General features: G+C 39.4%; 57 protein-coding genes and 1 other RNA gene (2 of these 58 cut by a window edge). 23 read left to right on the top strand and 35 right to left on the bottom strand.

Going from position 1 to position 57,671, the window contains the following annotated elements:
* Window positions 1-825 carry the 5' end (the start) of a class I SAM-dependent DNA methyltransferase gene (locus MSC25_RS06010; RefSeq protein ID WP_248442881.1) on the bottom strand. The gene continues 1,242 nt to the left of window position 1, outside the view, so the window shows 825 of its 2,067 coding nt (coding positions 1-825); it begins with the start codon at window positions 823-825; the stop codon falls past the left edge of the window.
* A gap of 236 nt (window positions 826-1,061) precedes the next feature.
* Between MSC25_RS06010 and MSC25_RS06005 the strand changes: the two genes are divergently transcribed.
* The 3 genes from MSC25_RS06005 to MSC25_RS05995 all read left to right on the top strand — a co-directional run bounded on the left by MSC25_RS06005 (window position 1,062) and on the right by MSC25_RS05995 (window position 3,868).
* Window positions 1,062-2,147, top strand: coding sequence for a zincin-like metallopeptidase domain-containing protein (locus MSC25_RS06005; RefSeq protein ID WP_248442880.1), 1,086 nt, complete (start codon window positions 1,062-1,064; stop codon window positions 2,145-2,147).
* A gap of 120 nt (window positions 2,148-2,267) precedes the next feature.
* On the top strand, window positions 2,268-3,107 hold the full coding sequence (locus MSC25_RS06000) for a hypothetical protein (RefSeq protein WP_248442879.1): 840 nt from the start codon (window positions 2,268-2,270) through the stop codon (window positions 3,105-3,107).
* Window positions 3,104-3,868, top strand: coding sequence for a hypothetical protein (locus tag MSC25_RS05995; protein WP_248442878.1), 765 nt, complete (start codon window positions 3,104-3,106; stop codon window positions 3,866-3,868). Before MSC25_RS06000 ends, MSC25_RS05995 begins: the two co-directional genes overlap by 4 nt.
* Before the next feature lie 315 nt (window positions 3,869-4,183).
* Here MSC25_RS05995 and MSC25_RS05990 read toward each other — a convergent pair whose 3' ends face one another.
* Window positions 4,184-4,390, bottom strand: coding sequence for a hypothetical protein (locus MSC25_RS05990; protein WP_248442877.1), 207 nt, complete (start codon window positions 4,388-4,390; stop codon window positions 4,184-4,186).
* Window positions 4,391-5,201: 811 nt separating this feature from the next.
* Between MSC25_RS05990 and MSC25_RS05985 the strand changes: the two genes are divergently transcribed.
* On the top strand, window positions 5,202-6,080 hold the full coding sequence (locus MSC25_RS05985; RefSeq protein WP_248442876.1) for a hypothetical protein: 879 nt from the start codon (window positions 5,202-5,204) through the stop codon (window positions 6,078-6,080).
* Between the two features lie 16 nt (window positions 6,081-6,096).
* Here the strand turns inward: MSC25_RS05985 and MSC25_RS05980 are convergent, their stop codons facing one another.
* The 3 genes from MSC25_RS05980 to MSC25_RS05970 all read right to left on the bottom strand — a co-directional run bounded on the left by MSC25_RS05980 (window position 6,097) and on the right by MSC25_RS05970 (window position 8,583).
* Window positions 6,097-7,065: a replication initiation protein gene (locus MSC25_RS05980; RefSeq protein WP_248442875.1), complete on the bottom strand. Its 969-nt coding sequence runs from the start codon at window positions 7,063-7,065 to the stop codon at window positions 6,097-6,099.
* Window positions 7,066-7,773: 708 nt separating this feature from the next.
* Entirely contained in the window at window positions 7,774-8,058 is a 285-nt protein-coding gene (locus MSC25_RS05975; protein WP_024601268.1) for a hypothetical protein, read from the bottom strand.
* A gap of 132 nt (window positions 8,059-8,190) precedes the next feature.
* On the bottom strand, window positions 8,191-8,583 hold the full coding sequence (locus MSC25_RS05970) for a hypothetical protein (protein ID WP_248442874.1): 393 nt from the start codon (window positions 8,581-8,583) through the stop codon (window positions 8,191-8,193).
* Window positions 8,584-9,235: 652 nt separating this feature from the next.
* On the opposite strand from MSC25_RS05970, the gene MSC25_RS05965 reads away from it, so the two are divergent.
* Window positions 9,236-9,427 carry a hypothetical protein gene (locus MSC25_RS05965; RefSeq protein ID WP_248442873.1) on the top strand — a complete coding sequence of 64 codons (192 nt, stop codon included), beginning with the start codon at window positions 9,236-9,238 and terminating at the stop codon, window positions 9,425-9,427.
* Between the two features lie 104 nt (window positions 9,428-9,531).
* Complete coding sequence (locus MSC25_RS05960; protein WP_248442872.1) at window positions 9,532-10,683, top strand: site-specific integrase; 1,152 nt, start codon at window positions 9,532-9,534, stop codon at window positions 10,681-10,683.
* 207 nt (window positions 10,684-10,890) lie between these two features.
* Here the strand turns inward: MSC25_RS05960 and MSC25_RS05955 are convergent, their stop codons facing one another.
* Window positions 10,891-11,508, bottom strand: coding sequence for a hypothetical protein (locus MSC25_RS05955; protein ID WP_248442871.1), 618 nt, complete (start codon window positions 11,506-11,508; stop codon window positions 10,891-10,893).
* A gap of 128 nt (window positions 11,509-11,636) precedes the next feature.
* On the bottom strand, window positions 11,637-12,548 hold the full coding sequence (locus MSC25_RS05950) for a hypothetical protein (RefSeq protein WP_248442870.1): 912 nt from the start codon (window positions 12,546-12,548) through the stop codon (window positions 11,637-11,639).
* Between the two features lie 474 nt (window positions 12,549-13,022).
* Here MSC25_RS05950 and MSC25_RS05945 point away from each other — a divergent pair, with 474 nt between their 5' ends.
* Window positions 13,023-13,313, top strand: a complete 291-nt coding sequence (locus MSC25_RS05945; protein ID WP_248442869.1) for a hypothetical protein — start codon at window positions 13,023-13,025, stop codon at window positions 13,311-13,313.
* A gap of 196 nt (window positions 13,314-13,509) precedes the next feature.
* On the opposite strand, the gene MSC25_RS05940 is transcribed toward MSC25_RS05945, so the two are convergent.
* Window positions 13,510-14,484, bottom strand: a complete 975-nt coding sequence (locus tag MSC25_RS05940; RefSeq protein WP_248442868.1) for a transposase — start codon at window positions 14,482-14,484, stop codon at window positions 13,510-13,512.
* Window positions 14,485-14,800: 316 nt separating this feature from the next.
* Window positions 14,801-15,157, bottom strand: a transfer-messenger RNA (tmRNA) gene (gene ssrA, locus MSC25_RS05935).
* 266 nt (window positions 15,158-15,423) lie between these two features.
* Here ssrA and MSC25_RS05930 point away from each other — a divergent pair.
* A complete protein-coding gene (locus MSC25_RS05930; RefSeq protein WP_248442867.1) occupies window positions 15,424-17,049 on the top strand; it encodes a FapA family protein in 1,626 nt (541 codons plus the stop codon).
* Here MSC25_RS05930 and rnt read toward each other — a convergent pair.
* Window positions 17,033-17,725 (bottom strand): ribonuclease T, encoded by a 693-nt coding sequence (gene rnt / locus MSC25_RS05925; protein ID WP_248442866.1) that lies wholly within the window; start codon window positions 17,723-17,725, stop codon window positions 17,033-17,035. The genes MSC25_RS05930 and rnt overlap by 17 nt on opposite strands.
* A gap of 362 nt (window positions 17,726-18,087) precedes the next feature.
* Between rnt and MSC25_RS05920 the strand changes: the two genes are divergently transcribed.
* On the top strand, window positions 18,088-18,966 hold the full coding sequence (locus MSC25_RS05920) for an OmpA family protein (RefSeq protein ID WP_054983043.1): 879 nt from the start codon (window positions 18,088-18,090) through the stop codon (window positions 18,964-18,966).
* A 13-nt stretch (window positions 18,967-18,979) separates the two neighbouring features.
* Here the strand turns inward: MSC25_RS05920 and MSC25_RS05915 are convergent, their stop codons facing one another.
* A complete protein-coding gene (locus tag MSC25_RS05915) occupies window positions 18,980-19,867 on the bottom strand; it encodes a DMT family transporter (RefSeq protein WP_248442865.1) in 888 nt (295 codons plus the stop codon).
* Between the two features lie 206 nt (window positions 19,868-20,073).
* Here MSC25_RS05915 and MSC25_RS05910 point away from each other — a divergent pair, with 206 nt between their 5' ends.
* On the top strand, window positions 20,074-21,276 hold the full coding sequence (locus MSC25_RS05910) for an aromatic amino acid transport family protein (protein ID WP_248442864.1): 1,203 nt from the start codon (window positions 20,074-20,076) through the stop codon (window positions 21,274-21,276).
* Between the two features lie 44 nt (window positions 21,277-21,320).
* Here the strand turns inward: MSC25_RS05910 and ggt are convergent, their stop codons facing one another.
* Window positions 21,321-22,994 carry a gamma-glutamyltransferase gene (gene ggt, locus MSC25_RS05905; RefSeq protein ID WP_248442863.1) on the bottom strand — a complete coding sequence of 558 codons (1,674 nt, stop codon included), beginning with the start codon at window positions 22,992-22,994 and terminating at the stop codon, window positions 21,321-21,323.
* Window positions 22,995-23,090: 96 nt separating this feature from the next.
* Window positions 23,091-23,627, bottom strand: coding sequence for a GNAT family N-acetyltransferase (locus MSC25_RS05900; protein ID WP_248442862.1), 537 nt, complete (start codon window positions 23,625-23,627; stop codon window positions 23,091-23,093).
* Window positions 23,628-23,684: 57 nt separating this feature from the next.
* Here MSC25_RS05900 and MSC25_RS05895 point away from each other — a divergent pair, with 57 nt between their 5' ends.
* Window positions 23,685-24,053 (top strand): hypothetical protein, encoded by a 369-nt coding sequence (locus MSC25_RS05895; RefSeq protein WP_248442861.1) that lies wholly within the window; start codon window positions 23,685-23,687, stop codon window positions 24,051-24,053.
* Window positions 24,054-24,289: 236 nt separating this feature from the next.
* On the opposite strand, the gene MSC25_RS05890 is transcribed toward MSC25_RS05895, so the two are convergent.
* On the bottom strand, window positions 24,290-24,628 hold the full coding sequence (locus tag MSC25_RS05890) for a P-II family nitrogen regulator (protein ID WP_004588371.1): 339 nt from the start codon (window positions 24,626-24,628) through the stop codon (window positions 24,290-24,292).
* A gap of 179 nt (window positions 24,629-24,807) precedes the next feature.
* Between MSC25_RS05890 and MSC25_RS05885 the strand changes: the two genes are divergently transcribed.
* Window positions 24,808-25,359 carry a GspH/FimT family pseudopilin gene (locus tag MSC25_RS05885; protein WP_248442860.1) on the top strand — a complete coding sequence of 184 codons (552 nt, stop codon included), beginning with the start codon at window positions 24,808-24,810 and terminating at the stop codon, window positions 25,357-25,359.
* A 79-nt stretch (window positions 25,360-25,438) separates the two neighbouring features.
* Complete coding sequence (locus MSC25_RS05880; RefSeq protein ID WP_096739290.1) at window positions 25,439-25,969, top strand: GspH/FimT family pseudopilin; 531 nt, start codon at window positions 25,439-25,441, stop codon at window positions 25,967-25,969.
* A 14-nt stretch (window positions 25,970-25,983) separates the two neighbouring features.
* On the opposite strand, the gene MSC25_RS05875 is transcribed toward MSC25_RS05880, so the two are convergent.
* The 13 genes from MSC25_RS05875 to murJ all read right to left on the bottom strand — a co-directional run bounded on the left by MSC25_RS05875 (window position 25,984) and on the right by murJ (window position 41,061).
* The gene (locus tag MSC25_RS05875; protein ID WP_024032268.1) at window positions 25,984-26,406 is read right to left on the bottom strand and encodes a type IV pilin protein; all 423 of its coding nucleotides are present in this window, start codon (window positions 26,404-26,406) and stop codon (window positions 25,984-25,986) included.
* A 9-nt stretch (window positions 26,407-26,415) separates the two neighbouring features.
* Window positions 26,416-29,643 carry a PilC/PilY family type IV pilus protein gene (locus tag MSC25_RS05870; protein WP_248442859.1) on the bottom strand — a complete coding sequence of 1,076 codons (3,228 nt, stop codon included), beginning with the start codon at window positions 29,641-29,643 and terminating at the stop codon, window positions 26,416-26,418.
* Window position 29,644: 1 nt separating this feature from the next.
* Complete coding sequence (locus MSC25_RS05865; RefSeq protein ID WP_004588366.1) at window positions 29,645-30,148, bottom strand: hypothetical protein; 504 nt, start codon at window positions 30,146-30,148, stop codon at window positions 29,645-29,647.
* Window positions 30,136-31,131, bottom strand: a complete 996-nt coding sequence (locus MSC25_RS05860; protein WP_138579991.1) for a PilW family protein — start codon at window positions 31,129-31,131, stop codon at window positions 30,136-30,138. Before MSC25_RS05860 ends, MSC25_RS05865 begins: the two co-directional genes overlap by 13 nt.
* Before the next feature lies 1 nt (window position 31,132).
* Complete coding sequence (pilV, locus tag MSC25_RS05855; protein ID WP_248442858.1) at window positions 31,133-31,693, bottom strand: type IV pilus modification protein PilV; 561 nt, start codon at window positions 31,691-31,693, stop codon at window positions 31,133-31,135.
* Window positions 31,694-31,956: 263 nt separating this feature from the next.
* Window positions 31,957-32,661, bottom strand: coding sequence for a LytTR family DNA-binding domain-containing protein (locus tag MSC25_RS05850; protein ID WP_126007793.1), 705 nt, complete (start codon window positions 32,659-32,661; stop codon window positions 31,957-31,959).
* Window positions 32,658-33,692, bottom strand: coding sequence for a histidine kinase (locus MSC25_RS05845; RefSeq protein WP_248442857.1), 1,035 nt, complete (start codon window positions 33,690-33,692; stop codon window positions 32,658-32,660). The genes MSC25_RS05850 and MSC25_RS05845 overlap by 4 nt, the downstream gene beginning before the upstream one ends.
* A gap of 40 nt (window positions 33,693-33,732) precedes the next feature.
* Window positions 33,733-34,662, bottom strand: a complete 930-nt coding sequence (gene ispH, locus MSC25_RS05840; RefSeq protein ID WP_248442856.1) for a 4-hydroxy-3-methylbut-2-enyl diphosphate reductase — start codon at window positions 34,660-34,662, stop codon at window positions 33,733-33,735.
* Window positions 34,662-35,102: an FKBP-type peptidyl-prolyl cis-trans isomerase gene (fkpB, locus tag MSC25_RS05835; protein WP_004588360.1), complete on the bottom strand. Its 441-nt coding sequence runs from the start codon at window positions 35,100-35,102 to the stop codon at window positions 34,662-34,664. Before fkpB ends, ispH begins: the two co-directional genes overlap by 1 nt.
* Entirely contained in the window at window positions 35,099-35,599 is a 501-nt protein-coding gene (gene lspA, locus MSC25_RS05830; RefSeq protein WP_004588359.1) for a signal peptidase II, read from the bottom strand. Before lspA ends, fkpB begins: the two co-directional genes overlap by 4 nt.
* A 12-nt stretch (window positions 35,600-35,611) precedes the next feature.
* Window positions 35,612-38,440: an isoleucine--tRNA ligase gene (ileS, locus tag MSC25_RS05825; RefSeq protein WP_248442855.1), complete on the bottom strand. Its 2,829-nt coding sequence runs from the start codon at window positions 38,438-38,440 to the stop codon at window positions 35,612-35,614.
* Window positions 38,441-38,469: 29 nt separating this feature from the next.
* Complete coding sequence (gene ribF, locus MSC25_RS05820; protein ID WP_004588357.1) at window positions 38,470-39,396, bottom strand: bifunctional riboflavin kinase/FAD synthetase; 927 nt, start codon at window positions 39,394-39,396, stop codon at window positions 38,470-38,472.
* 84 nt (window positions 39,397-39,480) lie between these two features.
* Window positions 39,481-41,061 (bottom strand): murein biosynthesis integral membrane protein MurJ, encoded by a 1,581-nt coding sequence (murJ, locus tag MSC25_RS05815; RefSeq protein ID WP_269083494.1) that lies wholly within the window; start codon window positions 41,059-41,061, stop codon window positions 39,481-39,483.
* Window positions 41,062-41,313: 252 nt separating this feature from the next.
* Here murJ and rpsT point away from each other — a divergent pair, with 252 nt between their 5' ends.
* A complete protein-coding gene (gene rpsT / locus MSC25_RS05810; protein ID WP_004588355.1) occupies window positions 41,314-41,574 on the top strand; it encodes a 30S ribosomal protein S20 in 261 nt (86 codons plus the stop codon).
* A 110-nt stretch (window positions 41,575-41,684) separates the two neighbouring features.
* Here rpsT and MSC25_RS05805 read toward each other — a convergent pair whose 3' ends face one another.
* Window positions 41,685-42,068 carry a response regulator gene (locus tag MSC25_RS05805; protein WP_004588354.1) on the bottom strand — a complete coding sequence of 128 codons (384 nt, stop codon included), beginning with the start codon at window positions 42,066-42,068 and terminating at the stop codon, window positions 41,685-41,687.
* 102 nt (window positions 42,069-42,170) lie between these two features.
* On the opposite strand from MSC25_RS05805, the gene MSC25_RS05800 reads away from it, so the two are divergent.
* The 3 genes from MSC25_RS05800 to smrA all read left to right on the top strand — a co-directional run bounded on the left by MSC25_RS05800 (window position 42,171) and on the right by smrA (window position 43,671).
* Window positions 42,171-42,608, top strand: coding sequence for a hypothetical protein (locus MSC25_RS05800; RefSeq protein WP_248442854.1), 438 nt, complete (start codon window positions 42,171-42,173; stop codon window positions 42,606-42,608).
* A gap of 106 nt (window positions 42,609-42,714) precedes the next feature.
* Complete coding sequence (locus tag MSC25_RS05795; protein WP_083901815.1) at window positions 42,715-42,960, top strand: hypothetical protein; 246 nt, start codon at window positions 42,715-42,717, stop codon at window positions 42,958-42,960.
* A gap of 129 nt (window positions 42,961-43,089) precedes the next feature.
* Window positions 43,090-43,671: a DNA endonuclease SmrA gene (gene smrA / locus MSC25_RS05790; RefSeq protein ID WP_248442853.1), complete on the top strand. Its 582-nt coding sequence runs from the start codon at window positions 43,090-43,092 to the stop codon at window positions 43,669-43,671.
* A 148-nt stretch (window positions 43,672-43,819) separates the two neighbouring features.
* On the opposite strand, the gene MSC25_RS05785 is transcribed toward smrA, so the two are convergent.
* Together MSC25_RS05785 and MSC25_RS05780 are read right to left on the bottom strand one after the other, a co-directional pair.
* Entirely contained in the window at window positions 43,820-43,960 is a 141-nt protein-coding gene (locus MSC25_RS05785; RefSeq protein WP_024032281.1) for a hypothetical protein, read from the bottom strand.
* Between the two features lie 96 nt (window positions 43,961-44,056).
* Window positions 44,057-44,977, bottom strand: coding sequence for a glyoxylate/hydroxypyruvate reductase A (locus MSC25_RS05780; protein WP_248442852.1), 921 nt, complete (start codon window positions 44,975-44,977; stop codon window positions 44,057-44,059).
* A 162-nt stretch (window positions 44,978-45,139) separates the two neighbouring features.
* Here MSC25_RS05780 and MSC25_RS05775 point away from each other — a divergent pair, with 162 nt between their 5' ends.
* On the top strand, window positions 45,140-46,846 hold the full coding sequence (locus MSC25_RS05775) for a lysophospholipid acyltransferase family protein (RefSeq protein ID WP_029774118.1): 1,707 nt from the start codon (window positions 45,140-45,142) through the stop codon (window positions 46,844-46,846).
* A 364-nt stretch (window positions 46,847-47,210) separates the two neighbouring features.
* Here MSC25_RS05775 and dapE read toward each other — a convergent pair whose 3' ends face one another.
* The gene (dapE, locus tag MSC25_RS05770) at window positions 47,211-48,395 is read right to left on the bottom strand and encodes a succinyl-diaminopimelate desuccinylase (RefSeq protein ID WP_248442851.1); all 1,185 of its coding nucleotides are present in this window, start codon (window positions 48,393-48,395) and stop codon (window positions 47,211-47,213) included.
* 261 nt (window positions 48,396-48,656) lie between these two features.
* Between dapE and MSC25_RS05765 the strand changes: the two genes are divergently transcribed.
* The gene (locus MSC25_RS05765) at window positions 48,657-49,310 is read left to right on the top strand and encodes an OmpW family outer membrane protein (RefSeq protein WP_004588347.1); all 654 of its coding nucleotides are present in this window, start codon (window positions 48,657-48,659) and stop codon (window positions 49,308-49,310) included.
* A gap of 60 nt (window positions 49,311-49,370) precedes the next feature.
* Here MSC25_RS05765 and MSC25_RS05760 read toward each other — a convergent pair whose 3' ends face one another.
* Window positions 49,371-49,907: a thioesterase family protein gene (locus MSC25_RS05760; RefSeq protein WP_004588346.1), complete on the bottom strand. Its 537-nt coding sequence runs from the start codon at window positions 49,905-49,907 to the stop codon at window positions 49,371-49,373.
* Window positions 49,908-50,010: 103 nt separating this feature from the next.
* On the opposite strand from MSC25_RS05760, the gene MSC25_RS05755 reads away from it, so the two are divergent.
* Window positions 50,011-50,505 (top strand): hypothetical protein, encoded by a 495-nt coding sequence (locus MSC25_RS05755; RefSeq protein WP_004588345.1) that lies wholly within the window; start codon window positions 50,011-50,013, stop codon window positions 50,503-50,505.
* An 18-nt stretch (window positions 50,506-50,523) separates the two neighbouring features.
* Here MSC25_RS05755 and tyrR read toward each other — a convergent pair whose 3' ends face one another.
* The 3 genes from tyrR to bcsE form a co-directional block, all read right to left on the bottom strand.
* The gene (gene tyrR, locus MSC25_RS05750; RefSeq protein WP_004588344.1) at window positions 50,524-52,080 is read right to left on the bottom strand and encodes a transcriptional regulator TyrR; all 1,557 of its coding nucleotides are present in this window, start codon (window positions 52,078-52,080) and stop codon (window positions 50,524-50,526) included.
* Window positions 52,081-52,289: 209 nt separating this feature from the next.
* A complete protein-coding gene (gene bcsG, locus MSC25_RS05745; RefSeq protein ID WP_248442850.1) occupies window positions 52,290-53,870 on the bottom strand; it encodes a cellulose biosynthesis protein BcsG in 1,581 nt (526 codons plus the stop codon).
* Window positions 53,871-54,039: 169 nt separating this feature from the next.
* Window positions 54,040-55,662: a cellulose biosynthesis protein BcsE gene (gene bcsE, locus MSC25_RS05740; protein ID WP_096739278.1), complete on the bottom strand. Its 1,623-nt coding sequence runs from the start codon at window positions 55,660-55,662 to the stop codon at window positions 54,040-54,042.
* A gap of 114 nt (window positions 55,663-55,776) precedes the next feature.
* Here bcsE and bcsR point away from each other — a divergent pair, with 114 nt between their 5' ends.
* The 3 genes in view from bcsR to bcsA are tightly spaced (at most 31 nt apart) and all read left to right on the top strand, a layout consistent with a single transcriptional unit that may run on beyond the window.
* Entirely contained in the window at window positions 55,777-55,956 is a 180-nt protein-coding gene (bcsR, locus tag MSC25_RS05735) for a BcsR/BcsP family cellulose biosynthesis protein (protein WP_004588341.1), read from the top strand.
* Window positions 55,957-55,987: 31 nt separating this feature from the next.
* Window positions 55,988-56,701: a cellulose biosynthesis protein BcsQ gene (bcsQ, locus tag MSC25_RS05730; RefSeq protein WP_004588340.1), complete on the top strand. Its 714-nt coding sequence runs from the start codon at window positions 55,988-55,990 to the stop codon at window positions 56,699-56,701.
* A gap of 2 nt (window positions 56,702-56,703) precedes the next feature.
* Window positions 56,704-57,671: the 5' portion of a UDP-forming cellulose synthase catalytic subunit gene (gene bcsA / locus MSC25_RS05725; RefSeq protein WP_248442849.1), read on the top strand. Its footprint extends 1,702 nt past the window's final position; only the first 968 of its 2,670 coding nucleotides appear in the window; its start codon is at window positions 56,704-56,706; its stop codon lies beyond the right edge, outside the window.

The raw sequence follows: 57,671 nt of genomic DNA, 5'->3' as shown, positions 1-57,671 counted from the left end.
TAGCTGGTCGTTTGATAAGGTATTACCGAGTTTTATGTTATCGACCTTTTGGCCTTTAATAAGCATATCGGCTTTACATATAGCGTATGACTCTGGGTTTAGCTCTTGGCCAAATGCTGAAAGCGATGCTTTATTGTTAAGCTCTAATACGTATTCCATACCCGATGATAAAAACCCGCCCGTACCCGCTGTTGGGTCGTAAATTGAGCGAACTAAGCCCGATTGCGTAAGCGCATCGTCGTCATTGGTAAACACTAAAGAGGTGGTTAAACGTACAATGTCGCGCGGGGTAAAGTGCTCACCCGCGGTTTCGTTAGAGCTTTCAGCAAAGCGCCTTATTAGCTCTTCAAACACTAAACCCATACCATAGTTATTAATAACATTTGGGTGTAGGTCGGTTGTTGCAAAGCGTTTAGCGACTTTATAAAGTAGGTCGGCTTCAGCAAGCTTATCTAGGGTATTAAAAAAGTCAAAGTGCTCAAAAATTTCACGCGCATTGGGGCTAAACGACTGAATGTAACTCTCTAGGTTACTGGCTACATCGGTTTCGCCAAGGCGGTTTAAGTCCATTTTTGAAGTATTGTAAAAGCTTAACTGCGCCGCATGAGTAAGGAGCTTATCTTGCGCTTCAACAGGCATGGCTTTTACGGTTTCGTACTTTTCAAGCACAGCAGGTTTAGTGGCTTCAAGCACACACTCTAAACGCCTTAACAGTGTAAAAGGTAGGATTATACGGCCATACTGAGATTGTTTAAAATCACCGCGAAGCAAGTCAGCTACTGACCATAAAAAAGCAGCGGTTGAAGAGAAGTTGTTATCTGTCATTTTGACCCTTTATTATTTTGTTTTCCGTAACTTAACTTACCATATCACTAGATATGCTATTTTTTAAGCAAGATTTAAGGATTATTTACCAGCACTGAAGGCAGTACTTTTTATTAAGGGTATTGTAACCTTTATTATGTTGTATGGTAGAGAAGCTTTATCAAATTAAGGTAATATTCATAATTAACAAAATAGTAATCTATAAATAATTCATAGCTTTAAAACGGAATTAAATTATGAAAAAGGAAGAAGTAGACGCACATGTTAGAAGTGTTGTAGATAAGCTAATTGAGCAAATGCAGGAGAACTTGGGGGAATGGATAGCACCTTGGCATAATGGCTTTTTAGAACCTAAAAATGCCATTACACACCACCTTTTTAGTGGCATGAATGCAACGCTACTTTGGGCGTCTACCCTTGATAATACATTTCAATCGGATGAGTGGGCTACACTTAAACAATGGAATACAAAAAAAGCGAAGGTAAAAATTCGCTCAAAGGGGACGCGTTTATTTCGCCCTATTTACGCTAAGAAAAATAACCCCAGTGATGAAGATTATATTATTTATTTTAAACCTTATACTGTATTCAACGCTGACCAAGTAAATAATTACAATTCAGCACACCCTGACTTATTTGCAGATAATATGCCGATAGATCCGAGTGCTGATAAATTTATAGCCAGCTGCAAAGCCAATATTACTCATGGTAATACCGATGCATTTTATAGAGTACACGAAGATAAAATATACCTGCCATTCCCCACTAACTTTGTAGATAGTTCTCATGGGAGCAAAAAGCATAATTATTATGCTACTGCTATTCATGAGTTAATTCATTGGAGTGGTCATGACACTAGAATGAAGCGCAACTTAGCTAACAATAGTACAGAGCAGTATGCGTATGAAGAGCTTGTTGCTGAACTAGGCGCTGCAATTATATGTACGCGGCTTGAAAATACAATTACACCAAGAACAGATCATGCAGCTTATTTGAAGTCTTGGATAAAGCATTTAAAAAATGATTTTCATTACTTATTTAAAGCCGTAGATGACGCAAAAAAAGCAGTACATTTTTTGTATGAGTTAACAGGCATTGAAAACGCTGATGTGGATTGTGAAGATAAAGAGTTTGAACAACTTAATGATAGTGAAGCAGTAGAACCAGATAAAATAATTCTTACAGGTTTTGTAAGTACGCTAAAAGTTAGTGCGTGCTGTATCCATTGCCACGAAAATTATAGCGTTACCTTAACCCGTTATGAAAACCTATCGTTTTGTGAGCAATGCTCAAAGCCAAACAAGCATCATATTGAGTGGTAATTACTAGTTTTATTGGCGTAGCGACATTGGATAAAGAAAAAACAGATAAATAAAATAATAATTTGTAATGAACATTTTCTATTTCAGCTGCGCTTTGTTAAAGAGCTGAGAGGAATTTATATGTCTCATCAAGTGATTTGTTTAGCGGTAAAGTTACTTAATAAAGAACAACGTAATGAGCATTACAGATTAACGTTACCTACTTATTGCTTGGTTGAATTTGCCGAAATACTTATTAATGAAGTACACAAGGCTCATAAGCTTCTAGAAGAAAATAATCTTTATGAGGTGGTTGTAAAAACTACGGAGTTCAATTGGTTTTATGAGCTAACCAATCGGTATCATCATTCGATGACTTCATACCTACATGTAACAAGTACAAAAATTGCGTTTTCAGGGCTGTTACCTCCAAATAAAGAACCTCACTTCATTACCCCATATGTAGATATTAACGATATAGCGCTACCTGAGCGAACTATTAAAAGCGTTATATTAGATAAAAAGCGTGTGCCATTAGTTTTGTCATTAATTCGTGAGCTGGAAGCTAAACAAAGGGCATTTGAAAACACCTCCGACCTATACTGGCAGCTTGAAAGTATAGTTTCGCCGATTCGAGATTTAGATGACAAGTTTACCAATGTGCTAACGACAAGTCGTGATGAACTGTTATCTAACTTAAATGAAGAGTCGAACACACTAAGTGTACAAACTGAACGACTTGAACTGGAGATTGAGCAAATAGTATTAAGAGTCATAAAACGTATTTTTGGTGTGGTTTATGGTGACTTAATTACTCATATTGATACTAAAAATAGAACCGCTAGCTTACGGTTTGAACATGCTTATTACTACGATAAAGAAATTACATTTAGTGGCACAGGCATTACAAAGCAGGGAAAGGTTGGTAAGCGACATCAATCTTTTAGCATAAAGATTATGGCTGAGCGTGAGTCTGTATGAATATTCAAACTTTGTTATCCGAAATCAGACAAGCTAAAAAACGCAGAGTAATTTTTGATTATCACCCATCACCAGTTAGTGGTGTAGATGTAATGGCAAACGATTGGAAACCAAGCTTAGTACTATTACATGGTTTATTTAAATCACTTAAAGCAAAGAACTGTTCTATTACAATTACCTGGTGGGGCCAAATATTCATTACCCCTGAAAATAGCAACACTGCATTTGAGTTAGCACTTGGCTATAAATTAGTAAATGTTAAAATGCACGATGTACGCACTTTAATGAGAGAGCAAGATTTCATTACTATAAGGCTGGCAACGGCAAGCCCTTATTACACAGTAAGTTTGAGAGCGCACCGAAGTAGTACAAAATGGAAAGACGTACCTTTTGATATAGGCTGTGACTCTGCTGAAAAACTCGCTACTGCCCTACACTTAGACATGCTTATTAAGATTAAAAGTTATAGTAGCTCAGGCTTACAAGTTGAAAAATTTAGCTTATCTGACGATGATTTACTGGCGGCGTTACATTATGGTGCTGCAAAATTTGGTATTAATTCGCAGTTTTACAGCATCTCTTCAGTAATACTTTATTCTATGAGGAGGTGGGAAATTGAGTTGATGGAAAATCAAATCACAGCACAAACCCAACACCCAATAAAAAGCAGAACTTTTCAATTGAATGATAAAGAAGTTGTGTTTTTAAGGTCCCTTTTACCACCCATAGTTTGTGAATCTGAGCAATTTAAAAGTACTTAAATACTTATAAAACTAAAAAAGCGCCCTGATTAACTCGGAGCGCTTTGCGTTTCGGACAAATAAACAAGGATTATACAAATTTAAATAACAGATATTTGAGCATGATTTTCATACTACGCCCATTACTTTGGCAATATTGCTCATAGCTAATTATGCCAATAGACATTTTAGTGCAAAACAAACTTAGAGCGATAAACCAGGCAAAATTTTGAGTTGATTGGTACTGTAAAAACAATATAGATGAGCCACTAAATGCAATGCTCGAGTAAACAATCTCTATTCGATAACCACGAATAGCTTTTAAAAATTTGGACATCAAAAAGCATCATCAAACGTGTCAAATGCATCAAAACAGTCATCATTGTTTGAATCACTTATCGACTCTTCAATCTCATAAACTGTCATCACTCTAGGGCTCTGCCCCACTACATTGCCGCCAACATCTACAATATTAGCGCTCGCATTAGTAATAGGTAATCCTGTTGAGGGATTAATAGCAATATCGTTAGCGTCGTTTTTCATTTTTTAACCTTACAAGTCATTAATTTCTGCTATCAAATTTAATGATTTCGTGATAAAAAACAAACTTGTTTGACTGCGCAGCTCAGCAACAAACGGTTTGAATTAAGTAATTAACCTTTCCCTTATTCCACCTAATTTTATTAAGTAAGAACCCTTTATTCTTTTCTAAAAAACACATTATTAAGTTTATTTTGAAGGCGGTTTTTGTCTGCAAGACAGGTTTTTAGATCGCATTTTTCGGCACGAAAAACTGCAAAAAAAGCGTCTCAGAATGAGACCAATAGCTCGCGTAATACGTTGGAGGCGAAGCCGGAAATGTATGGAGTCGCGCGAATGTACAGCTGGTCTGTACCAACCGCGATAGTGTTTCGCATCAGCGAAATTCGATTAAAATTTGGCACAAATTGATATCGAACCATCTATTTTCGTCAGAAAATAAAAGCGAAGAAAAATGCGGATAATGGGGCACCCATCGCATTGTCTGTAGCGGCGGTATGGCGGTTGGTACAGAGCGTAGCGAGGTGCATTCGCGCTGGGTCTACAACGCTAGCGCGATAGCGCGTCGAGTCAGCTCGTTGCGGAGCAACACCAGAGCTGGCGGGCGTTTTAGACCCTATGGTTGAACAACGAAGTTGAGAAGCCATCCGCTGAAGGCGGTTTTTGTTGCGATAATTATCGCGACAATCATTCCGTACATGCTGTAAGAGCATCTCGGAATGAAAAACGGAAATACATTTATAAAATGATGATAATTTTTGTGTTGCGGTACTAGTTAATTTTACTAATTAACTCACTAAAAGGATTTTGTGAATTGACTCAGCAGCCATCAAAAAATTTAGAAATAAACAGCTCATTACTGCTTAACTACCCTCGCTATTTTGATATAGATATGCGGTATTATCCAGGCGCAAATAACTATCAAAAAGGCGTTAACCGAACTAGATTAACCGTTTTAATTGCTATTCGATTTTCTATTGTTACACCAGGGATTATTCGTTGGTTATATTGCATCAACCATCGGTTAGCACTAGAGCATTTAAACCGGCTAGAAAACGATGGGCTATTGCGTGTGGTAAAAACACACCGAAGTCCAGATGGTCGTGTCTACGTGCCTACCTATACTGCAGCCAAATTTGCAGAGGAGTTAATGGGCATCGATATACATTTTAGAGCGAATAGAAACCCTGCTCTGCAGTTCAATCAAAACAATGTAATGCATAACCTGATTAATGCATTTGTCATGCTGCGCGGTATACATAATTACCACAGTGATGAAACGTACGCACCAATGTGGAATGGGTTTATTACCGAGCCTGAATTTAAACGTATTAATAACCTATCTGATACACGAACGGTAGATGGTGCTGTACGACTCCTAGATGGCTCTGTTGCAGCAGTTGAAATTGAACATTCATTTAAAAATAAAACGGCACGACAGGTCATTTTACTAAAATATTTGGCCTCGTTAAGGAATCGCGATTACAGTAAAATTTTTTTATTCTCTCAGTCGGTCAAAATTTTTGATGACATTAAACGACTCCACGAACAGTTATTTGAGGAGATGCCTGAACGTTACGACAAAAAAACACGAGCACCACTTCTCAGTGAAAGTGATGCTGAGCTGCTGCGTGCCTCAATAATATACCGAACTAAATTGTGTGAAGAAATTAATGAAATGTTTTACTCGTAATGCAGTAGTATAAACATTAAGGCGTTATGGTTTTTTTGTTCAATTGTTTAGAGTAAAAAATCTTAGTTTCATCGTCACCAAGGATTTTTGCATACGTTATACAGCGCCTAATATCGACTTTTGCCAACCTAAAAGTAGGGTTTTGATTCTGCTTTAACAACTCATAGGTTCGTAATAACGTGAGGTTTGCACGAGCCCAGACACCTTCTTTAGCTGACCCTTTTTTGACTTTAGGGCGGCGAAATAGATTCGGCCGTGCTATATGTTCACTTTTACTAGGGCACTGGGTGATGTACGCAAACTCAATCGCAGTAATACAATTGCCCATTTTTTGGGGCCTAAACGTTACGCATATATCTGTGTGGGCATTGATTTTTTCAATAGCCGGTAGCAATACGCGATTTTTAAAATCCCGCCATGCTCCGTATGATTCAGATAAAAATAATTTCTGTTTCATCTCTGGTAGTTGTAAATTCAGGACTACAGAGCCCCGTCGTTTGTAATTTTTATAATTTCGCACCTCGTTTAGGAGTGCATACAACCGAAATGATGCTAACGTGTTAAGTTTTACTGTGTTATGAAAATATAATCTTGTGAAATCACCCTCAATATTAAAAATATAGGGCTCGATGTCTTTTGAGAACTCCAATGTGATAAACGAGCCCTGATTTTTCACCTTTTCATATCTAGCATTGCTCACCCAGGGGATTGAAAGCGACTGCCCGCTATCGTCTAAAATGCTTACAGATTTACCTCTTAGTGACTCTACAGCTGCGCTCAGCTGCTCATAAACGCTGTGCTTACTCAGACCGAAACACTTGGCATATTCCGTTGGATAAATCACAATTTTTCCTGGGTTAGACTTTTTGGAATTAATTTTAGACAACGCTAGATTTATTAATCGCTGCTCATTAACCTCTAGCGAATAACCCGCATGTAATAATTTATTAGCGAAAACAATTTTTGGAGAATTTTTACTGCTCATTTCTCTACCTCATTTCTAGTTTATGCTGTTATGCTAACCGCGGCCCAACCAATAAAAGAAATTTCGGTAAGTTTTTTGATAAATAAAATTTTTATTTATTCACAGCATACATGTCCCCCTAAACCGTATAAATTGCCTACTCATTTCGTATAAAGTGCCACAGCAAACATATAAATTGCCCACCAAAACAGTAAATATTTCACTTAATTTCAATAAGATAAACCACACTAAAAGTATTAAAATAGAAAAAATAAAAATACAGGCACATTTGCCACTTTTATAAATTTATTAATTCATTTCTGACGGTTAAAAAATAAATTAATTATTTTTTTAATTTTTTTGACCACGCCACTATGATTTGTAATGAGGCTACTGAGTGAACTAACTGACTTACTGAAATACGCAAAAGGGAGGTAGACGTATCTACCTCCCCTTTGCATTTGACCTCTAAGCCTTGCCAAACATTATTACAATGACTGCGCTTTTGAGCCACCGTAACGAACCCCTGTATTTGCGCAGGACTCCCTCCCAGGTTTGATACTCAGTAACTGAGTAAAATGCCCTATTAAACGCTATTGCCGTTAGTGCAGCGAATCAGCAAATAATGATTCACGGCATATTTGGGGAGACATGATTAGGCTGTTATTTTTGTTTTGAAAATAACTATTTTGGCCTCAGTTTCTGTAGCTAACTTTTTCCAATTTGACCCTAAGAAAAAACATCATCCTCGAAGTCACATGGCAGCTCCACCCGCTCTACTGGGTCGCTAATCAGGGCATGCATCAGCTCGTAGGTAAACTTTCGCATAGCATACTGATTTAGCTCTTTATTCGCTGTAATTTCAGGGCCAATTACCTCCCATAGCTCATCTAAATTCGCATTATCACTGCGTAATTCTAATAAGTTTATCTGATGGTCATTCGTGGTAATTACTCGGCAAAATGTTTGTAATAAATTTAAAAAATCCAATGTTGATACGTATGCATGTTTCATGTGTTCACTATCCTTGTGTGGTTTGTTATCAAAATCGATAACTCATTATTAATTAATAAACAGGTATGGGTATTTAAATCGGTTTACAAAAAATTCTTATAAAAAAAGCAGGCCGAAGTCTGCTTAGGGGGGTTATGCATTGTCGATAATATCGACCCAATCACTTTCTGCTGCTGCAAAAAATGTCGTTGGCGTTTGCATAAATATTTGCTGGAACTCCTCAGAGAACAGCTTACAAAACTGTGTTATTTGCTCTATGTAGATAAGTAAAAAAAGCACCATATCAACTCCTTCTAAATATCGATTTTCAAAACTCGGATTTTTTTCTAACAAACTATTTGAAATACTAATTCCAAGTATTTTTCCAACACTATCTCTATGTAAATAGATATAATTATTGAAATTTAACTCTAATGTTTGTTCATTAACTACATCTGCTAACAATAAAATTGTAGAGCAGTCATCCCACGGAGATCTACTGGCTCGAACGTATTGTCGAATGAATTGAGATTTAGTATTTTTCATTATTTGTCCTCGTTAATTGTCCTGAAATTAACTAGGGCCAAGCGGTGGGTAAAAATAGAAAATCACGTTTATGTAGGCTAAATTTGCAAAAATAATAAAAATCATTAATGTTGGGAAGTGACTGAACAACCTCGAGAATGAACAATATGACTGATTTTATTTGGATAATACCAGCTATAGTACTGACACTAATTTTGATAAGACTTGTTCTCACACACAATAAAGAAAGTTAAATAGGATACATATAATCCCCTATTCAATTGTAAGAAAGCAATATTGCTTTCTTAATGGGTGGCTAAATTAACTATGCCACTGCATAGACACTCAACTCAATAATAAGCTTTTTTCCCATACCCTCCCGCATCTTCTCAGAGTTATATTTTAAACTATACACACTCTAATCAAGGTCAAATTACACACAATAGATCTTAGAAACGCCGAAAACTTTAATAGCATCGATAAAAAATTAAAATATTTTCAAAATATACAATACATTGATTTTAAAGTGATTTTTATTTTATTTTTATTGCTTTTTTTACTTTCCTTGGTTTTTTACTGCTTCAACTACTTAAAAAAAAATTTCAAATGTCGATATGTAGATAGAAAGGTTGAGAATTTTTTAAAAAATCAAATACATTTCTAAGAGGTTTAAATGATAGATGTAGTACTAATCAGCAAATATTGCGAAGAGTCAGGTGAAAGTAAAAAAGCCGTAGAATCTCGAATCCAGAGAGGGGCTTGGGTAGAAGGCAAACATTTTTATAAAGTTGATGGCGTTAGAGAACGTTGGGTTGATCTAAATAATGTAACTGAATGGGTTAAAAATCAAGGGGGTTTGATTTAGTTACTAAAGGATTTTGGGCTGAGCTTCGCAGCAAAGAATCCTTAAAATACAGTATTTTATGGATAAAATATATAAGATTAAAATATTAAAGTGATAACTCTAAAATGCTATTAAAAACTCAAAAAATTAAGCCCCCAGCGGGCGTAGTAATTCGTTACAACTCAAAAGGTGAAGCTACATCATTCCAACTCACCTTCACCTATAAAGGTGTTTTATGTAGAGAAAAAGTACCATTCATCCTTAATAAGCAAGGCCTAAAATCTGCAGGATTTTTTTTGGGCCAAATCAAAAATGAAATAGCGCATGACACTTTTGATTATTCCACACATTTTCCAAAATCTAACAAAGTAAAGCTGTTTACAACTACCCCAAACGACGCAAAAGTTGTTGAGTACATGGACCTATATATTGAAAGGGGAATAGTCAGGGGATTAGAAAAATCAACAATTACTGGGTATAAGAAAGCTAAAAACGGATTAAAAGCATTATGGGATTGTAATGTCTCCGAATTGGAGAGCATTGATGTTGTAAATTTAATCGAAACATCAACTGTATCTAGAAAAACATTATCAAACCGGATTTCACTTTTACGTTGTTGCCTAGATCGAGCTGTGATCGATAAATTAATAAAATCAAACCCTGTTAAAAATATCCGCATAGGGGAATATTTACCTAAAATAAACAACATAGATTTAAGAGGTGCACATAAAAATGTAATTCCATTCACACCTCAAGAAAAGGCTAGGATAATAAATGGTTCATCTGGGACAATACGAGCAATTGTAAGCCTTGTATTCAACACAGGTATTCGCTCTAGTGAGTGGGTTGCATTAAAAAAAGCTGACGTATGTTTAAAAACAAAACAGGTGTCAATTTACGAAGCTATTGTTGACGGTATAGTTAAGGCAACCAAAACAAAAGCCGGCCGAAGAAAAATTCCTATTTCAGAAGATGTTTGTGATCTATTAGCGATAGAAATGAAAAAACATAACTCTGAATACCTATTTTTAAATTCTCGGCAAAGGGTTTGGAACCAAGATTCGTTTAGAAAAAATAGATGGATAAAATTACTAGACTCTTGTGGTGTACAGTACCGTTACCCCTACCAGATGAGACACACGTTTGCATCTCAGTTGATTTCTGAAGGTGCAAACCACTGGAAGGTATCTAAGCTTATGGGGCACTCTTCACCCAATACACTCTATCAGCATTATGGTAATTTCATCGATGAGTATGAAAGAGAGCATAATACTTAGTTAAATACAGACTTAAAGGGGGGGATGATAGACTTGATACGTATTCTACTCAGCTAACCCTCCCCTGCTACTTAATAATAGCTATTTAACCCAAGTCAAACTTCTGGAAAGTGCCATAAGCAGACGGCCAGGAGTATATTGTCTTAAGCCTGGATTTGACCGCTCTAGACTTGCCCCTCAGGCACCCTTAAAGCATTTGTTAGCAGTTTATTCGATGATTACTTTATTTTGCAGACGTAAACCTAAAGAGCCTAATACATTAGGCAAAAGCCTATTTAGAATTTCTTCAGCAACATCAATTGCAAATTGACAGTCCTGCATTGAACTAAGAGAGCCTTTATGAGAAATCATATTTCTTAGATTTTGCACCTTCCCACGCTCATCCCAAAGCGATAATTGTTGCCCAGCTCTTTTATATGTTGCTATATCAACATGTGAAATGTCTTTTAACAAAGTGACCAATAAAGCTTTAAAACGATCAATGCCTGTTTGTTTAATCACTGTATTCGATATTGACTCAGCAACAGCCTCACTGTGGACAAATCCAAAAACAATAGGTTTAAGTAAACCTATTTTAAGTGCAATTTCTATAGAAATTGCAGCCATTATCAAACCCGATGTTGGGGAAAGTGAAGATACTTTTTGCGCTTCTTCTAATGCACTAAATGAATCGGCTAAAAGACTTGAGTTTTCAACATAATAAGAACTAAGCCTTTCAGCAGTAAATTCATCAATAGCACGCTCTCTAAACTCAGTTAAATACAACTCTTCGTAGTATTCACTCATCGCTTCATCTTGTTGACATTCCCATAAATCCATGCTCATTGTAAATCTCAACTCTAAGTTTATTTTGTAACTACTAACGCCCATAATAACGGGCTAAAAATTGTGGGTAAAATTGGTGAGGGACGAACGAGAGTCCATTATTTTTAGTCCTCGTCTTGAAACGTTTGTTAAATAGCTTTTTCCAAGTACTGCTCTAAATCAGATAAGCGGCGATAAACTGCCGCCTTAGTTTTAAATCGATTACGTAGCAGCATATCGTGTAAATGTTTCTCTCCAACAATTACATCACAATATTGAGAAGCCAACGCTATCCCCCCCCAATCTTCAAGATCTGTTGGTTTAGGGTTATAGTTTGGATTATTGAGAACTTGTCGATGCATGTGAACCTCTAACGCTCTAGACGGCATGCTATCAATACAACTGCTTATAACTTCTGCTCCCAAACCGATAAAGTCATCAAATGCGATTCCCCAGTAATTTAATACTTCGGATAGCGGCTCTACAATATCAGATAACGCAATGGCATTTAACGTATTGTCCCAATTTTTACGAGGAACAGTTTGACGCATTTCACTAACTTTGCGTAAATGCTCTTGAAATTTTCCGTTGTGCTCAGTTTTGTGGAAACCACCAAAACGATGACCAACAATTTCTTCACCTGTTAATGCCGCACGCTCGATCCAATTTGGATCCATCATGCTTGGATATTTAAATTCAAGTGCATCACCATAAGCGTGCTTAATACCGTTCCCAAACAACTTAAAGTTGCGAGGCTTAACATGTTTGAAGATTTTGCTTAGTGCACAATCTAGCTCGTATAGAACGATAGATTTATAAGATGCTAAAGTTACCCCCTTCGAGTAATCAAACATTACTCTACCCAATCTCTCACGGCGGCCAGCATTAGCTATAGTACTGGTTTCAATATAATGAATACGTGATAATGGCAAAACGATATCGCCAGATTCGAGTTTTTTCTGGATTAGACTTAATAGACGAGCAGACTCAGGGCGTTTATCTTTTCCATGATGAATTTTCGCCAGATCAATCCAAATATTTTGATCTAAGTAAATGTGCATAAATCTTCTAGCTATTTTACAGCTTTATCAGAGGACAATTTCCCTTTTTAGCGCGAAAATATCCTTGTTTTATGAGCTTATATTAATAGCAAATAGTGTAAGCTATTGCCAGCTATAAATATTATGCTTGTTGAAGTTTATTTCACTATGTAAAAGGGAAAAGTTTCCTCATAGTATCTATTAGCTAAAGACAATTAATCCTGACCGACCGCTTGAACTCACAGCTCACAGCCGAACTTCGTAAAAGTTCCAATAAACGTCATTCAATTTACTGGCTACTTGGGACTGAAACGTACGTTTAGTTTTAAATGACTTTACACTAAAGTAATGTGGATCAATGACATGGGCTTAATAAACTATACTGCATGTGCTAGTTTTCCTGTTAGAATCAAATGTATAATTTTAAAAAGTAGATTTTGAACAATCATTGAAAAATGATTGTCTAGTTGACAAGTAATCCGCGGAGTAGAAGTAATGGAATTTGAAGTACCAACAATAATAATCGGAATATTATCATTCGGCTTCGCAATATTTTTAGGACGTAAAATACATCCATTCTTCTACCCTGAGCGAAAAGTACTTAGAGATTCGTTTGAAGCAGGAGTGAGGTTAGACAGGAAGTTTGGTAACTACGATGGAAGAAGCGAGGATGTATTCGAATCAACAAAAGGCGGAGGTTTCATGATCATTGTTCTGTCTGCATTTTTTGGCTCATTCTTTGGGCTTCAATATGCGCTAATAAAAGCAACAGAGTTTTTATCTTAAATCTTAATTGACCTCCCAATTTCGCTTCTCGCTCTAAGCGACTTATCACCTCTAGCTCTACTCCATAACGCAATGTACAAATTAAAAACGGACTGCATGAACTCACAGCGTTTAAATGCCGTTAAAGGTATTTTAATGTTCATATTGAAATAACCATTCGGGTTACCTCGCTCTAGCTTTATGTAAAATATAAAAGTTAAACTTTGATTGCAGATACCAAGCATTCCCGAAGTTTCTTCAATTGTAATTCAACCTTCTTATCTTCAAGCATTAATATATTCAACCGTCCTACCGTTTTAGATATGGCTGAATAATGGTGGACATTGAAAACATCCGCTAGTGCCTGCAAATTTAACCCTGTTAAATCTTGGCATAACTTCATAGCAAACCAGCGTGGTAAGTTTTTTTCTTTTCGACCCTTTTTAACCATTACGATATCATCAATTTCAACACTGAAGTATGTAGCAAGATAAACAATCACATCATCTGCTGAATGCTTTTTACTAACAAGCTTACTTTTGCTGTCAGATGCTGTAATGTAGTTCTTTATACTTTCAATAAAATTCTGACCACCCAATACTGGCGGTAAAACTTTAGTATTATAAAAATCACTTATTTCTTTAGTGTTTCCCAATCCTACAAATTGCTTATAAGCTGCATATTTAGACCTTTTACCTTGTAGCAAGAATATAAAGTCTCGAACGAGCCATTTGGGAATTTCTGCTTTTTTGATGAACGAATGATAGCTAGACCATTCATACTCAGCAAAGTCAGACGCTAGCGGTGTGTTTGTTTCGATTGGGATACGATGAATGTAACGGCTCACATGCAATAAGTAGTTTTCAGCATCCACCAATACCGAGGTGTACCTCCCTCTAAACAGTGCGCCATCTGCATTATATTTTCGATTAAAGTATTGAGTATAAAGGCCATTAATATGCTTCATGGCTCTGCCTAAATTAGCATCGGGAGTTTTTATTAGCAGATGGTAATGATTGGTCATTAAACAATATGCGTGCACCTCTATATTAAAACGATAGCTCGCTTTCTCAATACAAGATAAAAAATACTTAAAGTCCTTATCACTTAAAAAAGTACTTTCCCCCCCTCTCCCACGATTCGTTACATGATGAAACGCATTCTCATATTCTATTCGCAGTGGCCTAGGCATAGCTATTTACTCAATAAGCAGAAAAATATAAAGTCTAAATTATTGATGTCTGAAGTCAAGGTTTGACCCCAGCAAGGGCAGGGCTATATTTTTCCGCTATTCAACAGTTATATGATAATTTTTCACAAGAAAACCGTGTGTATATTTTGTGTATTTTTGTGAAAAAGCACTGAAAACATAAAATGTACAATTAAGCCAAAAAGCCCGTATTTACTGGTGTGTAGAGCTTGTGTATTTTGTAGAGTGTTATAGAGGGTTTTTGATGTGAAAAAACCGCTGAAAGCTACGTATTTACTAGCTTTCAGCGGTTTTAAAGTGGTGGAGCTGGGGGGATTTGAACCCCCGTCCGAAAAGCCTCGACCGTCGGTACTACATGTTTAGTATTGTCATTTAATTAACCTTTAAATCCCGGACAAACACGGTAGATAAAGGCGAGGCCGCTTAGTTTTAGCGCTTCAACCCCGGCCAGGGTTTCCGTCGCGATCAGGTGTTAGGGTGACACTCCAAAATCCAGTCCACAAGAATACATGGAAGGAGCGCTAGCCAGCCTAAGCTGCTAGAGAGTAGTTATCGTCGTTTGCGATTACTTTAAATTGCGGCTTTTTTACGAGGCAAACCGCACCTCGACATGCACCTCAGGCTTCTTGAATTCCGTCGAATCCTAATCAGCCCCTGAAATATGAATTTCTTTCAGTGAAGGCAGTATAACTGAGTAAACGACTGATACTCAAGGGGTGTGACACTTTTATTTTAGCTAACTGAATCAACTGAACAGTAAACAAGCACAATTTTGTAAAAAAGCAAACAAATACTGAACATTTACTTAACATACCGGTCAAGTTGTGCTCAAATAAGGAGTTAAATTTTACACTAGCTATAAGGCTTTAGTAGTAAAAGTAATAATCATAATAACAGGCATATTACGTAGGGAATTTATAAATGTCGGTTTTTTTATTTAATGAACAAACGGGTGAGCTGGCGTTATCTGCACACCCTATTGATAATGGATTTCCGGTGACGAGTGCTCAACTTATTGAGCTACTTGAACAGTCGGATTATTGCGAGTTTGAAGTACTCTCTGGCAATATTGGTAAATTATTTTCACCGAGTAAAAATTATCAGCAAGAATCATTAGTAATTGCCAAAGCCACGGACGCGAGCATTGTTATTAACGTTGATGAAAAAAACATGGTTGCAGAGGCAACGCTTACCACGGCCAAAGGCGGCGCATTACTCTCTATGGAGGCAGCTCAAGCAGCTTTAGTTAAAGCCGGTGTAAAAAAAGGCATTAGTCCTCGTGCACTTGATACGTTTTTAGGTCAGCAGTTTTCTCACCCTGCAGGTACATCATACAGCGCTATTGTGGCTCATGGCCGAAACCCTAAAGAAGGTAGTGATGCGAGGTTTGTTCGCCTTTGCTCTACAGCGCAAGACCGCGTACTTAGCCCCCAAGCAAAAGAAGGTGGCAAGGTCGATATGAAAGACCTTGGCGCTATTATTACGGTAAAACCCGGCACCCCTTTAATGCAGCGAGTAGCAGCTACTCCAGGTGAAGATGGCTATACGGTTTTTGGCGATATGATCAAGGCAAAGCCTGGTAAAGAGCATCAATTACAGCCCTTTGAAGGCACAAAAATAGATCCTAATAACCCAAACATGCTCATCGCTGATTGTAAAGGTGTGCCTGTGGCCTTACCTAGAGGCATGCGGGTTGACGATGTTTTGTGTTTTCATAATGTAGATGTAAGTACAGGTCATGTTGATTTTGATGGCAGTGTAATTATCTCTGGTGATGTAAAAGATGGTATGCGGGTTAAAGCCAATGGCGATATTACTGTATTGGGGTTTGTTGAATCAGGCACGATTGAAAGCCAAAGCGCGGTAACTATTATGCTCGGCGCTATTGGCCGTAAGCGTGAAAATGAAGAAGCATTTACTTGCGAAATTTCAGCCCAGCGTACTATTTCTATTGGTTATGCCCAGTACTGTAATATTAAAAGTGCGCAAGATTTATTTATAGAACGCCAAGCATTGCATTGTAATTTAAGTGCAAGGCGCTTAATACGTGTTGGTAAAGCAGGTAACCCTCGCGGCAAAATAATTGGGGGAAATATTCTTGATGCTATGCGTATTGAAACAGGTGAGCTAGGTGCGCCGGCAGGGACTAAAACCCGTGTGTTTTTAGCTCAAAACTGGCATGAACTGCGCTCAAAGCAGTCTCAAATAATTGATTTTGAAAAAGTGTTGGCAAGTAAAACATCTGCACTTAAACAAGCTAAAGAAAAAGCGATAAAAATTCCAGTTGCTGCTCAACGCCAACAGCTACTAGATAAAATTGCCGCTAATGAGCAGCATATAAAAACTCGCGCTATGCACGTACAACGTCAAAAAAGATTGGTGAAGCAAAAAATTTCTCAGCTATTGGCAACTAGCCGACTTAAAATTAACGAAATAATGCACCCAGGTGTGGAGCTTAAAATAGCAAAAGACACAAAACAGTTTTCGCGTATTTACCCACCCCACTTAGTAAAACTTTCTGAGGGAAAGATCACTCAGTCGTTTTAGTATCCTCTTCGGTGTTTTCAGTTTCTTGGGCGTCATTTTCAGGTAGTGGCGCTAGTGGCCAGCCCCCTAGCTCTTGCCAACGATTTACTATTAAACAATATAGCTCTGCTGTGCGTTCTGTATCGTAAAGTGCCGAGTGTGCTTGGCTGTTATCAAACTCAATCCCCGCGGCTCTACATGCTTTAGCTAGTACCGTTTGGCCTAAAGCTAACCCTGCAAGCGAGGTTGTGTCAAAACTCACAAATGGATGAAATGGCGTACGCTTAATATTGTTACGCTCAATGGCTGCATTTAAAAAGCCATGATCAAAGGCTGCATTATGTGCCACTACAACTGAGCGTTGACACCCAGCAGCTTTTTGCGCTTTACGTACTGCTTTACAAATTTCTTTAATTGCTTCGTCTTCTGGTACAGCGCCGCGCAACGGGCTAAACGGGTCTATGCCGTTAAATTCAATTGCGGCTTGTTCAATATTAGCGCCTTCAAAAGGCTCTACATGAAAATGAACGGTATGATCTATGCTGAGTAACCCTTCGTCATCCATTTTTAAAATTGATACGGCAATTTCAAGTAAGGCGTCGGTTTCTTTATTAAAGCCGGCGGTTTCTACATCAATAACAACAGGAAAAAAGCCGCGAAAGCGTTGTGCGAAAAGTGTTTGCTCAGTATTTGCCATAGTCTTCTTGGTTTATGAGGATAAGCTCACTATTATGTCAAAATTGGGGGCTACTCGGCTAGGGCTTTATAAATTATTTAATTAATATATTGTAGGCATGCTATTTGCTTTTAAATAACTGCTAATTGTATTGGCTGTTATTAATTCCCATCGCATTAAATTACGGATACTAGTATGGCGCTTAGAAAATAGCGCAATAACAAGGCGAAATTATTTATAGCTTTGTTTTACATCAGTAAGTTTAACGCAGTGAGTGGGCTATTTAATACGATACAAAGATTATGTTTTTAATTAAGTTGGTATAGAGCCCTACTTTAGCCGTACGCCAAAATATTGGCTTAGTAGATTAACCGGAGCGTTTTATGAAGTGTAAGTTGTTTTTTATTAGCGTAAGCCTTGGCACCGCCTTGATGAGTTATTCATCGCAAGCGGCTATGCGCCAATACAGCGCAAATCAAGATAACTCCAATTGGGAAGTTATAAAAACAACACGCTTACAGTGTCAATTAAACCACGAAGTGCCCTACTACGGTGAGGCCATATTTAAGGCATCGGCTAGTAAAAACAAAAACCTAACCTTTAATCTAGATATGGTTGTGCGCCCCGACAATTACGATATAGCCGGTTTAAAGGCGGTGCCACCAGCATGGCGTTCAGGCCTGCCCGCGCGTGATATAACCACGATGAAGTTACTTAAAAAGTTTGATGGTGAGCTTGGTAATAAAACCGCATGGGAAATGCTAACTGAACTTGAAAAAGGGTTTCATCCTACCTTTTACTACCAAGACTGGCAAAATAGTGCCGACAAAATTGCCGTTGGTATTTCAAGCGTTAATTTTAAACAAGCCTATTGGGCGTTTTTGCAGTGCCGCGATGAACTTTTACCATACAGCTTTGAAGATATTTCATTTACTGTAATGAACTACCAATCAAATAGCAGTAAGCTCACTAAAGAGTCGCAAAAGCGCTTAGATAAAATTGCTGAGTATTTAAAAAATGATACCAGTATTGAGTCTATAAGTATTGATTCGTATACCGATAGCTACGGTGGCCGTTGGAATAACTTAGATTTATCGCGTAAGCGTGCTAAAGCTATAAAAGATTATATGGTCAGCTTAGGTGTTGATGAGGGCAAAGTAGAAACCACAGGCCTAGGTGAAAAACGTTTTGTTGATACTAACGAAAATATTTTAGGGCGAAATAAAAACCGTCGTTTAATTATTCAAATAGCAAAAATGTAACCGCCCTAAACTGCTAACTACCGCTGCGCCGCTTTATGAGCTTATCGCCAAACTGAAAAAACGTTAGGCTCAAAAATATAATTATGGCACCTATAATGAGCTCCTGACTTAAAGGCTCGTTATTAAGTAATGCGCCTAGCGCTAATGCAAAACTTGGTGTTATTAAACTACTTAAGGCTACAGTACTGGCGTTTAACTTTTGTAATACATGAAAATACGCTAAAGCCCCTACAATCGAGCCAAAAATACCTAAATACGCAATACTCCATAACGAGCGAGCACTCCAATAATCCATACTTATTTGCCCATCTACCAGCCACCACAGCAGCCCAAATAAAGGAGTAACAAAAACCAGCGCTCCAAAAGTGGTTGCCATAGGGTGAATAGCAATTTTTACACGTTTGATCATCACCCCACTAAGACTAAATAAAGTAACCGCCATTAACACATACATCAGCCCTATGCCCTGAGTTTGTGAGGTTTGTAGCTGGTTATAACTTACAAAATAAAGGCCTATTAATGCACAGCTCAGCGCTATTAATTTAATAGGGCTAAATTTAGGCTCATTAAGTAACCTTTGTGCTAAAAAGCCAGAGAGAATAGGCGCAAGGCCAAACACTAATGAAATAATACCTGAAGGTACTGTGGTAGCAGCCATGTAACTTAATGACATACCGCCAAAAATACCCAAACTGGAGTATGCATATAACGTGCACGCGTTTTTGCTCCAAGGTACACGAATATTGGCTATAGCAACAATTAACCCAGCAACAAATAAGCCTATAATCATGCGCATTAAAACGGCGAGGGTTGGTGCTACAGTTTCACTGCTCCATACAATACCTAAAGGCGTAGTACACCAAATAATGACAAGTAGTAAATAAGATAATTTAACTGACACACGCCATTCCTTTGCACTGAGGAGGTAGAAACCCTATTAAAGTAAATTATACGCGCGAAAGTAATACGCAGTACATATATAAACGTCTAAATACAGCTGTAAATTCATAGTTACATTATTATTTACCGGCATTTATTACAAAACTATTTATGTTTTAAGTAACTAGTTATATCTTGAGTGCCTCTCACACATTTTAGGATAGTTAAGTGCTTAAAAATAAAACAATAGGCAGCATGTTAATTGTTGCAGGCACCACCATAGGCGCAGGTATGCTGGCATTGCCAATAGCCTCTGCAGGGCTTGGATTTAATACCGCGCTTGCACTGATAATAGCCAGTTGGTTACTGATGACCTACACCGCTTTATTAATGCTAGAGCTCCACCAATACGCCCCTAGAGATGCAACGTTAAACACCTTAGCAAAGCGCTGGTTAGGAAAACGCGGCCAGTACGTTGCTAACTTTTCGATGATATTTTTGTTTTACGCCCTGTGCGCAGCCTATATAGCCGGGGGTGGCGCGCAGTTACAGTCGCGTATTAATAGTGATTTGAGCATAAACATAGCGCCCCAAATTGCCTCTATTGTTTTAGCCATTGTAATAGGTAGCGTGGTTACTTTAGGCACCAGTAAAGTAGATAAACTTAACCGCGTGTTATTTACGATTAAAATTTTAGTACTAGGCAGCTTGTTTTATATGCTTACACCCTATGTACAAGGTAAGCACTTACTTGAAATGCCCGTTGAGCAAGGGCTGATTTTATCTGCCTTACCCGTTATTTTTACCTCATTTGGTTTTCATGGCTCTATTCCGTCAATTGTTAAGTATGTGGGGCTAGAAACAAAAGTATTGCGTAAGGTAATGATTGCAGGGGCTGCTTTACCTTTAGTGATTTATATTTTTTGGCAACTGCTTAGCCAAGGGATTATGCAGCAAAGTGATTTACTCAATAGTAATGGCTTAACAGGCTTTGTAGAGAGTGTGGCAAATATTGCGCATAATCCGCAGGTAACAAGCGCTGTTACACTGTTTGCCGACTTAGCATTGGCCACCTCTTTTTTAGGTGTTAGCTTAGGGTTATTTGATTTTTTTGCTGATGCATTTAATAAAGGCGACACCAAATCAGAAAGAATAAAAACCGCACTAATTACTTTTATTCCCCCTTTAGGGTTTGCGTTATTTTACCCTCAGGGATTTATAATGGCGCTAGGCTATGCAGCCATCGCCCTTGTGGTATTAGCAATATTTTTACCGGTTTCTATGGTGTATAAGCAGCGTAAATCGGGCCCTCAAACGGGATACCAAGTGCGAAGTGGTAATATGGGTTTAGCGGTGGCAGGGCTGTGCGGCGTTGTAATTATTGTCGCCCAATTTATGCAAATGTTGGGATTAGTACCCGCTATTGGTTAATAACAAAACTAACCCCTTTAGCTTAAAGGGGTTAGTTAAAAATGTTAAAATACCCGAGACTCACCACGGCCTGTAGCCTGAGAAGCTGCTTGTAACTCACCGTCTTTATTTACAATAACCTGCAAATCGCCAAAACGGCGTTCATTCAGTGTGTAGCCCATTTTTATAAGTTCAGCTTGAGTGTTTTCACTGAGCCCTGCGTTTGTTCTGATTACGTTTTTAGGCCATAACTGATGATGAAACCGCGTGCTATTAACAATATCGTTGGCGCCCATGTTAAATTCAACCGCATTTAAAATAGATTGATACACCGAGCTAATAATTGTTGTGCCCCCAGGCGAGCCTGTGACCATTTTAACGCTGTTGTTTTTGAGCAGTATGGTTGGCGACATTGAGCTAAGCATACGCTTTTGAGGCTGAATTTCATTGGCTTTACCGCCGAGCGCACCAAAGGCGTTCATTACCCCAGGTTTAGCGCTAAAGTCGTCCATTTCGTCATTTAATATAAAGCCTGCACCTTCAACCACAACGCCACTACCAAAGCTTAAATTAATCGTTGTGGTATTGGCCACTGCATTACCCATTTTATCAATAATAGAAAAATGCGTGGTTTGTTCACTTTCTTTGAGGCCTGGTTTTATGTTTTCGGTGGTTGAAATAGCTGTTAAAGAAATATCTTTACTGCGCGCTTTTAGGTAATCAATATGAGTAAGCTCAGTCACTGGTACATCAAAAAAGTCCGGATCGCCCAAGTACTCTGCTCTATCGGCAAACACACGTTTACCTATTTCAGCAAGTAAATGTACATATTGAGTAGAGTTATGTACCAGCCCCATTTCGCTTTTTTTAAGCTCAAACATTTTTAGCCACTGCAAAATAGCTATTCCGCCAGAGCTTGGTGGTGGAGAGGTTAATACTTCATAACCGTTCCAGTTAGCTTTAATCGGCGTGCGCGACACAGCCGTGTAATTAGCCAAATCAGTTTGGTTAATAATGCCGCCGTGCTGGTGCATAAAGTTGGCAATAATGCGGGCTGTTTCGCCTTTATAAAACCCGTCTTGACCGTTATCTCTTATGCGCTTTAAAGTAGCGGCTAGCTCGGGCTGTTTAAAAATCTGATTTGCTTTTATATCTGCAAAATAGTGTTTAAAATTTACATTTATATTTTGTTTGTCTAGATGAGCAATGTATTGTGCGACCCCCTGAGCCAATTTGGGCGGCACTTTAAAGCCTTGCTCTGCTAGGGTAACCGCTGGCTGTACTAATGTTTGCCATTTTAAGGTGCCGTGTTTTTGATGCGCCAGCCACATACCGGCTACGCTCCCTGGTACACCACTTGCATGAATACCATAAATTGACTTGTTTTTAATTACATCGCCCTTGGCATCTAAATACATATCTCTGTGCGCTGCTTGGGGAGCCGTTTCGCGATAGTCTATAAAGTCGCCTTTTCCCTCTTTTTGTATAAGCATAAAGCCTCCCCCGCCAATATTTCCGGCTTCGGGAAGCGTTACCGCTAATACAAATTGCGCAGCAATAGCCGCATCAACAGCATTTCCACCTTGTTCTAAAATAGCTTGTGCTGTATCTGCACTAAACGAGTCAGGCATTGCGACAGCGCTTTTAGTAACTTGCTCCGCCTGCACGCTAAATATACAAAATTGTGCAATCAACACACTCTTAACAATGAGCCGGCTTGGTCGAAAAAATAACCCCATAAAACATCCTTACTTTATTATTTGAATCTCGCTTGGCTCATTTATGCATACCATAGAACGTTAGGTCAATGTTTATACAAGTGATTTTTTTGTATGCTATAACGCCTTTGCGTATAAAACGGCATCCAAATCGCCTTGTTCATCAGTGTGTATATAGTTTTTAACCCAGGTAAATCCCAGCTTTTGCATGACGCTAATTGAAGCTTTATTATCGGCCAGTGCCATTGCAGATAGTGTTTTTATCTCTGGCTGCATTTTTAAGGCGTTACATAATGCACTAGCCGCCTCCGTTGCATAACCCTGTCCCCAACTAGATTGCTTAAGGCGCCACCCTATTTCAATATTTGTAAAATCGGGAGTTTGAGTAAAAAAGTGCATAGGCCTAACAAGCACCCACCCTATAAAAGAGTCCTCTTTTTTAAGGGTGATTTTCCACAGCCCCCAGCCTTTGTTTGCATTTTTATAGGCAAGCATTCTGGGGATCCCTATTTCTTTAATTTGTTTTAATGTCGAAGGCGTTCCTCGGTTTATGTATTTCATTACCGCGGGGTCTTGATCTAGCTCATGCAGCAGCGGCCAATCGTGTTCATTCATTAATTTGAAATTTAAGCGTGTTGTTACAGGTGTGTTCATCTTCGCTGTTCTATTATTAAGTGGAATTAATTATTTGTCTCTAAGGAGAGATAGCACATGAACAAATTAGCAGGTTTAGCTTTATTAGGCACTTTAATTACACTAACGGGCTGTGAAGATGCTCAGGAAGTACAAGAAGATGCAAAAGATAAAAGCGCGCAAATGCAAGAGCAGCTTGGTGACACATGGAACGATGTAAAAGATAAAGCCACAGAGCTTAAAAATGATGAGTCATTAAATGAGTTGCTTGAACAAAGTAAAGCAATGGGCTTAGACATGTACGACGATGGCAAAGAGATTGCCGTTGATGCATGGATAAAAAGCAAAGAAGCCGCGGGTGAATTAACCGAAAAAACAAAGCAAGAAGCGCAAGAAATCGCTGAAGAAATTGAAGAAGCGCGTGAAGAACATGCTGAAAAACAGTAATATTATTGATACTAATTCATTTAATTAAGTAATTTGCTTTGAGGTAAAAACATCGTTTAGTAAGTAAAAAATTGCTATTTAGGTGTTCTTAACAAGCGTTTTTAACGCACTTAGCGTGAGGCTTAGACCCTTAAAATACTTAATTATTATTGCTGATTGGTATTAAATAGTATTTACAAAAAAGGCTGCAAATAACATTATTTGCAGCCTTTTTATTTATGCGCTTATTACTATAATTAAATCGCTTCTTCGTCTTCTTCTGCGGTGCGTATACGTACTACACGCTCAACATCTGTGACAAATATTTTACCATCACCAATTTTGCCTGTTTGCGCTGTTTTTACTATTACTTCTATAGCGCGTTCAACATCTTCATCGGTTAGCACAATATCAAGTTTTACCTTAGGTAAAAAATCCACCATGTACTCAGCGCCACGGTAAAGTTCTGTGTGACCTTTTTGACGACCAAAACCTTTTACTTCACTTACAGTCATACCCGTAATACCTACATCTGATAGGGCTTCGCGTACGTCGTCTAACTTAAACGGTTTGATGATTGCTTCTATTTTTTTCATGCTCACTACTTATTAAAGCTTTAGTTGCCTCGATTTTAGACAATCATGGAGTTCATAGCAAACAAAGCAATTGAATTCGATGATAAAACAACCAAGCGTGGTATAATTATTTATAAGTCTGAATTATAAATCTTTCTCAACTAGCTATAATAATAACAAATGTAGTAGGTATAAATAATATGAAAAAATTCCAAACCGGTTTAACTTTATTAGAGCTCATGGTGGCAGTAGCCATAGTCGGTATTATCGCCTCTATAGCTCTTTGGGACAGTAGCGATATGCTTGAGGAAAACCGCGCTGAGAATTTCTTGCTTGAACTAAAGCGCAATATTAGCTTTGCTCGCTCACAAGCCGCCAGTACAGATGAAATTGTTGTTTTGTGCCCTACTGGCCAAGGTAAAATTAAAAACAGCAAAGACACTTTCAACTGCAACAAAAAGTGGGACGAGAATAAAATTATTGTTGTATTTATCGATGTAGATAACGATGGGCACTATAATGGCGCTTCCGATACACTGCTTAGAGTCATGGAAGAAATATCAGGTAACGACAAGTTAACCTTTACAGGAAATGAGCGTCGCTTGCGCTTTAATACCAGTGGACGAATTACCACAAACCCAGGTGACTTTGTTTTTTGCCCCAATGGTGGCACTGAAAATAATAAAGCGCTTACTTTATCGCAATCAGGTACTGCTTTTTATGCCGGTGACAGTGCACTTAAATGCGGTTAAAAAAAATACAATTTAAGTTGTCATATTTTTATCATTTACTACACTGAGCTAATACATTTTTTGACTCAGGGCTTCAGGGATGAGGTTATCTACCCAAACTCAGGCTGGCTATACGCTTTTAGAATTAATGGCATCTATTGCTATTGTGAGTATTGTTAGCCAAATTTCTCTATCGGTTTTTCCTGACTTTTTAGCGAAAAACCGAGCCGACAATCATGTTAATTTGCTGCACAGAAACATTAATTATGGCCGCCTTTACGCTATTGAAAATGGTACTTATGTTACTTTGTGTGCTTTAAAAGATAATCAATGCACTAAAGATGAGTGGGATGGGCAAATGTCGCTATTTATTGATAACGACAAGTCTACGTCATTAGACACCGACGACTTATTAATAAGCACATTTGCAAAAATCCATGATGCAGATTCTATGCAATACCCCCGAAGTGCAATTACCTTTCGGCCCGATGGCTCTTTAAATGGTTTTCAAAATGGAACATTTATATATTGCCCAAATAAAGATAAAGCCAACCTTGAGGGGCTGGCTTTATCTGTCAGTCAAACAGGCCGTATACGAATTAAATCAACCGACAAATGTCAGAGCGACTAGTTAACCCGATTAAGTTAACGTCCCCAGCAATACTCAACATCTGAATTACCTTTACTGCCTTTTGCGCCTTTATAGCCTGTGTCAGTAATTGTAATTTGCGTGCAGTCACCGTCGCCTTTTACAGCACCCGCAATAGGTTTTGCAGTAATTGTAAACGTATTATCGTCATCATCCACATCAATCGACAGCTCAAAATGGCCGTTTTCTGTGGTCTCTTGTATACCTAAGTCTGAGAATGTCTCTGTGTACTCACGATTATCTACGAAGTACTGCTCTTGTTTGTTTGCAGCGTCTAAAAGCGCCGCTGCGGCCTCGGCCCGAGAAGAGCGTTTTACATACTCAGTATAATTAGGCAGTGCTATTGAGGCTAAAATACCTACAATAGCTACGGCTATCATTAACTCTATCAACGTGAATCCGCGTGCTTGTTTATTCATTAATATTCCTTAATCATCAATTTCATCATTTTCTTCACGTTTATAAATATAGGTTTGTTGGGTTTTAAAGCCAAACCCTACACTATCATCGTCATTCACTAATTGTACGCTACCATCTACAACCGTTAAGCCTGGGCCCATTATTTCTACTGGCTTCATTGGGTTTTGTGCATCTTCGCCTTTTATTCCCGGCCCAATTAGGTAAAACTGGCTTTCTTCGGTCACTTCAATGGTTGGGTTATCATCACAAAAGCCGTCACCATTTCCATCGGCACAAGAGGGGCCTTCTCCAAAGTACAATTGTGGTGTATCAGGTACATCATAGCTAGTGGTAAACTTTAAGTCGTCATATACCTTGGTGCCATAATGTAAATGGAACGCATACAACGAGCCGCCACCGCCACTTAATGAACATTGGTTCTCTGTAGAGGTTTCTGATGATGGAGTAAAGCTTGTATAGTAAGCGACACCGCCCACCACTGTGGCTGCTGCTAAAGATTTTTCGCCTGTGCCTAATTCATAGCGCCAGCCTTTAAATTTAGCTAAATCGACTTCTAAATCAACAAACTCATCTACATCATCAAGTGCATTACCAAACGGATCGCTGTTCATTAGCATTAAATCTGCTGGTTTAATCGCTGTAGGGGCGCTAGTGAATGACTGAGTTACTGTATTTTCATCTCTTATCATAAACAGCTGATCGTCTTCATTTGTACCTGTTGGTTTTGAGCGATTTCCGCTGCCTATTACAATAGCGTCATACGGCGTATCTAAACGTGTAATCACTGTTTCACCATTAATCGTTGTTTCACTTACTTTGCTATAAAGTGTACGTGCCACCAACGGCTGGTAAAAAAAGCGACGGTCTTGGCTTGCTAAACTGCTACCAAGCTCTGCAAGTTTAAAGTGCGTAAAATTACTGGTGCTTGTGCCTGGCATGTCTATACGCCAAATATCGCCCCCGGTATCGGCAGCATAAATTCTGTCAATGTAACCATCGTAATCTGAATCAAGCGTAGAAACATTTGCTGCAATCGAGTGCTTGCCTTTAAATCCATTTTCGTTTGGCGTTAAAGCCCACACTTTTTTACCTGTTTCAGCTTCTACTATATAAATACCGCGACCAACCGAGTCTTCACTTCTTACCACGGCATCTTTATTTGTATCGTACCCTGCACCAAAAACGAGTAATGGCTTATCACCAAATGCTTTTATGTACGCTATTTGGGGTTTTGACCACGTTTGAGCTAGCTCTTTAAAATCGCCAGTACCGCCTTCTATAGGGTTATCCCATAGTTTTTTAGGCTGATCGGGGTTAGTAATATCAAAGGCGTAATAGTTTTTTCCACCACGGCGCATACCTGCAAATGCCCACACATCGTCACCATCGCTTGCATCAACAATACCATCGTTAATGCCTTCGTCATTTAAGCTTTTATCACTAAAGTAAACACTGATTGGGCCGTCCATCCCGTAGAGTTTACCGGTGTCTTCATTGCGTAAAGGCTTAATAATATCGTAAAGTTCAGAGGGAATGAACGCCCAGCTTTCGGTCACTTGGTTATTGGTATCATCGTCTTTAAACATATGTAAAAAGCCGGCATTAGTACCAATCAATATACGTATGTCGTCATTGCCATAGTCGATTGCTACGGGCTTAGAATGTAAAGGGTCGCCAAATATATCACTGCGTTGATCGGTGTTTGAGCCATCGTTGTCTTCATCGTCAACATCTATCCCCATTGCCCATTTTATATCTGAACTAGCTAGGCTAATCGGGTTATTGGTGACTAAATCTAAAATATCGCTCACAATATTAGTAGTAAACTCAACTATATCGCCTTGCTTATCTGTATAGAGGTTGCGTCTTTCTTCAGCTGGAGTCCCCGTGAGTGTAGCTAAATGATAGTTTACGCCCCCTTGTGCAACTAAGTTACCATCGGCAGACTGGCCATCTGGCAGCCAAAATGTTTTAGCATCTGTGTCGATTAAACCATCAGAATCAAGCGCTGTATTATCTGCAGAGTCAACTATTTCACTGCCTGATACTTTTAATTTTTTTAAATTCCCACCCCACCGGGTGTTTGTTTCTGGGTAAAACATGGCAAAGTAAATGGCATCACGGCTACGTGTTTGGTCTACGTTGTTACTTGCTACCGAAGGCGAAGAGAAGCTATCGTTTACTTCACGAATACGAGAAATAGCACTATTTAGCGAGTTAGAAAGCTCATCTGGGGTGCTTGCTGGTAAGTTTTCACCGCCACCCAATAAGGCAGCACGTCTTAAAAGTTCTTGCCCGCTTGCACTCATACCTGAACCAAAACCTATAGTGTATAAGCGGCCTGTTTCGTGGATATCGGCAGTGGCAGGATATAAATCAACGGTAACATCACTTGTACCATGAATAATTTTAGCCATTTGGTGTAGGTAGTTACTGTAATAACTATCGGTATTCCAGTTTAATGGTTCTCCAAAGTACTTTTCGTGTTCATCACTAATATCACTATCGCTGCCGTTATCATTAGAAGGGTCGCCATCAGTCATATAAATAATATTGATTGAATTATCGCAACGAGCCGCTTCTGCTTCACTGTCTGCAAAGGGCGATATATAAGTATACTCGTAATTATCTCTCACTATATTTTCACATTCATACACCCAGCCAGTTCTTCTCCCTCTGTAAACCCAATCACACTCAACATCTGTCCATTGGCTACCTGTACGTAACTCTACATTTGTATCACGCTCTACAGTTGAAGCGTCTTCACCATATTCAAGCTTCTGCCCAGTAATATATAAATATGCTTCCCAAAGTGTCTCTGTTAGAGGCGTGCCACCATTGGCTGGAAGAGCTGCGATGGAGCTGCGCACTATAGACGAGTCACTACCAACACCATTTACAATATAGCCGCCCTCAGAATCACTTTTAAATCGCATCAAACCAAAATCAATAGAGTCTTCGTTATCTGATACCACTTTATTCATGGCAAATTGTGCTGCCGCAAGGCGACTATCTGCACATAAGTAGTAACCAGTTTGGTTGCTAAAGCCACAACTATTACCATTAGAGGATGAAAACGCCATACTGCCTGATGTATCAAATATGAGTAAAACCCTTGGTTTCTCATCTAAATCTAAATCATGATTGACATAAAGCTCTATATCTTCAGCAACTGCTGAGGCGCTCAGTGCTAAACCAAGTAAAGAGACCAATGGCTTATTAAGATTAAATTTCATTCTAAATCCCCTTACTTATACTGGCCATTTCTTGAGCTACACCTGTTACAATTGTAAGTTCGTGCTTTGCTTTAGAGCCATATTGAATAGTGGTAGAAACTTGCAGCATGTTACACGATATACCGGCAGTAAAATTAAATCGGCGTGGGCATTCTAAATCAAGCGCCCCCTGATTTAGGTTTATCATTTTGCTTTGCATATCGTCGTGCGTGGCTATTACCATCCCTTCATCATCTGCGCCTGCATGAGTTGATACTTCATCTGGCGTTAAAAAAAACTGATTAGCAGCACCTTTGCTTGCCTCATCAGAAATCATTCGCTGTACTTCTCCAATAAGCTCATTTTCAGCGACTTCTCGCTCTTGAGCTGCATTGGTAATTTTTATATCTACACTACTGCTGCTCATTAATGTAACGGCAATTCCCGTTACAGCAATAACCATAATAAGGGCTGTAATAAGCACAACACCTTGTTGTTTATTTGCGTGTTTACTTAGATACGCCATAAATTTGCTCCCACGTTATTTAAACGAATTGTGGTGGTAAATACTGTTCTTCTGTAAGTATCGGTAAAAGTGAGCTCTCGGGAGTCTTCATCTTCACCTAAAATATATGTTTGATTTTTTATTTTAAGGCCCGGATCTGGTTGCAATGCTCTAACTAATAAAAAAACCTGCACTGTTAGAATACTTTTGCGGTTTTCCCAGTCAGAGTGCTGCATGTCCTCAATACTTCGGTACGAATCAACACGGCTATCACTGTCTGTATCTAAACCAAATACAAAGCGCATGTTTTCAACGCCCTCCATAATGGTTTCGGCTTTCATATTGGCGCCATTTAAGCGTTTACGCATTAATGCTGGTACTGTAAGGCTTTTATTATTTACCGTATAAGTTTGCTCTGCGAGATAATAAACATGATGGCTATAAGGCCACACCGTGGCATTAACGTTTAAACTACCCGCTGCTACAACGCCTCGGGTAAATTCTGCGCTTTCTTGCTCAGCTATAAAATAGTTTTCATCCGCTTGTGTTTCATTAGTGGCGCCATCTACCGTGAGCTGCTCACCTTGTAAAAACTTGATTTGTAAAATGTCAGTTCCTGCAATTGGCTTACTTATACAGTTAAGCTCACTTGTTGAACTGGCCTCTTTTGCATAAATAGTTCTGAAATTGCTAGAAGATGCTAAATCTGGAAAGCTGCCGTTATTAAGCCCTTCAAAGCAATCACCACCAGGGTTAGCTAACGTTTGTGTGTTTGCTGCAGTAAACGAGTCATCATAATAAGTTCCCCAAAAGCCCACCTGCTCAATATCGCGCTGCATAATATTAATGGCTAAGCGGCCTGACTCTTGTAACTCGCCTATTGTCATTGTGTCTTTTGTGGTTACTTTCATGCCAATATAGGTAAACATCACCCCACCTAAAATAAGCCCACCAATAAATAATGAAATCATCATTTCTATTAGTGTAAAACCTTTATCTCTCATGTTAGCTCCTTAGGTATATATAGCTATTTAATGCAACCAAACGGCGTTTTTTATCGTCAGTACCGCATTTAAGCGCTTTGGTTTCATCATTGGCATTAAACTCTTGGCGGCCTTGCCAAGACACTATTACTTCAATATTAAACCCACGCCCACCCGTACCTGATGCAGCCGTAGGGTTTATACATACAGTGGCATCATCGAGAGAACCGGTGTTTTCGCGTGCACGAATGGCGCGTTTCCATTGCTGTAAATCAAGGGCTGCAACTTGCGCTGCAGTGCATGACCCACTAAAACAAGCCGTAGAGGTAGACGTTGATGTTTTACTGGTGAAAGTTTGCGTATATAAAGTAACTAGCTGTGCGGTATCATTTGCTCTAATGCGCTGAATAATATCATTTCCTAACGCTACCGCGGCTGCCCGCTGCATAGAGTCAAAGCTTGCCTGCTTAGCTTTTGCTTGCAGTGCAACAGCGCCTAATAAGCCAAAGCTTAAAATAATAAACGCAATCAGCACTTCAATTAAGGTAAAGCCTTTTTGAGGTTTTTTGTGAGGTGAATGCATAGTAAAAACCAAATAAATTTTATCTGATTATAAGTTTATGCATTGAAAATGTAGATGCAATATATACTAGGACAAGCGGTTAAATTTGTTGATAAACGGTTAACAGCATCAAGCCAATTGAGCTTTGAAGATTAAAATTACTCTATCTAGAGGCGATTTAACTCCAGCGCAATGCTGCTAATTTAGTGGGCTCAATAGCGGCCTCTGCCTTACTTAAAAAGCCAAGCAACCTACTAAAAATTCAACCTAAAACATAACAGGCTCTAACTTAGCGCATTTTTTACTGTTTTTAGCTCTCGCCTACTTACGCTTAATTGCTCCTTACATCCGGCTAGTTCTACGCTATGTACACCAGGGCTTTGGGTATGCAAGGCAACAAGCTTTTGTTTGTTTATGAGCGTATTTCTGTGAATACGTAATAATTGCGTTGGGAAGCGTTGCTCAAGTTGTTTTAAGCTTTGTTCAATTAGGGCCTCGCCCTCTTTAAATACCATATTGGTGTATTTTTCTTGGGCATTAAAGTAATACACTTGATCAAGTTCAATACTTTTTATTGTGCCACCAAGCTGATAACTAATTTTTGTAGATTGCTGCTTTTGCATATGCGCTTTATTTAAACGCCCAACTTGCGCTAACACTTTATTTAATGCCTGTTCAGTAACGGGTTTTACTAAGTATCCTGCGGCACTAAGCTGTAGCGCATCAAGTGCATGCTCGGGGTAAGCCGTTACAAATACTATTGCCGGTGGCACGCTCAGCGTATTGAGTTGCTGCGCTACTTCTAGGCCATTAATACCCGGCATATCTATGTCTAAAAAAACCAAATCGGGATGAACCTGCTTGATAATGGCAAGCCCCTGCGCGCCGTTATCACCTTCGCCTTTAACTAAAATATGCTCGTTGTGCTGCAGTAGCCGCTTTATTCTTGCGCGAGCTAGCGGTTCATCATCAATAATTACAACATTCATTGGGGGTTCTCAAACTGCTTAGGGATCACCACTTTTACTCTAAATACATCCTCTTTTTGTGTGATCGTTAGTTGTGCTTTTTCTTTGTAATATATAAACAATCGTTGGCGAATATTTTCAAGTGCCATGCCGTTATTTGGTCTTTTTAACGCCTCATTATGAGTGATAGGGTTAGAAACAATCAATGTTAAATACCCTGTTGTTACGTGTAGCTCTACACTAATAACGGCCCCTGTTTCACTGGGCTCTACCCCATGACACACCGCATTTTCTATTAACGGCTGAAGGGTTAAGCACGGAATACTAATATCTGGTAAATCAGCAGGCACTTGCCAATTAAGCTTTAAACGACTGCCAAAGCGCCATGTTTCCAGCGCAACATACTGTTTTGATAAGGTCAGCTCATCTTCGAGAGAAACGCGCTGCCCCGAGCGCATAGCCGCTTGCGACAGCGCCGCAAGCGCAAGTATTGCTTGCTCTGCAGCATCGGCATCATGATGTGTTAGCTCGGCGGCGGTATTAAGGCTATTGTACAAAAAATGAGGGCGAATTCTGGCTTGCAAAGCATCAAGCTCCGCGCGCGCGAGCGCTTTTGTTTGCTGCTCTTTTTCAAAATAAATCAGTAAAAACTGTACAAATAAAGCCGTGATCAAAAAAACAATTAAGCAGTTTCGTAATACAAAATAAATACTCGTTTCATTATTTGTAATATCTAAAAAGTAGCGGGCACACAGCACACTAAATAAAGCGGTACTGACTAAAAAGGAAATAAAAAAAGCAAAAAGCTGGGTGGTTTGCGGCTTTTTTTGTAAAACACCCCGAAAAGAGTATAAAGCAGAAATACTGACCAAAACGGTCATATGAGAAAATAAACTAATTACGCCAAGGCTTTGCCAGCTATCCCCTTCAACAAAAGGAGCAAACGCTAAGATAGTAGCAACAACTTGGGTAACAATAAGCGTGGCAAGTACCCCGCGCTCATTAAAAAGAGCCGAAAAAAGCAATGTTTCACCTTGCGGCAACTTGCTCATAACGGCTCTCCTTGTAATCTAAATAATTAATTTATATAGATTAACGCAGCTCAACAGGAACGGCAAATACGATATTCTCTTCTTCACCTGGGTTTTCAACTACCTGCTTGCCGCCTAGCTCTTTTAAGCGTGCAATAACTTGCTGTACCAGCACTTCTGGCGCAGAAGCCCCCGCAGTTACTCCCACAGCGTTAGTTTCACCAAACCACTGTGCTTCAACATTTGTTGCATCATCGATTAAATAAGCGGTTGTGCCCATTTTATCTGCAAGTTCACGTAAACGGTTAGAGTTAGAGCTGTTTTTTGCCCCCACAACTAATAGCACATCTACCTTGTCTGCTAAATCACGCACAGCATCTTGACGGTTTTGTGTCGCATAGCAAATGTCATCTTTACGCGGGCCATCAATTGCTGGGAATTTTTCGCGCAGCGCATCAATTACATCTGCAGTGTCATCTACCGAAAGCGTTGTTTGGCTACAATAAAATAGGTTATCAGCATTTTTAACTTTAAGTTTGGCAACATCTTCTGCGGTTTCTACAAGGTAAATACCACCGTCGTTATTGTCATACTGCCCCATAGTACCCTCAACTTCTGGGTGACCATGGTGACCAATTAAAATACACTCAATACCTTTACGGCTCGCTCGCGTTACTTCCATATGCACTTTAGTAACTAATGGGCATGTTGCGTCAAACACTTTTAAATCGCGGCGTTTAGCTTCTGAGCGTACCGCTTGCGATACACCGTGGGCGCTAAAAATAACAATGCTGTCATCAGGTACTTGGTCTAGCTCTTCAACAAATACAGCACCACGGTTTTTTAAACCATCTACTACGTAGCGGTTATGAACGACCTCGTGGCGTACGTAAATTGGCTTTTCAAAAATATCTAAAGCGCGCTCTACTATGCTAATTGCACGGTCTACCCCTGCACAAAAGCCTCGCGGGTTCGCTAATAAAATATCCATTAGCCTTGCACCTCAATAATATCTACTTCAAACGTTAAACGTTGACCTGCTAACGGATGATTAAAATCTATAGTAACCGACTCACCTTGTACTTCGCGTACCAGTCCTGGCAGCTCAGTACCATCAGGCTGAGTAAAGGCAATAATTGCGCCGACTTTAGCTGGCGTTTCTGCACCAAATTTACTGCGTTCTACATAGTAAATATTATCTGGATTAGGTTGGCCAAAGGCGTCTTCTGGTTCTAACTCAAACGTTTTGCTTTCGCCTGCACTTAAACCTAGTAAGCACTTTTCAAAATTAGCCGTTAAGCTGCCATCACCCATCGTTAACTTGGCTGGTTTATTATGCACCTTGGTTGAGTCTGCGGCAGAGCCATCTTCTAGTTTAATAGAAAAGTGAAAAATAACCTCTGAGTTTTCACCAATTACAGCTTGGCTCATGCTTTATGCTCCTTCGGACTTTCGCCTGTAAAGGCATCAAATAATAATAATGCGGCACCAATACAAATTGCACAGTCGGCAATATTAAATACTGGAAAATGCGAGTTTTTATAAAACACATGTATAAAGTCAATTACATAACCATAAGCAACACGGTCATATAAATTACCAATAGCGCCAGCAAGCACTAACGCATAAGCACTACATAATATTTTATTTGTCGCTGGTAAACGCTTTAACCACCACACTAATAGCGCACTAATAGCAATGGCAATAAAACTTAAAAACCAACGTTGCCAGCCACCCGCTTCACTTAAAAAGCTGTAGGCCGCTCCATAGTTATGTACGTAGGTAATACTAAAAACAGGTAGTAAATTAATCGACTCTTGATAAGCCATGGTATTTACAACAAGTGTTTTAGTGGCAAAGTCTATTACAAGAAGTAATAGACTTAACCAAAGCCACACTAAACCACTTTTTTGGGCTAGTTTGCTCACTGAGTAAAGCTCCTAAGCGAATTGACGCTTTTCACCTTCGCCGTCAACATTGCTTACACAACGACCACAAATTTCAGGGTGTGCAGGCTCTGAACCTACATCATCGCTGTAATGCCAACAACGCTCACATTTAGTTGCATCTGTGGCTGCTACGCTAATGTACAAACCTTCAATTTCGGTTGTTTGTGTATCACTTGGCTGGCTATCTACTGCAGATACAGTGACCGCAGACGTTAGTAATACAAAACGTAGTTCATCACCTAATGCTGCTAACTTATCAGCCAGTGCTTTTTCGGCGTATAAGTTAACGCTTGCTTGTAACGTTGCGCCAATTACTTCTTCTTTTCGGGCTGCTTCTAATACGCGGTTTACTTCGTCACGTACATTTAGAATCGCTTGCCAGTCATCGTTGCCAAATTGGCTGTTTGTCGGTGCGTGTAAACCGTCGTACCATACCGATGTAAATACGTAATCGCTACGCTCGCCCGGTAGTGCTTCCCAAATTTCTTGAGCTGTAAAGCTCATAATTGGTGCCATCCAACGAGTCATTGCTTCAGCAATATGATAAAGCGCAGTTTGACAAGAACGACGTGCATGACTGTCGCTTTTTGCTGTGTACTGGCGGTCTTTAATTACATCTAAGTAGAACGAACCAAGCTCACCTGTACAGAAGTTCATTAGCTTTTGCGTTACTAATAGCATTTGGTAGCTATCGTAGGCTGCTAAAATTTCTTCTTGTAATTGGGCTGCACGGCCAACAATCCACTTATCAAGCTCAACCATATCATCAACAGCAACTTGGTCTGTTTTTGGATCAAAACCACTTAGGTTAGCTAGTAAGTAACGGCTAGTGTTACGAATACGGCGGTAGCGATCTGCAGAGCGTTTAAATATTTCATCCGATACTGTCATTTCGGCGGTGTAATCGGTAGAGGCTACCCATAAACGTAAAATGTCAGCGCCAAGTTTATTCATCACGTTTTGTGGTGAAATAACGTTGCCTAACGATTTTGACATTTTGCGGCCGTTTTCATCTACGGTAAAGCCGTGCGTTAGTACTTGCTTGTAAGGTGCGTGACCGTTAATAGCAACTGAGGTCATCATTGATGACATAAACCAACCACGGTGCTGATCAGAACCTTCTAGGTATAAATCTGCTGGGCCAACTAACTCTTCTCGTGCATCAACAACACATGCATGTGTTACGCCCGAATCAAACCATACATCTAACGTATCTTGTACTTTCATGTATTGCTTGGCATCTTCTTCGCCTAACAAGGTGGCAGGCTCTAGGTCATACCATGCTTGAATGCCTGATTTTTCTACCAGCTCTGCAGCTTGCTCAATAAGCGCTTGCGTATTTGGGTGTAAAGCACCAGTGTCTTTATCAACAAATAAGGCAATTGGCACCCCCCAAGTACGTTGGCGTGAAATACACCAATCTGGGCGACCTTCAACCATGTTCGCAATGCGGCTTTCGCCCCACTCTGGCAACCATTGGGTGTTTTTAATTTCGCTCAACGAGTCTTGACGTAAGTTAGCCTGATCCATGCTTACAAACCACTGCGGTGTAGCACGGAAAATAATAGGTGTTTTGTGGCGCCAACAATGCGGGTAGCTATGCGTAAGCGCATGATGATGCATTAAAGCACCGCGCTCTGTTAGTACGTCAATTACACTGGCATTTGCTTTAAATACATGCTGACCAGCAAATAATTCTGTATCAGGTAGGTAAACGCCATTCGCGCCTACAGGGTTTGCTACTTCAAGATTGTAATTTAAGCCTGCCGCGAAATCTTCTTGACCATGGCCTGGCGCGGTATGTACCACACCCGTACCTGAGTCAGTAGTAACGTGGTCTGCTACAATTACCGGTACATCAAAATCGTAAAATGGATGAGCAACGTGTAAGTTTTCAAGTGCTGCACCTTTAACATAACCTAGTACGTGGAAATGATTAAAGCCATAACGGTCCATTGCATCTTTAACAAGCTCTGAGCCTAAAATTAAACGTTGCTGTGAGCCTTCATCATCTACTTGTACTAAGGCGTACTCTAAATCTGCATGCACTGCTACCGCACGGTTAGCGGGTAAGGTCCACGGTGTTGTAGTCCAAATAACAGTACCTACACTGCCTTGGCCTTTATGGCCACCGGCTAAATCAAAGGCGTTAACAACTGCGTCTTGATCTGCAAATGTAAAACGTACGTCAATCGCTGGAGATTGCTTATCTTGGTACTCTACTTCGGCCTCTGCTAATGCAGAACCACAGTCTGTACACCAATGCACAGGCTTTGCACCTTTATGAAGGTGGCCATTTTTAATAATACGACCAAGCACGCGAATAGCGTTTGCTTCAAAGTCATAGTTCATTGTTAAGTAAGGTTTGTCCCAATCGCCAAACACACCTAAACGTTTAAAGTCTACTTTTTGACCTTCAACTTGCTTTTTAGCGTAAGCACGGCATTTTTCACGAAACTCGCTCGCGGTTACTTTAACGCCTGGCTTGCCTACTTTTTTCTCAACCATTAACTCAATTGGCAAACCATGACAGTCCCAACCAGGCACATAAGGTGCATCAAAGTCAGATAAAGTTTTAGACTTAACAATTATGTCTTTTAAAATTTTATTTACTGAGTGGCCTAAATGGATATCGCCGTTTGCATACGGAGGGCCGTCATGCAAAATAAAGGTCTTTTTACCTTTTTTAGCGCTGCGAATTTGACCGTACAGGTCGTCTTCATACCATGCTTTAAGCATTTTTGGTTCACGTTGTGCCAAATTGCCACGCATTGGAAACTGTGTTTCCGGTAAATTCAAAGTATGTTTGTAGTCGCTCATTAATCCTACTTTCCGTATCTATCGGCTACCTAATTTAAACCAAAACACTGTTTTGCGGCGGCAACGTCGGTTGCAATTTGTGCCGTTAACTGTGTTAATGTCTCGAATTTTTTCTCATCGCGAAGTTTTTTTATTAACTCCACGTGCATAAACTGTCCATATATATCTTGTGCAAAGTCAAAAAGATGAACTTCTAACAAAGCACGAGTTCCATTAAAAGTGGGCTTGTTACCAATATTGGCTACCCCATAAACGTGTTTTCCGGCAATGTTTGCTTTTACGGCAAACACCCCATTTACAGGGCAAACTTGGCGTTTAAGCGCTATATTTGCAGTTCGAAAACCAAGCTCTCGCCCTCTTTTCCAACCATGTATTACACGCCCTGAAATAGCATAATTATGCCCTAGCATTAACTTAGCATTTTCTAAGTCGCCTGCTGCTAATGCTTCACGTATTAGTGTGCTGCTTACTCTAGCATTTAATTGGCGAAAACTCGCGGTGCTTTTTACATCCATGCCCGCTTGTTTGCCCATACTGAGCAGTAAATTAAAATTCCCTTGGCGCTGTTTACCAAATTTAAAATCATCACCTACTGTGAGTGCTTTAACGCCTAGCTTTTTAATTAAAATATCGCTAACAAATTGCTCAGCATGCATATTGGCAAATTGTTGGTTAAAGCTAATACAAATAACCCGCTCAATACCTAGGTTACTTAGTAATCTGAGTTTGTCGCGTAACCGAGTAAGTCGAGCTGGCGCATTGTTTTTAGCAAAAAACTCTTGCGGCTGCGGCTCAAATAACATCACAGTACTGGGTAAGTTATGTGCTTTGGCATCCGCTAACAGCCCTTTTAACACTTCGCCATGGCCTAAATGCACACCGTCAAAATTACCAATAGTCAACACACAACCATAATGTTGCGCTCGAATATTGTGTATACCTCTAATTAACTCCATGCCACCTAATGCCTTTTTCAGCGAGTATTATTAACGACTTTAAAATCGGTCAAAACCACAGGGCTGCCGATTATAATCTTTTTTTTAGTTTGATTCAGTAGTTGCTACACTTTTTATCGTATTTAGTCTTACACCAAGTAAAAACAGCACCGCAAAGTAACTTATTGCAGCAATTACTAGCAATACAATTAACAACATTACTTGCTCAGAAAAATGCCATGTAGCCCAATAATATCGGCTGCTGACGTACCACGTTAGAGCGCCCATTACCAAGCTCGCCACTATGCACTTTACGCTAAAGCGCAGGCTCATTGCAGAAAACTGATACACGTTTTCTTTTTTAAGTTGCCTGTAAAGTAAAAAAGCATTGCAGCTGGCCGACATAGACGTTGCTAAAGCAAGCCCTAAATATCCTATAAACGGGGCTAACATAATATTAAATACCATATTAAGCACCAGCGTAATAATACCAATACGCACAGGTGTTTTGGTATCTTGACGCGAGTAAAAACCCGGCGCTAATACTTTAATAAGCATAAAGCTAACTAACCCTACCGAGTAGGCAACCACCCCTAAGCTTACCGCTTTGACATGATCAACATCAGCGTCTTTAAATGCGCCGTGATCAAATAACACAGTAATGATAAGCGGGCTTATAATCATTAAACCAACCATGGCGGGTATGCCTAAAAAAATCACAAAACGCACACCCCAATCTAACGTATGCTGAAAATCACTGAGCTTTTTACTGCTATGCAATTTAGAAAGTGCGGGTAAAATAACAGTGGCAATACCAATACCAAATAAACCAAGTGGAAACTCAATTAACCTATCTGAGTAATAAAGCCATGCGATAGAGCCCGTCATTAATAGCGAGGCAATCATGGTGTCGAGCAGGAGGTTAATTTGGCTTATTGAAACACCAAATAATGCCGGTAGCATAAGCTTACGCACTTTTTTAACGTTCTCGTCTTGCCACGCCCAACGAGGACGTGCCAGCATTTTTGCTCGGTATAAAAATGGTAACTGAAACAACAATTGCACCACCCCGCCCACAAATACACCAATAGCTAACGCATACGCCCCCACGCTAAATTTGTCGTGCAATAAAATGGCGCAGGTAATAATTGAAACATTAAGTAATACGGGCGTAAAAGCAGCCACTGCAAAGCGGTTATACACATTCATTACTGCACCGCTAAGTGCTACCAAACTAACAAATAACAAATACGGAAAAGTTAACTTTAATAATGAGCTTGCCAGCACAAACTTTTCTGCATTGGGGCCACCTTGCCACCAATCAATAAACCAGCCAGTACCAAATAGCGCGGCAATAACAGGCGAGGCAATAACGCCAAAAATAGTCACGCAAAGCAAAATAGTGCCCAGCGTACCGGCAGCCTGTGCTACAAATAACTTAACTTTATCATCGCCATGGTGTTCTTTAATTTCACTAAGTACAGGCACAAATGCCTGGGCAAAGGCCCCCTCTGCAAATAGACGGCGTAAAAAATTGGGAATACGGTTAGCAAACAAAAAAACATCAGCAGCTGCACTAGCACCTAATAAGTTTGCAACGACAGCGTCTCGTACTAACCCTAAAATACGCGATATCATTGTCATACAACTTACAATCATACCGGAGCGAAATAATCCTTTTGACACCTTAAACCTACTTAAAAACCTTTAGTTAGCGCAATTATGCCACAGTCTTTTTTATAAATCGCTTTAAAGCACTAGGCTGGGCGTCTGTGCTTTGTTACAATAGCGATATTAACTGCTAAAGCGGCAAATTGATGTTCGTTATAAGGAGCAGTTTTTCTTGAGTTGTTAAATTTAAATTGACATTCATGATAAAAACAGGCATATTCCACGGCCTTTAATTTAAGCTTTATTTAAGATTGTTAGGAGCAAACCTTGGCTAACATCAAGTCTGCAAAAAAACGCGCTATCACTAGCGAAAAAAACCGTCAGCACAACGCAAGCCGTCGTTCAATGATGCGTACTTACTTCAAAAAAGTAACCGCTGCTATTGAAGCTGGCGATAAAGAAGCTGCACAGCAAGCTTTCTCTGTTGCTACACCTATCCTAGACCGTTACGCAACTAAGGGTCTAATTCATAAAAACAAAGCAGCTCGTCATAAGAGCCGTTTAGCAGCTAAAATTAAAGCGCTATAATTTGTTTTATGATTAAAAAACCGGTCTAGGCCGGTTTTTTTATATCTAAAATTTGGTATTTAGCAATCCGCTAAACTTTAAGCTAATTTAACGCATATTATTAAAGCTAGTTAAACGTTTTCCAAATCGGGATAAAACTTTTTCAACATGGCCGCAATTTTTTTAGGCGTAAATGGCTTAACCACAAATCCTTTAGCACCTTTATCAATGGCTTCTTTAACATTTTCTACTGCTGAATGGGCCGACACCATCACCACATTAGTTTCAGGGTTAATATCATTAATTTGCGCGATTAACTCTTTACCATCGCCGTCAGGCAGTTCAATATCTAAAAAAATCATATTGTAATTAGCTGCTTGGCATTCGCTAATGCATTGTTTAGCCGTTGAAGCCTCTTTAACGTTTTCTATTCCTAAGTGCATGAGCGTTTGGCTCAAAAAACTACGCACTGTGCTAACATCATCTACTATTAAAATTGATAGCTGCGTATCCATGTATCTTCCTCGTAGGCTAAAAGCATTGTATAAGTTATTATATAACTAGATATTTAATCATTTTATTATAGAGACCTACGCTCAAAAGGCCAGATTTGCTTTATGTCAAACAACACAAAAAAACAATCATTGCTTGGTAAAACACCACAAAAAAGAAAAACCCCTGTAAAAAAGCCCCACAATAGGCCGCAAACAGCACCGCAATCTTCAGCTAACCCAACATCAACACCAGCGGAGCAGCCTGTAAAGTCTAAAAAAGGGTTACTTATTACGCTGGCTATCATTTTTGCTGTAGCCATTATTTTTCCAAAACCTACTTTGCTCACCTATAAAAAATTAGGGTTAGTGAGCGAAAGTATTTATTGGCCTGGGGTCTTTGGATATGGCCGTACATTACTTGATTCAAACTTACACCCGCAGCTAGACGAGAAGCGCAATGCCCTTTATTTATGCGCAGATATGAAGGCGCCGCAAAGCTGTCAAAAGTACCAACTAATAAAAAATAATGGCTTTTTTGCAGCACTAGCTAGCTATATTTAGCATTAAAAAAACTAATCTGAAAATTTAAAATTACTTGGTTGAAAGGTGTGCAAAAGATCAACATAATGGCGCTCCTTTTTTCAACAACTGAACTATTGAAACGACCATGCTAAACGAGCTAGATTGGCTTTTAAACACTGTATTACTTGCACTAGGTTTAGGTGCATTCTTTATTAACCACATAACAATACTGCGTGTTGCAGCGATTAGTGCATGTGGTCTGTTATTTTTGTCTTTTAGCTTGGATTTAATGTCGTCGAGTGTTATTTCGAATATGAGTTTAGTGTTGATCAATACATTTTACTTGTTCAAAGTGTATACGTTTGGACAATTTAATGTAACGCAGAGTTAACATTTCCCCTTAGAATATTTTATAGCCCAGCCTTGCTGGGCTTTTTTATTTGAAAAAATTAAAAGGCTTGGGGAACAGATTGAACTAAGATAAAATTTATCTCGTATTAATCCTCATTTAGGTCTTACTATGTCTTTATCTGATTTCGATTTATTTTTATCTTCTATGGAAGATGTAAAACCTATAAACCACGATACTGTAACTCCCCTTGCAAGTAATCCCAGTGCCACCCTTGCCCAACAAGAAAAACGCAAAGCTGCCGAGCTTAGCCTTGCAAATGACGAAAATTACTTACAATCTGAGCATGTAGAGCTTTTAGACCCGCATGCATTACTCAGTTTTAAAAAAGATGGCGTACAAAGCGCAGTATTTAAAAACTTACGCTTAGCTAAATACCAAGTTGATGCCACATTAGATTTGCATGGCCAATTACTTAAAAACGCACGCACAACATTATTTAACTTTATTACTGATTGCCACCAGCGAAACATTCGCGTTGTATTAGTTCGCCATGGCATTGGTATAAAAAATAAAGCTAAGCCCGGTATACTAAAGAGCTATGTTAATAAGTGGCTACAGGCTCTACCCGCGGTATTAGCGTATCATACCGCTTTAAAACACCATGGTGGCAGTGGCGCAACGTATGTGTTGCTTAAAAAAAGTGATGAGAAAAAGCATGAAAACCGAGAGGTCCATGCTAAACGGTACTAATTAACTTATTTAACTAAATACCAGTAACGAAGCGCACTTTAGTAATTAAATGGCCTAATGAAAAGTGGGTACTCTTTAATGGTCTGGCTTTATTAGGCCAAAAAAAAATTAACAGAGCCCACTTTTTATAATGTGTCTACAAGTGCACTTATTCACTTTGTGAAGTTTGTGAACTTTTGCTTTGTGGCACTTGATCGGCACTCGCTTGGTTAAACCAAGCAGACACGCCTAGCACTATAATAGAAACCACTACTAAACTTAGTTTTACTCCGCCTTGACTTGATTTCATACGTTACTCTTATTATTTTTATTTTAGTGACTAAACTTCACAATAATTAAAATTACAAATGTTAACAAGCTGTTTGTTAAACTGTTTTGCTATCTATTAATAACCTTTTGTTCTATTAACCCGATTATTTAATGTAAGGCCGCTTTTTAGGCGATTAATATTTTCTGCAATTTGCGCTGTTACGCTATTTAAATCAGATAACGCGGCGCAGTGTGGTGTAATCGTTATTTTAGCGTTATGCCAAAATGGGTGATCGTCCGGTAGCGGCTCTTGGGTAAATACATCGAGCGTGGCAGCCCTTAACATTTCACTGTTAAGTGCGTTTATTAAATCTTGCTCTACTAGGTGCTCACCTCTGGCAACGTTAATTACACAGGCATGGGCCGGTAACTTAGCTAATAAATCGGCATTAATAATACCCTTAGTATCTTTTGTTAGCGGCAGTAGGCATACCAAGTAGTCAATTGTAGGCAGCATTTCATTAAGGCCTTGCTGCTGAGAATATAGATGCACCTGCTCATCACTTTTTTCAGTTTTTGACCAAGCGCTTACCGTAAAGCCATTCAGGGTTAGTTTTTTGGCGCACGCTTTACCTAGCTCACCAAAGCCTAAAATACCCACGTGATTATATTTATATGCGCGCTTAGGTTTATAATTGCATTGTGATTGCTTAACAAAATACTCTTTTAAACGCAGCTTGTGCGCAAATACATGGCCTAGTACGTACTCTGCCATATCTTGAGCAAGCTCAGTATCAACAATGCGAACCACGTCTACCTCTTTAGGCAATAAAGACATATTAATACTATCTACACCCGCCCCAAACGATGACACCGCCTTTAAGTTAGGTAATTGCTGCCACAAATCATCTGGTGCATTCCAGGCTAATACAAACTCTACATTGTTGAGCTTTTTACACTCTGGCCATTGCATTATTTCTTCATTGGGTAATAGCTCTTTTAGCTTTGCAATTAGCTTTGTATTATCTCGCCCGGTAATGGCTACTAATACCGACATAGAAGCTCCTAATTTTATTAAATAAATTTTATCTACACTAATAAACAACTGAGCAGCTCGTAATGTGCTCTTTAAAAAGTCACACAACTGCAAAGTAAATGTCACACCCTTTTTTTACTCTAAACAGGATGGCGAATAGGCCAAATTGTAAATGAGGTTAATATGATAAGCGTTGATAAAGTAATAGCTGCAAACTTACCACAATTAGAGAACTCCCCTAAAGTAAAAGGTTTAGTTAAAAAGGGGCTTGGCTACTTATTACATGAACAAGAATTTGTCGCCTTTGGCGATGCTTACCCCCATTTACAAGGACTAGAGTTTGTTGAACAAGTGCTTGATGAGCTTGACTTTGATACCCGCTACAAACCAAAACAAATTGAAAACATACCCAGCGAAGGTAAGTTAGTTATTGTGGCTAACCACCCCATTGGCTCGCTCGACGCACTTGCGCTGATAAAAGTACTTTCCAGCGTTAGGCAAGATTTAAAAGTGGTTGCCAATCGCATGCTAATGTCGGTCACCCCTATGCATTCACTGCTGTTGCCGGTAGATAATTTATCGGGAACCAGTAAAAAACAAGAATTAAGTAATATACAAAAACACTTAAAAGATGAAGGTGCGTTACTTATTTTTCCTGCGGGAGAGGTCTCGCGTTTAAGCCCTACCGGTATTAAAGATTGCAAGTGGAACAGTGGCTTTTTACGCATGGCTAAAAAAGCAAACAGCCCTATTCTACCTATTTATATAAAAGCTAAAAACAGTCCGCTTTTTTATGGCACCTCAATGATTTACAAACCACTTGCGAGCTTATTATTAGTAAAAGAAATGTTTAAGCAGCGACAAAAGTCATTAGAGTTTGAAATTGGCGCTTCCATTCCGCCTGAGTCATATTTAATCGAAAACTTAAAAGATAAAGAAATCGTTAATCTCATTCGCAAGCAACTTTACCGCCTTACCACTAAAAAGCCCCTTCCTCTTAAAACCCAAACCCCTATTGCAATACCTGAGTGCCGCAAAGAGCTTAAAAAAGCCATAGAGAGTTGTCAGTTATTAGGTAAAACACAAGATGGCATGCATATTCATTTATACCAGTACACTGGTAGCTCTCCAGTGTTTAGAGAGCTTGGACGACTGAGAGAAATTGCCTTTAGAGCGGTAGGTGAAGGCAGCGGAAAACGCCGCGACATCGACAAATATGATATGGATTATCAACACTTAGTGCTGTGGGATCCTACGCAGCTAGAATTAGTGGGTGCATATCGCCTTGCTTGTGCAAAGGAAATCATAGAGAAACATGGCCGAGAAGGCTTATACACCGATAGTTTGTTTAGTTACACACAAGCAATGAAACCGTATTTAGAGCAAGGTATAGAACTTGGCCGCAGCTTTGTGCAACCTAAATATTGGGGGCGTAAAAGCTTAGACTACTTATGGTACGGTATTGGCGCATTTATTAAAAACTACCCGCAATATCGTTACTTATTTGGCGCGGTGAGCGTTTCTAACGCCTTACCTGAACAAGCAAAAGCCATGCTTGTGCATTACTATCAACATTATTATAAATCAGAGCAACACCTCGCCACCCCCAATAACGAGTTTAAATTAAGCGAGCAACAACTCACTCAGTGTAAAACTGTTTTTAGTGGTAACGATGTAAAAGAAGACTTTGTAGAATTAAAACATGTACTGGCCAATATGGGGGCACAAGTTCCTACGCTATTTAAGCAATATACAGAGCTGTGCAAGCCTGGCGGCGTAAAATTTTTAAGCTTTAGTATCGACCCCGACTTTAACAACTGTATTGATGGGTTAGTGCTGGTAGATTTACAAAACGTAAAAGAAAATAAAGCTAAGCGCTATTTAGGTTAGGGCGTGTTGAACTTTACGGATTGAAATTTGTTCAATCTAGGGGCGATTTAATCGCGGCGCGAGGTTTGTAACCTAGTGGGCTCGATAACTGCTCCTGCGTTATTCTAATGACTTACATCCCTGTAAGAATAAGTAAAAACCGAGCAACAAAGAGTTTATCGCCCCTAGGCAGAACCCGAAGGGCAGCGCATGTTTGGCATTTATGCTGCGTTATCGCCTATTTATGGGGAATAACCACACTTCATAGGCTCTGCCTTGCCTAAAAACCAAACATACTGCTGCAAACTCAATCATTAAAGATCAACACGCCCTACTCAAACAAACAGCGAGGTGATTCTCGCTGTTTATTTTTATTGAGCGATTACTATTTATGGCTAAAAATTCGCGCTAATAAGTCTGTGTAAATGGCCTCAATTTTAAGTAAATCATCAACCGGAACATGTTCGTTTACCTGATGAATGGTACTATTTTTAACGCCACACTCAATTACTTGGGTATGCTGGTTTGCAAAAAATCGGCCATCAGAAGTACCGCCACTGGTACTTAACATGGGGTAACTCCCTGTTTGCGCATAAATGGTGTGTTCTAACTGCTGCAATAAACTCCACCCGTTTGTTGGTGCCGTATAATAGGGCTCACACGCTCGCTCCCATTCAATCTCAAGGTGCTGGGCGTATTCACTCAGCGCCGCTGATATACAGTGCTTTATTGCATTGCTTGTATAACCATGGCTATATCGCACATTAAAGGTAATTTCGCACTCGCTAGGCACTAAATTATCAACAACATTATTTATATTAATGCCGGTCACTTGCAAGGTGGTTTTAGAGCTTGGCTCATCGTCAGGCCATGTTAAATTACTTAAACAATTTACAATATTACCCGCAATATGCGCAGCATTTATAGTGTTCTGTGGGTAGGCAACATGTCCGGCCTTGCCGTGCACTTTTATACGAGAAGAAATAGCGCCTCGGCGACCATTTTTAATTGTATCGCCTACGTGTTTAGAGCTTGTCGGCTCACCAACAATACAGCCATCAAGTTGTATATTATTTTTTGCTAAACGCGCGGCTATTACCTCTGAGCCAAATTCAGCCTCTCCTTCCTCATCGGAGGTAATAAGCCAATAAAAACGCCCTTTTTTACTTTTAGTATCTTTTAATAGTGCCTTAGTAGCACCAAGCATAGCCGCCACACCGCCTTTCATATCGGCAGCGCCGCGACCATACACGGCATTATTAATAATATTGCCAGCAAAAGGCGGGCTTAGCCAGTTGCCCGACTCTGCGGGCACAACATCAATATGCCCAGAAAACGCAACACATGGCCCTTCTTGCTCAAAACTAACGTAGGCAATTAAATTAGTAACGCCTTCACAAATAAACTGCTCACAGTTAAAACCAAGCGCAGTTAACTCATTGCTAAGCCAATCTATGGCACCGCCTTGGTTAGGCGTTACAGACTCAAACCTAATAAGCGTTTGCGTATTTTCTACCACCGCGCTTAAAGGTTTACTTACACTGTTTTGCGATACTTTTGCAACAGACATAACAACACACTCAATAACCATAAGAAAGATTATTAAAGCGCGAGAATATGACCAAATAATGGCAAAGTTAATACAGTGCGATGACCGTTAAATACATAGCTGTGTCAATTAATTAAAATACTTTTTGCACTGACTTTAATCTAAATCAAGAAAAGGGTTCACATACTTCAAACATTTTTGAAACTTTGATCTAGAACAGGTTTTCAACGCTCGGAGATTGTAATAATAGCGTCAATCAAAAAGTAGTTATTGGAGCACAACATGAAAACCCAAATCAGCATTGCATTACTTACCTCTTTACTTGCTATTACCCCTGCGGCACACGCTAACCTTAGCGTTAATGTTGGCGCTATTAATGTAAATCCAGATAACAGCAGCTCGGCAATTAACGAAGCGCCAACCCTGGGTCTAAAAGGCGACTCTGACACGCAGCTAGGTATTACAATCGATTATGCATTTAACGATAAGTGGGTGGTAGAGCTTATTGCCGCTACGCCGTTTTCGCACGATGTAAATGGCGCGGGTGGGTTAGCTGGCAATAAAATTGCCGACATCAAACAGCTTCCGCCATCATTGGTTGCGCAATACCACTTTTTAGATACAAGTTACGCGCTACGCCCGTTTATTGGTGTAGGGTTAAATTACACCACCTTTTTTGACGAGCAGCCTTCTCAAGCGCTAAAAGCAACCCTAGGCACTGACGATGTTGAAGTAAAACTCGATGATTCGTTTGGCTTTATTGCACAAGTAGGCGCTAACTATAAAATCGATCAACATTGGGGGCTACATGCCATGGTGTCAATGATTGATATAGATACCGATGCCACAGTGTACGCAAACGGTGCAAAAGCCCTTACATCAACCGTTGAGCTTGACCCAGTCGTTGCCATGTTTGGTGTAAGGTACAGCTTTTAATTAAGTTTGCAGCGCCTATGTTCTATGTGTTTAAGGCCGAAAGGCCTTATTTTATGAAAATTATTTAGGAAGGTTATTCACCTTTTTTTGCTCAAGCATTTCTTTCCAGTGCATAATTTCGCTTGGCAAAATAGGCGCTACACCATCAAACTCGGCTACTTCAAGCATTTCTTCAATACTGACAATGCCTTTTTTGTTTTTAAACACACCGCGCACATACGCTATAGCGTGCAGGCCACGCGCAGAATGAAACTTTTGTTCAATGTAAAAATATTTATGATCCCACCCTACCAGCTTGGTACTAATGGTATAACGCTGCATAGGTTTAATATCGCGAATATAAGTTATGGCTGTAGCATTAACAATAGGAAACCAACGGCGCTTCATTACTTGTTTTAATAGACCAATTCGCTCAATCATCCAAGTGCGCGACAAGTCCATCATAGCCAAATAACGCGAGTTTGTTAGATGCAGGTTGATATCGCAGTCTGTTGGCAGTGCTTTGTAATCAATATCAACAGTATCAAGTAACTGTTGGTAGTCGCGGTTGCGCTTAATTTTAAAAAATAATAAAAGAAGTCTAATATATAAGTTCACGAGAAGGTCTTACCAGTATAAAGTTAACTCAGTGTAACATAGCCACTTGTTAAGGCGAATGTTCTGTTTTAATCTCAAATTATAAATATAAAAAAGTCATAGTATGAAATATAAATTAGCGACACTTTTCACAACCAGTTTATTATGCATTAGCACCAGCGCACTAGCCGATTTTACAATTAAAGGCCCAGGTACGGTAACTTACCCAACAGGTATAGAAAAAACCTTTAATTTTGGCTTTGCATGGCAGCAGCAGCTTGGTAAATTTTCGATAGGTAGCAAAAGCTACGATATGTCGCAATTACCTAACTCATACTCGGTAGCAATCACTTTAGCTAAAGATGAAAGCCAAGTGTGGGTACAAGAGTTTAATAATGGCTTTATTGAAGCGTTTGATTGGCAAATAGGTAAACATACTGTCAGTTTAAAAAAGCAGCAATTTAAAGACCCCGTAAAAGGCAATTACGTGATTGAGCTGAATGGCCGCAGTTACTTTTTTACTCGTAATAACGCAAGCATAGTGATTAATTTTGATGAAAATGGCATAGAAACTATCGCCATTGATGGGGTTACTAAAAACATGGGCACTAAGAGCTAGTGCCCAGTAAAGCGGCTATTAAACTTTAACAGTTTTGCGATTAATACCGTAATCTCGTAGTTTATTTGCCACTGCAGTGTGGCTAAGCCCTAAACGCTTAGCTAATTGTCTTGAGCTTGGGTAAGCCGGATACAATTTGCGTAGCAAGGTTGCTTCAAAACGTTTTACAGCTTGATCTAACGACCCTTCAAAATCTGACTCTAAGTAGCCTAAATCGTGGGTAAAGGTGGGCAATTGCAAATGCTCTACACGTAGCTCGCTATCATCAAGTAACGACACCGCCCGATAAATTGCATTTTCTAGCTGGCGCACATTACCTGGCCACGGGTACTCTTGTAAAAAGCGTAAGCACTCTTGTGATAAAAGCGGAATTGCATGGCCGTTTTGCTGTGCGTACTTTTGAATAAAGTGCTCGGCTAATGGACCCACATCAGCTTTACGATCTCTCAGTGGTGCAATCTCTAATGTGAGTACATTAATTCGATAGTATAGGTCTTCTCTAAATACGCCCTCTTGCACCATTGCGGGTAAATCTTTTTGTGTGGCTGCAATAATACGCACGTTTACTTTTACTTCGTTTTCGTCGCCCACTTTTCTAAATGTGCCGTCTTGTAAAAAGCGCAGCAGCTTTGTTTGTAGCTGTGTAGACATTTCGCCAACTTCATCTAAAAACACAGTACCGCCATCGGCTTGCTCTAGTACTCCGCGTTTAGGTGCGGTGTTTTCTTCATATCCGGCGTAGCCAAATAATTCAGATTCAGCCACATCATCAGGCAAAGATGCGCACGAAAGTGCAATAAACGGCTTAACCGAACGATTAGAGGCATAGTGGCACGCACGAGCAAGGAGCTCTTTACCTGTGCCTGTTTCTCCGGTTATTAAAATGGGGGCTTCTAGCTGCGACATTTTGCGTGCTTCGCGCACTACCCGGCGCATAGCGGTACTAAAGTTATGAATAGTTGCAAAGCTTTCTTGCCCGTAACGTCTAAAGGCACTGACCTGCTGACCAAGGCGGCTTTGCGATTTTATATTTATAACCGCACCAGCTAACACGTCACCTTCACCACCTTGCGGGACGGCAATCGGTAAAATATCGGCAATAAAGTCTTCACCAGCAACATCTACCCGGGTTGTTTGTCCAAGTACTTCTTTGCCTTCTAACCAACGCGTAAAGTTAAACCCTTTTAGTAGGTTATTAATATTGGCCCCGACCACTTCTTTTTCGCTCAACTGTAGGTCTTTACAGGCTGCGTCATTACACAAACGTACCCACCCTTTTGCATCAATCGAAATAACACCATCGGGAAGTGCACGCAGCAGTGTATTTAATTCGTTATGCTCTCGCTCAGAGGGTAAAAAGGCGGTTGTGCGAACATCATGTACGCCATCAATCAAACGAATGGAAGGCATAATTTTTTGAAATTGCTCAAATTCAATTTCAGGAAAGCTTACATACATACGGCAATTTACCGAATCAACCTCAATCCCTTTTAAGTCAACATCGTAGTTTACTAAAATATTTAGGATCTCTTGGGCAATACCTACACGGTCGGCACAATGAATATCTAGACGCATACATCCTCGAATAAGGAAAAACTATATTAGCCGAATAATACGCTAACTCCGTTATTCAATACAGTAAATTGTAAACAAATTTGGACAAACCACCGCCTTTATCGCTGTAAACTCACGCCTATAAACATCAAACTGTAATAACGTACAGCTTAAAACTAAAAAACGCAGCGTGTAAGCTGCGTTTTAAAAGGGGTCGTGCATATATGCTATTAATTTTGCGGGTATGGGGTCCAATCTCCGCCATCTAATTGAATATAAGGGCGCTTATTAACATACATCATTATTGTATCGGCGTTTTCGGCTACTTTAGGTGCGCGAGGCAGCGTATCAACTAGGTCGGCAATATTGCCATTACCTGCAAAAAAGTTTGTGCTAAGCACGCCACTAATTAGCTCCGATAAACCAAAGTAACTTGTTGATTCGCTTACAAGCGTTTGTGAATAGCTTTGTACATTTTTACCAATAAACTTAATCGCCACCGGAACAGATACAATACTTGGACTTGGTATCTCACGAAGCCCAGCAAACTGCACTTTATCGCCTTTTAATGCTGCGCCGTGTTCAGGTACTATCATCAGCATGACATTACGGCCACGTTTTTCTAGGTTTTTAATAAACCCGTTAATATCGTTAAATAAGTTTTTATGTCTAATTGGGTAACTTTCAAGGCTACTCATGCGGGCTTGATTCGCTAGTTGATTGCCATCATGCAAACTGGTGGTGTTGTAATACATAGCACATGGCGCGCAGTCTTCACCTTTATCATTTAACCATGAGTTTAGTACTGCCCCGTCTGAGTAAATAGGTTTGTTGTCAAACCCGTATTGAGCTACAGGTAAGTTAGTTATATCGTAAGGCTGCTCATCTATTTTACCAAACTTTTTCACCAAACCTTTAAACTCATCAAAGTGGCCGTCGTGGTTCATAACCACATTGCTTTTGTAACCTAAGTTTTCTAAATTTTTAAACAAATGACACTGCTCTGGCGCATTTTCAAATAAGGCAGTTTGGCTTGTTTGACCACAACTTGCTCGTAGCAGGCGAATTGCAGCAGGCCCAGAGTACGAAGTCGCCGAATTAAAATCAGAAAACACCACATCAAAATCGCTATATAAATCATCAAGGCTTACGCCAATGGCCTCTAGATCAGCCACGGCCATCGAGCAAATATTTAGTACTATGACATCAAATAACTCGCCATCATATTGCTGAGGGAATTGGCTTGCTAGCAAACTTTGCTGCTGATAAAACTCTTTTAATTGCTGATCAGGCGATTTTGCTTCTTGCGTTACCACTTGTGCTTGTGCACGAGGCGCCGCTGTTTGAACATTATTAGCCGCCACTGGCTGTGAAATTAAATTATCCTCGTTGTTTGTGCCCTGCCAAGCTACAAACATAAGCCCAACAACTGTTACGGTGGTAAAGCGTATCCACTGTGAGCAATACCAAAAGCACACAGTAATAACAAACAGTGCTAATAACATATCAACATTAATAACCCGCGCCATGAGCTCTAAAAAGTAGCCAAAGCTAAAGTCTTGCACGTTACCAGCTTGGCGTGTTAAACGGTCTATAGGAGGCAACCACGAATCTTTATAAAGTAAAACAATGGCCATTACCGCGCCTAACCAATGTTTGGCTTTATTTAGTAAAGGGTGCGTGTAAGAAATAGCAAAAAAAGCAGCCAGCGCAGCATTTGCTAATAAGCCAAAGTCGATTGCACCATAATAAAAAAGTGCAAACTTAACTAAAAAATAGAGGTTCCACACCCCTAAGCCTGATAATTTCACTATTTACCCTTCTTTATTCTATTTGGTTTATAAGGTTCGAGTACTTCATGTTTAAACGTAAGCTGAGCATAGTATTTTTTTATTTTTTTCAGTATCAACGACCCCGACATACATAAAAATACGCCAACTAGCATCGCTAAAATTGCTGTAATCAATAATTGATTGATACTCATACGTTACTCTTTATGGCCATTTTAAACGGCACAGCATCTGCGCGCTCGTTTTTAGTAAACTCTGGTGTTTCTAAATCAGCTGCAACATTTGGATCTATTTTTTGCGAAAATTTATAGCTTTCATTCTCTTTTAATTGGGCAGAGTAATCGGTTATATCTTGGCCCGCATAATAACGCCTAAGCTGTTTACATTCTTGCTGAATATAAAAATGATCGGAAATAATATTTTGCTGTGCAAAAAAATCGTTTGTTTCTAATTTAAACAAGTGCTTTATCGCATTGTTAACATCATTTTCGCGACACGCATGTAAATACAAATACACGGTGTTTTCTACCAAACTGAATACGTCACCTTCTCGCTTTATATGAAATAAATGCAAAGGGTGGATTGGGTCAATCCGAGGCAAAAGCTCTAATTTAACCAACACCCCGCTTACCCCTAAATTTACAGCTGAGTCGCTGTGAACTTCTACCTGTTTGGTAAATTCTATAAAAGGCAGGTAACCTTTAGAAAAGGTATTTTCGGTAAATTGAAGTACATGTTCAATAGAAGGCGGTAACGGCCTTGAAAATTGAAACCCTTGAATTGACTGAACTTGTGAGAGCAACCTTGAAGGCTCTGAAAAACTATACAAAATAAGATTAACACCTAAGGTCAAAAATAAGCATTCATCTTGATGGCGGATCACCCCATCAACGTTCTGAATTACTAATTTAAGCCAGCGACCACAGTTTTTTCTAAGCTCAAAACATTGTTTAGCAAGCAAGGCTAAATCGGTATAACGCGAGACTGCAAATACCAATGTTGCCGCCTCTAATTTAGGGCCTTTTGAAAAAAGCGCATTATTGTCTTTTATTATTTTATATTTTGCAGGAAGCTTGGTCCCTTCGGGAATAGCTCCTTGTACAATCCACACGTCGTCTTCATCTGCAAATACACCCGATGTTGAGGTTTGTTGTTCCGTAATACTATTTTGCTGCACTTTAAAGCAGCCATTTTCAATCATTAATGGATACTGTACAGAGGCGATGATACCTGTACTGTGATGCCAATAATCGTACTCTAGTACGCGCACTGTTGAATCATTTTCAACATATACCAACCCGTCGAGGTCCGAATTTAATCGCCTTAATAAAAAGCGATAGTTAGTCACCTCAGGGCCTGAAACTAAAAATAAAACGGTCGCTCCTGATTGTGTACTAAATTTTTTATAGGCCTGAACACTTTGAATCAGTTGCTTTTGATCCAATGAAGCTAAATCAGTCGTACTAAAGTGAACAATGACTAATGCATTATTTAGCTGTTTATAAGCATTTAGCTCTTTTAGGGTGTTGTTAATTATTTGTTGCTTTGGCCAGTCGCGTGTATCTGCCGAAAACCTAAACGGATGCACTTTGTGTTGGTCAAATGCATGATTTAATGCATCGCTAAAAGGGCCTTCAAAAAATGTTTCTATTTGAGAAGAAACAATATAAATATCAGAGGCTGAGGGTTTATTAATTGCATGTAATGCCAGTTCAGTAGCAAAATTGTCTAAAGGGGCTAAAATTGCATATAACGATGCAGGTTTTAGCTCTGCAGCATAGGGCTGCAAGCCTGAAATGTTAAAGTTTTGCACTGAATTTAGCCTATAAAAAATACTTTTTTACTAGTTTTACCCGCTATTCTATATATAATAGACAAATATTGTCCACTTTAAATAAAAATAATAAACTTCACCATAAAGGCAACAATGCGTAATTTAACGACAAAAAGCTCTGAAACCTTAACATCAAATGACATTGAGAACCTTGCACGGCGTTTTGGCGGCAAAAGTGAAGATTACGTTGAAATTGTTAATAAACAAAAAAATAAACAAACAATAGAAAAATACGCATTACTGAACGAAATACACCGTGCAGTAAATGCGTAAGTAGTAATTGAAACGACAGGTAAACAACCCCTTGCAAAGAATTTTTCTAAAAGGCATTAAAGGCGGCACTGGCGCTACTTCTATGGTTGCCAACTTAGCCTGCGTATTAAAAAAGTCGGGCTCTGACGTTATTGCTATAGATTTAGACTCTAAAAGCGATTTGGGCCTGCACTTTGGCCTGCCTTGGCAGTACAACCACGGCTGGAGTAACGAGCAGGACTTTGAACAAGCCCTTGAGCACTTTCATCAAGATAGTGATGGCATAGTGTTTTTACCTTTTGGCGATAAAAGTGTTAGTACCGCCGCGTTATTCGACTTTATCAACAATTGCAATAAACTGGATTATAACAATAATGCTTGGCTTCTTTTTGATTGCCCTGCACATATTGATATCACCCACTATCCGCTCGATAAAAACGACATAGTGATTGAAATAGTTAATTGTGATGCTATTTGCCACAGCTTAATTTATAAAAAACTACAAACGTTAAAACACACTGACAACCAGTGGAAACACTTCTTTTTAGTCAATCGTTATAACTCTGCATCCACACTTGAGTTTGACCTGTTTTCTTTATGGCAATCTACCTTGCCGCTTATGGCGCCCTTTTTTATAAATAGTGATGAAGTAATTAAAGAGTCTACAGCCTATAGAAATGTAGCGCTTAATTGTGCGCCTTACAGTGTTGCTAACGATGACTTTGAAACACTTGCCGGCTGGCTTGTAAGTAAATCGGCCCTGTAGTTATGAGCTTTTCTTTATTTTATAAGCGCCCAATACACAGTACTTTGTATTTACTGTTAAGCATTATTTTTACTGAAAAACTTGTACGTTATATTTTATTTAAGTTTCATAGTTATTTTAACCAGCACAAAGTAAACGTAATAGAAGCCTTTTTAATGCCTTTTATTACGCTGATTAGTTCATTGTTTATCAATATAAAAGACCACAGATTTAACTTTGAACTTATTTTATATGATTACTACCCGCATCTTCGCTTGCCGTACCGCACGTTTATTTACTCAAACATTTTGCGCTTTATCATTCAAAGCGTTTATTTGTTATTTTTTAAATACAAACCTAAAAATAACTCTGTAAGGGAGCGGCTATCAAATCAGTTTTATAATGGAGTAAGTTATTCACTTAAACAGTTGCGTTGGTTTGACTTAAAGCTAGGTAGATTACTAAAGCGTTTGTTATCAAAAAAAGTTAAGGGTCCTAAAAAAAGTGCTTTTAAAACCATGGCTGACGCTAAGATTTGGCAAAATAAACTAATAAAATATGTGGTTGTAGCCTTTATATTGTTTTTACTGGCTATTTTTATAACTATTCCGTTTAGCCTAGAAGCGCAAGCCGTGTTTATTAGTTTTATTTTGATAGTGGCATACGGGCTTAAGCGCGTTAAAGGGCAAATGGCCACCATTGTAATGATCACCCTATCGGTAACCACTTCATCGCGTTATTTATGGTGGCGCTACACAGAAACCCTCAATTGGGATGACCCTGTTGCGCTTACGTTAGGCGCAGGCTTGCTGCTGGCAGAAACCTATGCGTGGCTGGTGCTCATTTTAGGTTTTTTTCAAACTATAAACCCCCTTGAGCGTAAACCTGTTCCGTTGCCAGAAAACACTGACTTATGGCCAACAGTTGATGTATACATTCCTACTTATAATGAACCATTAAGCGTTGTACAACCTACCACGCTTGCGGCGAT

The organism is Pseudoalteromonas sp. 1CM17D (genome assembly GCF_023161805.1).
Taxonomy (GTDB): Bacteria; Pseudomonadota; Gammaproteobacteria; order Enterobacterales; family Alteromonadaceae; genus Pseudoalteromonas; species Pseudoalteromonas atlantica.
Note: the sequence above shows the minus strand (reverse complement) of the source record. Positions and strands in the feature narration are given on the sequence as shown.

Coding starts and splice junctions, on each gene's coding strand:
- MSC25_RS06005 (WP_248442880.1), top strand. CDS start 1,062: ATGAAAAAGGAAGAAGTAGACGCACATGTTAGAAGTGTTGTAGATAAG.
- MSC25_RS06000 (WP_248442879.1), top strand. CDS start 2,268: ATGTCTCATCAAGTGATTTGTTTAGCGGTAAAGTTACTTAATAAAGAA.
- MSC25_RS05995 (WP_248442878.1), top strand. CDS start 3,104: ATGAATATTCAAACTTTGTTATCCGAAATCAGACAAGCTAAAAAACGC.
- MSC25_RS05990 (WP_248442877.1), bottom strand. CDS start 4,390: ATGAAAAACGACGCTAACGATATTGCTATTAATCCCTCAACAGGATTA.
- MSC25_RS05980 (WP_248442875.1), bottom strand. CDS start 7,065: ATGAGCAGTAAAAATTCTCCAAAAATTGTTTTCGCTAATAAATTATTA.
- MSC25_RS05975 (WP_024601268.1), bottom strand. CDS start 8,058: ATGAAACATGCATACGTATCAACATTGGATTTTTTAAATTTATTACAA.
- MSC25_RS05970 (WP_248442874.1), bottom strand. CDS start 8,583: ATGAAAAATACTAAATCTCAATTCATTCGACAATACGTTCGAGCCAGT.
- MSC25_RS05965 (WP_248442873.1), top strand. CDS start 9,236: ATGATAGATGTAGTACTAATCAGCAAATATTGCGAAGAGTCAGGTGAA.
- MSC25_RS05960 (WP_248442872.1), top strand. CDS start 9,532: ATGCTATTAAAAACTCAAAAAATTAAGCCCCCAGCGGGCGTAGTAATT.
- MSC25_RS05955 (WP_248442871.1), bottom strand. CDS start 11,508: ATGAGCATGGATTTATGGGAATGTCAACAAGATGAAGCGATGAGTGAA.
- MSC25_RS05950 (WP_248442870.1), bottom strand. CDS start 12,548: ATGCACATTTACTTAGATCAAAATATTTGGATTGATCTGGCGAAAATT.
- MSC25_RS05945 (WP_248442869.1), top strand. CDS start 13,023: ATGGAATTTGAAGTACCAACAATAATAATCGGAATATTATCATTCGGC.
- MSC25_RS05940 (WP_248442868.1), bottom strand. CDS start 14,484: ATGCCTAGGCCACTGCGAATAGAATATGAGAATGCGTTTCATCATGTA.
- MSC25_RS05930 (WP_248442867.1), top strand. CDS start 15,424: ATGTCGGTTTTTTTATTTAATGAACAAACGGGTGAGCTGGCGTTATCT.
- rnt (WP_248442866.1), bottom strand. CDS start 17,725: ATGGCAAATACTGAGCAAACACTTTTCGCACAACGCTTTCGCGGCTTT.
- MSC25_RS05920 (WP_054983043.1), top strand. CDS start 18,088: ATGAAGTGTAAGTTGTTTTTTATTAGCGTAAGCCTTGGCACCGCCTTG.
- ggt (WP_248442863.1), bottom strand. CDS start 22,994: ATGGGGTTATTTTTTCGACCAAGCCGGCTCATTGTTAAGAGTGTGTTG.
- MSC25_RS05900 (WP_248442862.1), bottom strand. CDS start 23,627: ATGAACACACCTGTAACAACACGCTTAAATTTCAAATTAATGAATGAA.
- MSC25_RS05895 (WP_248442861.1), top strand. CDS start 23,685: ATGAACAAATTAGCAGGTTTAGCTTTATTAGGCACTTTAATTACACTA.
- MSC25_RS05890 (WP_004588371.1), bottom strand. CDS start 24,628: ATGAAAAAAATAGAAGCAATCATCAAACCGTTTAAGTTAGACGACGTA.
- MSC25_RS05885 (WP_248442860.1), top strand. CDS start 24,808: ATGAAAAAATTCCAAACCGGTTTAACTTTATTAGAGCTCATGGTGGCA.
- MSC25_RS05880 (WP_096739290.1), top strand. CDS start 25,439: ATGAGGTTATCTACCCAAACTCAGGCTGGCTATACGCTTTTAGAATTA.
- MSC25_RS05875 (WP_024032268.1), bottom strand. CDS start 26,406: ATGAATAAACAAGCACGCGGATTCACGTTGATAGAGTTAATGATAGCC.
- MSC25_RS05870 (WP_248442859.1), bottom strand. CDS start 29,643: ATGAAATTTAATCTTAATAAGCCATTGGTCTCTTTACTTGGTTTAGCA.
- MSC25_RS05865 (WP_004588366.1), bottom strand. CDS start 30,148: ATGGCGTATCTAAGTAAACACGCAAATAAACAACAAGGTGTTGTGCTT.
- MSC25_RS05860 (WP_138579991.1), bottom strand. CDS start 31,131: ATGAGAGATAAAGGTTTTACACTAATAGAAATGATGATTTCATTATTT.
- pilV (WP_248442858.1), bottom strand. CDS start 31,693: ATGCATTCACCTCACAAAAAACCTCAAAAAGGCTTTACCTTAATTGAA.
- MSC25_RS05850 (WP_126007793.1), bottom strand. CDS start 32,661: ATGAATGTTGTAATTATTGATGATGAACCGCTAGCTCGCGCAAGAATA.
- MSC25_RS05845 (WP_248442857.1), bottom strand. CDS start 33,692: ATGAGCAAGTTGCCGCAAGGTGAAACATTGCTTTTTTCGGCTCTTTTT.
- ispH (WP_248442856.1), bottom strand. CDS start 34,662: ATGGATATTTTATTAGCGAACCCGCGAGGCTTTTGTGCAGGGGTAGAC.
- fkpB (WP_004588360.1), bottom strand. CDS start 35,102: ATGAGCCAAGCTGTAATTGGTGAAAACTCAGAGGTTATTTTTCACTTT.
- ileS (WP_248442855.1), bottom strand. CDS start 38,440: ATGAGCGACTACAAACATACTTTGAATTTACCGGAAACACAGTTTCCA.
- ribF (WP_004588357.1), bottom strand. CDS start 39,396: ATGGAGTTAATTAGAGGTATACACAATATTCGAGCGCAACATTATGGT.
- MSC25_RS05805 (WP_004588354.1), bottom strand. CDS start 42,068: ATGGATACGCAGCTATCAATTTTAATAGTAGATGATGTTAGCACAGTG.
- MSC25_RS05800 (WP_248442854.1), top strand. CDS start 42,171: ATGTCAAACAACACAAAAAAACAATCATTGCTTGGTAAAACACCACAA.
- MSC25_RS05795 (WP_083901815.1), top strand. CDS start 42,715: ATGCTAAACGAGCTAGATTGGCTTTTAAACACTGTATTACTTGCACTA.
- smrA (WP_248442853.1), top strand. CDS start 43,090: ATGTCTTTATCTGATTTCGATTTATTTTTATCTTCTATGGAAGATGTA.
- MSC25_RS05785 (WP_024032281.1), bottom strand. CDS start 43,960: ATGAAATCAAGTCAAGGCGGAGTAAAACTAAGTTTAGTAGTGGTTTCT.
- MSC25_RS05780 (WP_248442852.1), bottom strand. CDS start 44,977: ATGTCGGTATTAGTAGCCATTACCGGGCGAGATAATACAAAGCTAATT.
- MSC25_RS05775 (WP_029774118.1), top strand. CDS start 45,140: ATGATAAGCGTTGATAAAGTAATAGCTGCAAACTTACCACAATTAGAG.
- dapE (WP_248442851.1), bottom strand. CDS start 48,395: ATGTCTGTTGCAAAAGTATCGCAAAACAGTGTAAGTAAACCTTTAAGC.
- MSC25_RS05765 (WP_004588347.1), top strand. CDS start 48,657: ATGAAAACCCAAATCAGCATTGCATTACTTACCTCTTTACTTGCTATT.
- MSC25_RS05755 (WP_004588345.1), top strand. CDS start 50,011: ATGAAATATAAATTAGCGACACTTTTCACAACCAGTTTATTATGCATT.
- tyrR (WP_004588344.1), bottom strand. CDS start 52,080: ATGCGTCTAGATATTCATTGTGCCGACCGTGTAGGTATTGCCCAAGAG.
- bcsR (WP_004588341.1), top strand. CDS start 55,777: ATGCGTAATTTAACGACAAAAAGCTCTGAAACCTTAACATCAAATGAC.